This is a genomic window from Pseudomonas inefficax (assembly GCF_900277125.1).
Taxonomy (GTDB): domain Bacteria; phylum Pseudomonadota; class Gammaproteobacteria; order Pseudomonadales; family Pseudomonadaceae; genus Aquipseudomonas; species Aquipseudomonas inefficax.
On sequence record NZ_OPYN01000207.1, the window covers coordinates 171,617 to 228,395 of the forward strand.

The window sequence follows — 56,779 nt, forward strand, 5'->3', positions numbered from 1 at the left end:
TCCGAGAGCACGACGCCAGTGAAGGCCGTGTGCATGTCCTGCATATTGATGCGGCCATGGTGGATGGTCTGCAGCTTGAGCAAGTCACGATAGGCACTCACCGGGAAGGGCGCCGCGCCGATATAGCCGCTGCGCGCCAGTGCATCGCGGGCGGTGGCACGGCCGCGCTCGGTCAGGCCGTAGCGCAGCACCTGCCCCCCCGTTTGTACACCGACCTGGCCCAGTACTTCGACCCGGCCATCCTTGCGCAGAAAGGCCAGCACTTCTTCCACTACCGCACCGGTCAGCGCCAGGCGCTCGACCAGACGTGACAGGTCCAGCGTACCGGCATCGTGCAAGTGCTTGCACAGCAAATCACCGAGAAAGCTTTCCGCCAGGCCAGTCTCACCGACTGTACGTGGCTGAGGTGCCAGGCTCTGCACTGCGTCCTTGTCACAGGCGCAGGCACCACTGTCTCTGAGTGCATACATTATTAGCCTCCCAGGCTATAGGCCTAGCGGCAGCCCAAACAGGCTGACAAGGGTTCCGGACAGGATCGCGACTGAATAAGGGAAAGGCTTACCTGCCACCTCATCCGCCTCCGGCGCAAAATAAGCCTGCGCCGTCAAGATCAACCAGTAGCGTTGTAACGTCTGTTTCAACTGCCCGCGCACGAGCACTATCAACATCCCGCACACGCCACCGGCAACAAGGCTAAGAAGTGCTGCCGAAAGTGCTTCATGCGGAGTAAGAAAAGTACCGACCATGGCCATCAGCTTGACGTCTCCGGCTGCCATGCCCCCCAGCGCGTACATCGGAACAAACACGGCAAAACCGATAAACATACCCACCACGCCATAACCCAGCCCGGTAAGTTCTGCGGAATAAACCTGGCCCGCCAGCCCCAAACCCAACCCCAGCAAGATCAACATGTTGGGGATGCGGTGGTTACGAAGATCCCCGACCACCGCAATACCCAGTAGCCCTAGCAGCACGACAATGGCGAACAGAGACTCTGTTGACATTGCTGCATCCCCCTTGGGGCTTAGTTAAGGATTTGGTTCAAGCGGTCGTGCCGCCAAGCGCAGTAATCAGCGCATTGATCTTTACCTTCACCGCGGCCCCCAAGTTAGTAAATGCAGTAATCAGGGTGGCGGCAACCAAGCCACCTGCTATCGCATACTCCACAACGGTCAAGCCATTTTCATCTTCGACGAACTTCATCACCGAAGTCTTGATTGTTTGCAGATTCATTTCGCTCACCTCGCTAAGGACATTATTTTTATTCCCGGGCAGTGGTGTTTGCACTACCTGATGGGAATCCTAGTCAGGGGGTGACGGTAGGGGTTAGGAGATTTTTGCGAATCGCTAGGACTTTTTTGCGGCCATTGGCCAGTATCGAAAGGTGGACAAGGCCACCAGTAAAACAGGCCGGAAAGCCCGAATATGAGAAGCACTTCCGTGTGCATTTGCAGCTGGCTCAGGGAAAGTTTCTGGCACGTTTGTTCAAAGCCGACAAGCGGTCGCCATGATCAAAGACCATCCGGACTGCGGAACCTGTCTAACATCAGGGTTTTACAAAACGCATAGAACCACTTGAGCAAAAACGATCTACGTCAATAACCAAATTGCTCGGCGACTTAATAGTGTTTTGACAATACTGCTGCTCGTAGGGAAACTCCCCAGCACAAGGTTAAGTCACGATGTCTGACCCGGGCATAAAGCCGCTGTTGTTGTGGTTCGATCTGACACGCGATCATTCCACCGAAGCGCTGATGGCGCAGTTCAGCCATGTCTGCGATTGCAAACTGGCGAAAGCCGTCGCGCAATCCGAACGCCAGCAGGCAGACATGATCTGCATGCATTTCGATCGCCCCGACACCCTCAACCTCAACCTGCTGCTGGAAGTGAAGCGCAACTCACCGTCCATCCCGGTCACCATGTTCACCGTGCAGCACTCCGAAGAGTTGGCTGTCTGGGCCATGCGTTCGCGGGTCTGGGAATATTTGGTATTGCCGCTGACAAGCGGTGAGAAAAGCCGCTACATCGATGTACTCAAGCAGCTTTGCGACATCCGCCGCGCCAGTAAGAGTTCAGGCAATGCGCAGCGCATCGATCACCTTCCCTCCTTGCCGGACAGCATTCGCCTGACCGGCGAACACCACAAGCACCAGGCGCTCAGCAAGGTGATGCCGTACATCGATCAGCACTTTCGCGAATGCGTCGATCAAAAGGACCTCGCGCAGCGCTGCGGCATGACCACGGCCCGTTTCAGCCGGCTGTTCAAAGAGGTCAACGGCGTCGGGTTTCTGGACTACATCCTGAGCAAGCGCATGAACCTGGCCATGGACCTGCTCGTCAACAGCCAGATGCCGATTACCAGCATCGGTTACGAGGCCGGCTTCAAGGACCCGTCCTACTTCGCCCGCACCTTCAAGCAGGTCAGCAACTGCACGCCCAGCGAATACCGCCAGGCCCGCCAGCTCGGAGCGTCGACCAGCGAAACCGAGCCCCTGAAAGGTTCAAATGCGCCACTGCTGGATAACGCGTTACCGAGTGCGGCGCTTCACAAGAGCCGCTGAAGAATCACACGGCAGGCAGCAACCCATCCGCCCGCAACAAGGTCTCCAGGCAATGCTCCTGCACCCCATAGAAAGCCTTGAGCTGCCCGATCTTTTCCAGCAACGCCCCGTTGTCCCCCACCTGCCGCCGCTTCACCGCAAGAATCATCTTGTTCTTGTTGGTGTGCTCCAGCGAGATGAATTCGAACACCTTGGTCTCGTACCCGCAGGCTTCCAGGTAAAGCGCGCGCAGGCTGTCGGTCAGCATCTCGGCCTGCTGGCCCAGGTGCAGGCCGTACTGCAGCATCGGTTGCAACAACCCGGGGCTGTGCAGTTGCGGGCGGATCTGCTTGTGGCAGCACGGCGAACACATGATGATCGCGGCGTTGCAGCGGATGCCGGTATGGATGGCGTAGTCGGTGGCGATGTCGCAGGCATGCAGGGCGATCATCACTTCGATGGCTTCGGGCACCACGCTGCGCACATCGCCACACTGGAATTCCAGGCCTGGGTGCTCCAGGCGCAAGGCGGCGGCGTTGCACAGGTCGACCATGTCCTGGCGCAGCTCGACGCCGGTTACCTGTGCGTCGCGGCCCAGGCTGTTGCGCAGGTAGTCGTGCATGGCAAAGGTCAGGTAGCCCTTGCCAGAGCCGAAGTCGGCCACCCGCAGCGCCTGCTCCGCCGGCACCGGGGCACTGGCCAGGGCATGGTCGAAGACTTCGATGAACTTGTTGATCTGCTTCCATTTGCGCGACATGGACGGAATCAGCGCACCTTGTGCGTCAGTCACGCCCAGGTCACGCAGGAACGGCCGCGACAGCTCCAGATAACGCTTTTTCTCGCGGTCATGGCCACTGCTGCTGGCAGCTTCGCGTGGTGCCTGTGCGCCGTGGCGCTGGAGCATTGGCTTGCCTTTCTTGCTGAAAGTCAACTGCACTTCACCGTCGGCGTCGAACAGGTGGGCGTTGCGGAAGCTGTCCGGCAGCAGCTCGCCGACCAGCGCCTGAGCCTGGTCCAGCGCCAGGTTGCGGGTGATGTCGCGGGTCTGGTGGCGGTAGACCAGCGACAGGCACGGCTGGCCCTTGACCTGCAGCGGCTTGGCGATGATCCGTTGCAAGGTCTGGTCGGCACCCACATGGCGCGCCAAAACCAGTTTGACCAGGGTATTGCCATGCAGGGCGGCGTTCAGCAGGTCGAGAAACTGGGTGCGCGCATCCGGCGCGGAGGGGGCGGAAGAACTGGCGGACATGGAGAAACGGTGCCTCGGATAGCGGGGAGCGCATGGCGCAATGCACACATTCTACAGGGTGGCTAACTTCCTGTGGGAGATCGCCCAGTCCTTTGGGCTGCGCTGTCGCGTAGAGAACTGAATTCGCAAGCGGTACGCGTACCCTGTGGGAGCGGCTTTAGCCGCGAAGAATCCAACGCAGTGCATGGCACCGGCTGCGCCGGTGTTCGCGGCTAAAGCCGCTCCCACAGAGTCCCTGCTGATTCAATGAGTTATGTGCAGTTCCATGGGAGCGGGCGTGTCAAGCCATCGGGCTTCGGCTCAATCGATAATCACCAACCGGTTGGGCAACTCGTTACGCGCATGGGTAGGCGGCACATGCTCGCTGAGCAGTTCGCCGCACGCCTCGATGCACTCGACAAACCCCTGCAAGGTGCGGCCCTGGCGTACCTGTTCGGCAAGGCGGGCGACGATGGCTGCGCGGGCGGTGGCATCCAGATGGTGCTCGATACCACGGTCGACCAGGATCTCCACATGCCGCTCCGCCTCGCTGACGAAGATCAGTACGCCCGTGGCACCAGCAGTGCGCTGCAGGTTCTGTTCGCGAAACTGCTGGCGGGCCAGGCGCGAGGCGCGCCAGCGGCGCAGGGCCCGGGGGATCAGCCAGCCGGCCAGGCGCGGGCTGCGCAGCAGCAGGCACAAGCCGACGAACAGCAGCACATTGGCTACCAGCAAGCCACGCACGCTGGGCCAACCCAGCAGCCAGTGCAACAGGCCCGGCACGGCCAGCGCCAGCACGGCGGCCCAGAACAAGGGCCAGTAGGCATAGTCGTCGGCCCGGCGGGCCAGCACCGTCACCAGTTCGGCATCGGTGCGCCGTTCGGCACGGGCAATGGCTTCGGCGATCTGGCGCTGATGGTATTCGTCGAGGGGTGTCATGCCGTCGGTCTCTTGAGCGTTCTTATAGTTGTTGTCCCGGCATTCGGGGCTTCGTCCGCAAGCGACATATTCAGGCATAATCCGCCGCTGGAAGAAATGCCTGCAAATCGTACAACAATAGCCGCCTGAAAACTCCGGCCGCGCGCGTATCTCCGTGGATACGGCAGAGGCCCCACAACGGAATTGATGATGAAACTGTCTTTGCTGGGCCTGGCCATGGGCCTTGCCAGTCAGGCGGCCCTCGCCGCCCCCTCCGCCCCGCCCCTGCAGGACAAGCAGGCGTTCATCGAACATCTGATCAGCCAGATGACCGAAGCCGAGAAAATCGGCCAGCTGCGCCTGATCAGCATCGGCCCGGAAATGCCCCGCGACAAGATTCGCGAGGAAATTGCCGCCGGCCGCATCGGTGGCACCTTCAACTCGCGTACCGCGCCCGAGAACCGGCCGATGCAGGACGCGGCCATGCGCAGCCGCCTGAAGATCCCGATGTTCTTCGCCTACGATACCGTCCACGGCGAACGCACCATTTTCCCGATCGGCCTGGGCATGGCCGCGACCTGGGACATGGACGCCGTCGCCAAGGTCGGCCGCACCGCCGCCATCGAAGCCGCGGCCGACGCCCTGGACATGACCTTCGCACCGATGGTCGACATCGCCCGCGACCCGCGCTGGGGCCGCACCAGTGAAGGCTTCGGCGAAGACACCTACCTGACCTCGAAGATCGGTCAGGTGATGGTCCGCTCGTTCCAGGGCAGCAGCCCGGCCAACCCTGACAGCATCATGGCCATCGTCAAGCACTTCGCCCTGTATGGCGCGGTGGAAGGCGGGCGCGACTACAACACGGTCGATATGAGCCTGCCAAAAATGTACAACGACTACCTGCCGCCCTACCGCGCCGCGCTCGACGCCGGTGCCGGCGGGGTGATGGTTGCATTGAACTCGATCAACGGCGTGCCGGCCACTTCCAACACCTGGCTGATGAACGACCTGCTGCGCAAGGAGTGGGGCTTCAAGGGCGTGACCATCAGCGACCACGGTGCCATTCAGGAGCTGATCCGCCATGGCGTCGCCCGCGATGGCCGCGAAGCCGCCAAGTTGGCGATCAAGGCCGGCATCGACATGAGCATGAACGACACCCTGTATGGCGAAGAGCTGCCAGGCCTGCTGAAGTCCGGCGAAGTGACCCAGGGCGAGCTGGACCAGGCGGTACGCGAAGTGCTGGGTGCCAAGTACGACATGGGCCTGTTCAAGGACCCGTACGTGCGCATCGGCAAGGCCGAAACCGACCTGAAGGACTACTACGGCAACGACCGCCTGCACCGCGACGCCGCGCGTGACGTGGCGCGCCGCAGCCTGGTGCTGCTGGAAAACCGCAACCAGACCCTGCCGCTGAAAAAGGCCGGCACCATCGCCCTGGTCGGCCCGCTGGCCGATGCCCCGATCGACATGATGGGCAGCTGGGCTGCCGACGGCAAACCAGCGCACTCGGTGACCGTGCGCGAAGGCCTGCGCCGCGCCGTGGAGGGCAAGGCCAAGCTGGTCTACGCCAAAGGTTCCAACGTCACCGGCGACAAGGCGATGTTCGATTACCTGAACTTCCTCAACTTCGATGCCCCGGAAATCGTCGACGATCCGCGCCCGCCTGCGGTGCTGATCGACGAGGCGGTGAAGGCGGCGAAGCAGTCCGATGTGGTGGTTGCAGTGGTCGGCGAATCCCGCGGCATGTCCCATGAGTCGTCGAGCCGTACCACCCTGGAAATCCCGGCCAGCCAGCGGGAGCTGATCAAGGCCCTGGAGGCCACCGGCAAGCCGCTGGTGCTGGTGCTGATGAACGGCCGTCCACTGTCGATTGCCTGGGAGCGCGAGCAGGCCGACGCCATCCTCGAAACCTGGTTCGCCGGTACCGAAGGCGGCAACGCGATCGCCGATGTGCTGTTCGGCGATTACAACCCGTCCGGCAAGCTGGCCATCACCTTCCCGCGCTCGGTCGGGCAGATCCCGATGTACTACAACCACACCCGTATTGGCCGGCCCTTCACGCCGGGCAAGCCAGGCAACTACACCTCGCAGTACTTCGAAGAGCCCAATGGCCCGCTGTACCCGTTCGGCTATGGCCTGAGCTACAGCAGCTTCGAGCTGTCGGGGCTGAAGCTGTCGAACAAGGACCTCAAGCGTGGCGACACGCTGGAAGCCAAGGTGACGGTGAAGAACACCGGCAAGGTAGCAGGCGAGACCGTGGTGCAGTTGTACCTGCAGGATGTATCGGCATCGATGAGCCGCCCGGTGAAAGAACTGAAGAACTTCCAGAAACTGATGCTCAAGCCTGGCGAGTCGCGCACGTTGAGCTTCCGCATCAGTGAAGAAGACCTGAAGTTCTACAATGGCCAACTGCAGCGGGTTGCCGAGCCAGGGGAGTTCAATGTCCAGGTCGGGCTGGATTCCCAGGCGGTGCAGCAGCAGAGCTTTGAATTGCTGTAACTGACAGGTTTGCCTGTACCAGCCCTTTCGCGGGTAAACCCGCTCCCACAGGTACTCCGCAAGAAGATGACCTGCGCGATACCTGTGGGAGCGGGTTCACCCGCGAAGAGGCCGGCCCCGATATCCAATCATCCGGATCCGCCCCCATGCCCTTTTCCGTTCGCGCCCTGCGTCTGGGGCTGATCACCCTGCTGATTGTGCTTGGTACGGCCCTCAGCGCCGGTTGGGCCATGCACCAGGCCAAGCGCCAGGCCATGGAAGCCGACGCCCAGCGTGCCAGCCAGCAGTTGGGCCTGTATGCCAATGCCCTGCACACGCTGATCGATCGCTACCGCGCCCTGCCCGCCGTGCTGGCGCTGGACCCGGAACTGATCGCCGCCCTGCGTGGCCCGGTCAGCGAACCGGTGCAGGACGCCCTGAATCGCAAGCTCGAACGCATCAACGGTGCCGCCAACTCCTCCACCCTCGAACTGCTCGACCGCACCGGCCTGGCCATAGCAGCCAGCAACTGGCGGCTGCCCAGCAGTTACGTGGGCTCCAACTACGGTTTTCGCCCCTATTTCAAGCAAACCCGCAGCCAGGGCAGCGGCCGCTTCTACGCAGTAGGTGTGACCAGTGGCGTGCCGGGCTACTTCCTCGCCAGCGCGGTAGACGACGAGCACGGCCGCTTCCTCGGTGCCATGGTGGTGAAGCTGGAGTTCCCCGAACTGGAGCGCGAATGGCGCCAGGGTAGCGACATCCTGCTGGTCAGCGATGCCCGTGGCATCACCTTCATCGCCAATCAGGATGGCTGGCGCTACCGCGAGCTGCAGCCACTCACGGGGGCCGACCGTGCCGAGCTGGCCGAAACCCGTCAGTACGACAAGCAACCGCTGGTGCCGCTGCAGCACCAGGTGCTGACCCGTTTTGCCGCCAACAGCACCCTCAGCCGCGTGCAAGGCCCGGAAGGCAGCGCCGAGTACCTGTGGGAAAGCCTGCCGCTGGAAGGTGAAAACTGGACTTTGCATCTGCTGCGCAAGCCGCAGGTGGCCGCCGACGGTCGCAATGCCGCCCTCGGCGCCGCCGCCGTGTGGCTGAGCCTGGTGTTCGCTGCGCTGTTCGTCAGCCAGCGCCTGCGCCTGGCCCGCCTGCGCCAGCGCAGCCGGGAGGAGCTCAAGCGTCAGGTCGAGGAGCGCACCCGTGAACTGCGCACCGCCCAGGAGGGGCTGGTGCAATCGGCGAAGCTGGCCGCACTGGGGCAGATGTCGGCAGCCATGGCCCATGAAATAAACCAGCCGCTGACCACCCAGCGCATGCAGCTGGAAACCCTGCGCCTGCTGCTCGACCATGGCCGATATGACGAAGCGCGCCAGGCACTGGAGCCGCTGGAGCAGATGCTCACACGTATGGCCGCGCTCACCAGCCACCTGAAAACCTTCGCCCGTAACAGCCCGGTCGGCCTGCGCGAGCGCCTCGACCTGGCCACCGTGGTCGACCAGGCCCTGCACCTGCTGGAAGCGCGCATTCGCAGCGAAGAAGTTGAGGTGGCACTGTACCTGGCGCGCCCGGCCTGGGTGCGCGGCGATGCCATTCGCCTGGAGCAGGTGCTGATCAACCTGCTGCGCAATGCCCTCGACGCCATGGCCGACAAGCGCTACAAACGCCTGGAGATCCGCATCGAGCCCGAGGGCGAGCTGTGGCGCCTGAGCGTGCTGGATTCGGGTGGCGGCATTGCCGAAGCCGATCTGGCCAAGGTTTTCGACCCGTTCTTCACCACCAAGCCGGTGGGCGAAGGCCTGGGGCTGGGGCTGGCCATTTCCTACGGTATCGTCCACGAGGCCGGTGGCCAGCTGCAAGCTGAAAATCTGCCTGGCGGCGCGCGCCTGAGCCTTACCCTGCCCCGTGACCTGGAGCCTGTATGTTGAATTCAGTGATCGTCGTCGATGATGAAGCCAGTATCCGCACCGCGGTCGAGCAATGGCTGAGCCTGTCCGGCTTCAGCGTGCAACTGTTCGCCCGCGCCGAAGAATGCCTGGCACACCTGCCGCGGCACTTTCCCGGGGTGATCATCAGCGATGTACGCATGCCGGGCATGGATGGCCTGCAATTGCTCGAACGCTTGCAGGCCGACGACCCCGACTTGCCGGTAATCCTGCTGACCGGCCACGGTGATGTGCCCATGGCAGTGGAAGCCATGCGCAGCGGGGCCTACGACTTCCTTGAAAAACCCTTCACCCCTCAGCACCTGCTGGGCAGCCTGCGCCGGGCCCTGGAAAAGCGCCAGCTGGTCCTGGAAAACCGCCGGCTGCACGAGCAGGCCGACCTCAAGTCACGCCTTGAAGGCACGCTGCTGGGCATGTCCCAGGGCCTGCAGCAGCTGCGTCGGCAAGTGCTGGACCTTGCCGGCCTTCCGGTCAATGTGCTGATCCGCGGCGAAACCGGCAGTGGCAAGGAGCGCGTGGCCCGCTGCCTGCACGATTTTGGCCCGCGCGCTGGCAAGCCGTTCGTCGCCCTCAACTGTGCTGCCATCCCCGAGTCGCTGTTCGAGGCGGAGCTGTTCGGCCATGAAAGCGGCGCCTTTACCGGTGCCCAGGGCAAGCGCATCGGCAAGCTGGAGTACGCCAACGGTGGCACAGTGTTCCTCGACGAAATCGAAAGCATGCCCCTGGCCCAACAGGCCAAGCTGCTGCGGGTGATCCAGGAACAGAAGCTGGAGCGCCTGGGGGCCAACCAGAGCATCAGCGTCGACCTGCGCATCATTGCCGCGACCAAGCCTGACCTGCTCGAAGAAGCCCGCGCCGGGCGCTTCCGCGAAGACCTTGCCTATCGCCTGAACGTGGCCGAGCTGCGCCTGGCGCCATTGCGTGAACGGCGTGAGGACATTCCCCTGCTGTTCGAGCACTTTGCCCGTGCCGCTGGCGAAAAGCTGGGCCGCGCAGCCCCGCCGCTGTCGGGTGCGCAACTGGCGCAGTTGCTGTCGCACGACTGGCCGGGCAACGTGCGCGAGCTGGCCAACGCGGCGGAACGGCATGCGTTGGGGCTGGGCTCGCCGAACATCGAGGTGGCGCCTGCCGGACAGTCGCTGAGCGAGCAGATGGAAGCGTTCGAGGCGCAATGCCTGCGCGCGGCGCTGCGCCAGCATGGGGGCGCTATCAATGCAGTGATGGAAGCGTTGCAGCTGCCGCGGCGCACGCTGAACGAGAAGATGCAGCGGCATGGGTTGGTGCGCGAGGATTTTACTGGGCGCGAATGAGCGGAAATCCGCTTATAGCGCTCAGCCAGTAAGCAAAAAGCCGCTCATCAACACGATTTTTCGGGGCTGCCTTGCAGCCCTTCGCGGGCACGCCCGCTCCCACAGGGAAACGCGAAGAGTCAGACGTCACGCGGTCCCTGTGGGAGCGGGCGCGCCCGCGAAGGGCGCAAGGCGCCCCCATCTGGGTCACGCCGCACCCATTTGGCACACCTTCTGCACTTGCCTTGGCAAGCTGCGCTACGGCGCGCTCCACAAAAACAACGAGAAGGTATCCCTGATGGATAATGCCACCTCCCTGCCAGCCGGGGCGGCCACCGCGCCTGCCACAGAAAAAACCACCGCCAGCCGCCTGAAGTCGATCTTCAGCGGGTCCATCGGCAACATGGTCGAATGGTACGACTGGTACGTCTACGCCGCATTCTCGCTGTACTTCGCCAAGGCCTTCTTCCCGGCTGGCGACTCCACCGCACAATTGCTCAATACCGCCGCGATCTTCGCCGTGGGCTTCCTCATGCGCCCGATCGGTGGCTGGCTGATGGGCCTGTACGCCGACCGCAAAGGCCGCAAGGCCGCATTGATGGCGTCGGTGCTGCTGATGTGCGCCGGCTCGCTGGTCATCGCCCTGACCCCGGGCTACGAAACCATCGGCGTCGCCGCGCCAATCCTGCTGGTCATCGCACGCCTGCTGCAGGGCCTGTCGGTGGGTGGTGAGTACGGCACCTCGGCCACCTACCTCAGCGAAATGGCCAGCAAGGACCGCCGTGGCTTCTTCTCCAGCTTCCAGTACGTGACCCTGATCTCCGGCCAGCTCATTGCCCTGGCGGTACTGATCGTCCTGCAACAGACCCTGACCACCGAGCAGCTGTATGCCTGGGGCTGGCGCGTACCGTTCGTGATCGGTGCGCTGTGCGCCGTGGTGGCCCTGTACCTGCGTCGCGGCATGGAAGAAACCGCCTCCTTCACCAAGAAGGAAAAGGCCAAGGAAAGCCTGATGCGCACCCTGCTGCGCCACCCCAAGGAGCTCATGACCGTAGTCGGCCTGACCATGGGCGGCACCCTGGCCTTCTACACCTACACCACATACATGCAGAAGTACCTGGTCAACACCGTGGGCATGAGCATCAGCGACTCGACCACCATCTCGGCCGCCACGCTGTTCCTGTTCATGTGCCTGCAGCCAGTGATCGGTGGCCTGTCCGACAAGATCGGTCGACGCCCGATCCTGATCGCCTTCGGTGTACTCGGCACCTTGTTCACCGTACCGATCCTCAGCACCCTGCATACCATCCAGACCTGGTGGGGCGCGTTCTTCCTGATCATGGCGGCGCTGATCATCGTCAGTGGCTACACCTCGATCAACGCCGTGGTCAAAGCCGAGCTGTTCCCTACCGAAATCCGCGCCCTGGGCGTTGGCCTGCCGTATGCCCTGACCGTGTCGATCTTCGGCGGCACTGCCGAGTACGTGGCCCTGTGGTTCAAGAGCGCGGGCATGGAGAGTGGCTTCTACTGGTACGTCACCGCCTGCATCGCCTGCTCGCTGCTGGTTTACGCGACCATGAAAGACACCAAGCAGCACTCGCGGATTACCACTGAGTGATGCTGGCCTGGCAATACTGAAAAGGGTCGCTCCAGTGCATGGAGCGACCCTTTTTTGTGATACGCGGTAGCCTGTGAGCCGATTGACCGCCTTATTCGGCTCACGAGATGAGCCGAATAGCGCTATTATTCGGCTCACAAGATGAGCCGAATAGCCGGCTTATTCGGCTCACGGGATGGATCATGAGTAGCCCCTTCTGGATCTGGCAACAATCTGCATGGCCACGCTTCACCTGGCAAAACGAAGCTATCGCCGCACTGCTACGCAATTGCATCGACATGCAAGGACGCTTGCTGGGCAAGATCGGCAGCGTCGATGCGCTAAGTGAATGCCAGAACATGCTCGATACACTGCTGCAGAACATCGTCACCTCTTCGGCAATTGAAGGTGAGCAGCTGAACGTGGGTTCTGTTCGCTCGTCCCTCGCTCGCCGGCTGGGTATCGAGGAGCCAGGGCCTACCAATGCCCGCAGTGAAGGGCTGGCGGAGCTGATGCTGGATGCAACGCAAGGCTATGACAGACCGCTGACTCTGCAACGCTTGTACACCTGGCACCAGTGGCTGTTCCCGCTGGCACAAGGCACCTTGAGCAAAGCGATACTGGTCGGCCAGTTGCGTGATGAAATGCCCATGCAGGTGATCTCCGGCCGGCTCGACAAGCCTACCGTGCATTTCGAAGCACCGCCGCGCGATGACCTGGAAGCCCAACTCAACGAGTTTCTCGAATGGTTTGCCAACAGTCGCGATTCCGCCAGCCTGGACCCACTGCTACGAGCCGGCATCGCCCACTTCTGGTTCGTCACCCTGCATCCGTTCGACGATGGCAATGGCCGTCTGACTCGGGCAATCACCGACCTGGCGCTTGCGCAAGGTGAGCGACAGGCCATTCGTTTCTATGCCATGTCTGCCAGCATCCTCGAGGACAGGGCCGGCTATTACCAAGTGCTGGAGAACAGCCAGAAAGGCGACCTGGATATCACCCGCTGGCTATCCTGGTTTCTTGCTACCCTGCTACGCAGCCTGGAACAGGCCCTGGTCAATATCGACCGGATACTGGCCAAGGCCAGGTTCTGGCAAGCACATCGCTCAGATGGCTTGCTGCCCGAACAGGTAAAGGTGCTCAACAGATTGCTCGATGGCGGCCCCCGAGGATTCGAGGAAGGCATCAACGCAGCGCAATACCAGGCGGTGGCGAAGGTATCAAAGGCCACTGCGACCCGCCACCTGGCCGATCTGCTCGACAAGGCCTGCCTGGTTCGCCTGCCTGGTGGGGGCCGCAGTACCCGCTACCGCATCAACACTCAGGACATCTCCAACGCCTGACGCGGTTCACGGCGCTGGTACCAAGTGGCCATCAGCACCAGTACCAGCAACACCCCGCCCAGCACCGCCGAAGACCCGACCGTGCCGAAGTCCAGGCCGCCCTTCTCGTGGGGTTTGGTGAGGAAGTCGCCCAACGTGGCGCCGAACGGGCGGGTGAGCACGAACGCAACCCAGAACAACACCACGCCAGGGATGCGTGTCCAATAGCGGGCTACCACTACCAAGGCGATGGCACTGCCGATCAACAACGCACCACCGGCAAAACCGAGCCCAGAGTCATCGGCCAGGTAATCGCCCAGCGCGGTGCCGAGGGTGTTGGAAAACAGGATCGCCACCCAGTAGAACAATTCACCCGTGCGGTTCTTGATGCGGGTGACATCCAGTGGGTTGCCGCTCAAGCGCCATGCCAGGAAGGTCAGCAGCAGGATGCCGATAAGGAGGGCCGAACCCGCGGCGTAGCCCAGGCCCAGGGTGCGGTCCATGAAGTCGGACATGGTGGTGCCGGCGGTGCTGGTGGAGAGGATTACCAGCCAGTACAGCATCGGGTGGTAGCGGCGCGAGTACAGCTGGCCGAGCAAGGTCAGCAGGAACACGCTGATCAGCAGCAGCGAACTGAGGGCATAGCCGATGTTCAGGGTCATCGACAGCAAATCACCCGCCGTTTCGCCAAGGGTGGTAGCGCAGATCTTCATGACCCAGAAGGCCAAGGTGATTTGCGGAAGTTTGTTCATTGTTGTGCCGCTCCGGTTTGAGGTGCGGCGATGGTGCTGAGCAGCATTTGAAAAATCGGTTGGTGATGGATGAAAAATGCGTTGAGCAGCCTTCGATGACAAATATTTCATCCTTAACACCCCATTAATTCCACTCCCTCAAGCTGCAATGGCTGGCAGAACGTTGGCGCATTGACGGACACATCCTGAGCCAGAACAGCTGCCTGAGCGACAAGATGCGCGCCAATATATATCGAATTATTAGATTTTTAAGCGCTAGTATTTGCGATTTTTAATCAAATAAATCGGCGTAGGATTAAACCCATAGAAACAAACAACCTCAAGAACCCACTGGAGCAACGACCATGAAAAACAAATTGATCCTTACCCTGGCCCTCTCGGTTTTCGCTGCTGGCGCCTTCGCCGAAGATGGCTTCAACCGCACCAACGCCCACACCTTCGCAGCGACCCAGAGCCAATCCGCTGCCTACGCTGAAGATGGTTTCGATCGCACTGGCGGCCAGCGCTTCGCTGAAGACGGCTTCGACCGCACCGGGGGCCAGCGCTTTGCCGAAGACGGCTTCGACCGCACCGGTGGCCAGCGCTTTGCCGAAGATGGCTTCGACCGCACCGGTGGCCAGCGCTTTGCCGAAGACGGCTTCGACCGCACTGGCGGCCAGCGCTTCGCTGAAGATGGCTTCGACCGCACCAACGCGCACCGCATCAGCTGATCCCTGATGCGAGCACCCAGCCCGGCTTCGGCCGGGCTTGATCATTTGCAGACAGGCACAGGCTTGGCACACTAGGCACCTTGTCCACCAGGAGGTAGGGCCAGCAAGCCCAGCACAGATGTATTACTACGAAACCGCCAAAGGCCACGGCCTGCCCCACGACCCCTTCAATGCCATCGTCGGCCCCCGCCCTATCGGCTGGATTTCCTCACAGGACCGCGAAGGCCGCCTGAACCTGGCGCCCTACAGCTTCTTCAACGCCTTCAACTACATCCCGCCGATCATCGGTTTCTGCAGCGTCGGGCGCAAAGACAGCCTTAACAACATCGAGCAGACCGGCGAGTTCGTCTGGAACCTGGCCACCCGCCCGTTGGCCGAACAGATGAACCAGAGCTGCGCACCGGTTGCCGCCGAGATAAACGAATTCGAATTGAGCGGCCTCACCGCCACCCCGTCGAGCATCGTCAACGTGCCGCGTGTCGGCGAAACCCCGGTGGCCTTCGAGTGCAAGGTCAGCCAGATCGTCCAGCTCAAACGGGCAGACCAGGAACTGGTGCCCAGCTGGCTGATCCTGGGTGAAGTGGTGGCGGTGCACATTGCCGAGCACCTGCTGAAGAACGGCATCTACGATACCGCTGCCGCCGAGCCGATCCTGCGTGGCGGTGGCCCGGCAGATTATTTCGAGCTGGGCAACCTGTTCAAGATGGCCCGCCCGCCGGCCTGATCACCAGATCAGCTCACCCTCTTCGCTGACGCCCTGCAGGCGTTGCAGCTCGGATGTGGCCGCTTCATCGGCGGCCACGGCACCCTTGAACACCTGGCCGTCGAGAATCTTGTGAAAGCGCGGCGCGCCGCCCATACCCAGAGCCTTGACCGCGATGGCTGCGTTGTAGCCGCCACCTTCCACCGGGACCATCGCCGAAACCGCTTCGAAATGCGGGAATTCCCTACGTGCCATGTTGCAATCCGCTTGGTTAATCGAGGGGCGGCATTTTACCCTATTTGCCTGTACCGGCCCTATCGCCGGCAAGCCGGCTTCCACAGGTACGGCACCGCTCTCGATACCTGTGATGAACCTGTGGGAGCTGGCTTGCCGGCGATGAGGCAAGAACAGGCAACACCTCAATTAAAGGTATGCAGATCCAGGCTGCTGACCACCTGCGCCTGTACCAGCTCACCAAACACTTCCAGCGTCGGCGAAGCAAAGTACCCACTCATCGCCTGCTGATCCCGCCAGCTACCACTGAGCAACCATAAATCGGCATCAGCCTGCGAGCGCTGCACGGTGAAACTCAGGCAACCCGGTGCCCGCAGCGAGGGCTCGAGCAGGTCACGCAGACGCGCGCCCAGCTCCGCCGAGCGCCCGCTGCTGGCACGGATGAAAGCAAGGTGGGTGACCGGTTGTGTCGGGGTCATTGCATAATCTCCTTGAAGCAGGCGGACGGAAAAGCCAGGCTGCCAAGGTTAGGGGCCCTCCCGCGCGACGCGTTAGGCCATTACTGCACGCCGATTGCCTGATCCTGCAGCACGGCAGGATCAGGCAATCGGCGTGCAGCTTTTGACTAGCGCCCGCCATTGCCCAAACCTATGCTGCGTCGGTCAGCAGAGGAAAGCCATCATGACCACCGCCACGTCCATCGACCCGAGCCTGGAACTGCAACGCCAGGAGCTGGCCGAGCTGATCCGCCGCCACGCCGGGGAGCCTCACGGCCCGGCGTCGGCCATCGACGACCTTTTCCTGGTGCGCTACACCGAAAACGTGCGCTCGGTACCGACCCTGGCGCAACCCGCGCTGTGCATCCTCGCCCAGGGCAGCAAAAGCCTGTTCCTCGGTGACGAGCAGTACGCCTACGACCCGCTGCACTACATGGTGGTCTCGGTAACCTTGCCGCTTAGCGGCGTCAGGCTCGATGCCAGCCCCGAGCACCCGAGCCTTGGCCTGCGCATGGATCTGGACCCGGCCGAAATCAGCCAGCTGATCGCCGAAAGCGGGCCGATGCTGGTGCCCAACCGGCCTTCCGGTCGTGGCCTGTATGTGGAAAGAACCGATGCCGCGTTGCTCGACGCCTTGCTGCGGCTGATACGCCTGCTGGACACCCCTCGCGACATCGCGATGCTGGCGCCGCTGTTCCGTCGGGAGATTCTGTACCGCCTGCTGCGTGGGCCGCAGGGCTATCGGTTGTACGAAATCGCCTTGGCCAACAGCCAGACCCACCGGGTTTGCCAGGCCATCACCTGGCTCAACCAGAACTACCAGCTACCTTTGCGCATCGAGGACCTGGCCCGGGAGGTCAACCTCAGCACCTCGACCTTGCACCACCGGTTCAAGGCCGTGACGTCGATGAGCCCGTTGCAGTACCAGAAGCAACTGCGCCTGCAGGAGGCGCGGCGGTTGATGCTCAATGACGGGATCGAGGCAGCGGTGGCAGCCTACCGGGTGGGGTATGAGAGCCCGTCACAGTTCAGCCGTGAATACAGCCGGCTGTATGGCGCGCCGCCGATTCGTGATGTGGCCAGGTTGCGAGCGACTGCTGGCTGAGTTTGGCTTTGCCTGTGCCGGCCTCTTCGCGGGTTCACCCGCGAAAGGGCCGATAAAGACAATAGCTTCACTTCAACCCAACACAGCCCCCTGCCACTGATTCTGGTCAACCTGGATCAAGGTCGGCCCCTTGCGCTCCACTGCCTGCCCCAGCGCCACCTGCAGCTGCGCCACGTCTGCCACCTGTTCCGCCGCAGCGCCCAGAGCTCGCGCCACACCGATGAAGTCCGGCGTATGGATATCCACCCCGACCGGCTCGATCGCTCGGTTGACCATGTACTTCTTGATTTCCTCGTACCCCTGGTTGTTCCACAACAGCACGATCAACGGTACCTGCGCTTCCACCGCGCTGGCCAGCTCTGGCAAGGTGAATTGCAAACCGCCATCACCAATCAGGCACACCGCTGGGGCACGCTCGTCGACCTGTTCCGCGCTGCCCAGCCAGGCGCCCATGGCAGCTGGCAATGCGTAACCCAAGGTGCCATAGCCGGTCGAGGCATTGAACCAACGGCGTGGCTGGTCCATGTCCAGAGTCAGGTTGCCGGTGTACACCGGCTGGGTCGAATCGCCCACCAGAATGGCATTGGGCAGGCGCTCGAGAATCGCGTTCAACAAACGCGTCTGGCTCAGGGTCGGCTGGTCCCAACCCGCCGCCAGTGCCTGGCGCAGCTTGGCCACCCGAGCTGCCCCCCATGTGCTTTCACGCACGGGTTGCGGCAGTGGCTGCAAGGCACCGAGCAGCGCCTCGGCGGCCAGTTCGGCATCGGCCACCAGCGCCAGCGTCGGCAGGTAATTGCGCACGGTCTGGTCGGGGTCGATGTCGATGCGCAACAGGCTGCCCGGGATCTCGAAACCACCTTTGAAGGTAATGTCATAGTCGGTTTCGGCCAGTTCGGTACCGATCGCCAGCACCACATCGGCCTCGGCCACCAGCGCCCGTGTGGCTGGCAGAGACTGGGTCGAGCCGATCTGCAGCGGGTGGCTGGCCGGCAGCAGCCCCTTGGCATTGATGGTCAGCGCCACCGGCGCCTGCAGGTGGTCGGCCAGGCGCGCCAGCGCAGCGCCCGCGGCCAATGCGCCGCCCCCGGCCAGGATCAATGGCCGCCTTGCATTGGCCAGGCGCTCGGCCATCTGCGCCACGGCCTGCGGCGCTGCCCCTGCGCGGCTGCTGCGCACCACACGCCCCGGCAACAGGTGATCGGCCGGCTCGACCAGCACATCGAGCGGGATCTCGATGTGCACCGGGCGCGGTCGGGCCCCTTCGAACACGGCGAATGCCCGCGCCAGCACCTGCGGCAGGTCATCGGCACTCATCAGGGTGTGGGAAAACGCCGCCACACCCGACACCAACGCTGCCTGGTTGGGCAACTCGTGCAGCTTGCCGCGGCCACCGCCCAGCTGGTCGCGCGACTGCACGCTGGAAATCACCAGCATCGGGATCGAGTCGGCATAGGCCTGGCCCATGGCAGTGGTGATGTTGGTCATGCCCGGGCCGGTGATGATGAAGCACACCCCGGGCTTGCCGCGGGTGCGCGCATAACCGTCGGCCATGAACCCGGCACCCTGCTCGTGGCGCGGGGTGACATGGCGGATCGACGAGCCCGCCAGGCCGCGGTAGAGCTCCACGGTATGTACGCCAGGAATGCCGAAGACATGGTCCACACCATAGCCTTCAAGGAGTTTTACCAGTACTTCGCCGCAGGTTGCCATCGGGTTTCACCATGAATCTTGGTTGGGTTATGCCCTTATTGGACCCAGCCACGGCTATCGCCACAATGCAAAAAAACACATACTAGCCATGTCCTGCAATCATGGCTCGGTGCAATGAAACGCCTCCCGCCCCTACCCGCCCTGCATACCTTTCTGGTCACCGCCCAGCACTGCAATTTCACCCGTGCCGGGCAGCAGTTGCATATCACCCAGGGCGCCGTCAGCCGACAGATCGCAGCCCTCGAGGAGCATCTGGGTTATGCCTTGTTCCAGCGCCAGGCCCGTGGGCTGAGCCTGACCCGTGAAGGCCAGGACTGGCTGCCGAGGGTGCAGCAGGTGTTCGCGCTGATCGAACAGGGAGTGCGCGAGGTGGGTGGACGCACCGCTACCTTGCAGCTCAAGGCACCGACCTGCGTAATGCGCTGGCTGCTGCCACGCCTGATGGAATGGCAGGCGCTACGCCCGGATGTGCCTGTAGAACTGACCACCACGGTGCAACATGGGGTGGACTTTCGCCGCGAGGGTTTCGATGCCGCGGTGGTGTATGGCGATGCGCCGAACCACGGGCTGCACGTACGCAAGCTGTTCGATGAACAGCTGACGCCGGTGTGCGCACCGTCCCTGCAACAGGGGCCGGCACCGTTGCAGCAGGTCGAGGACCTGGCGCGACATATGCTGCTGCACCCGTCGCGAGATGAGCATGACTGGCAGTTATGGCTGCAGGCAGCCGGGGTGACACTGGGCACTCCAGGGCCGAAGCAGCATTTCGAGACGCTGGACATGGCGATGGCCATGGCCTCGCAGGGGACCGGGGTGGCGATCGGCGACTGGTCGCTGATCGGCGATGACTTGCGCGGGGGGCGGTTGTGCATGCCGTTTGCGCTGAAGGTGATGACCGGCAAGGGCTATTACCTGGTGAGCCAGAGCAAGAGCTTGCCGCCGGGGTTGGTGGAATTGCTGGATTGGCTGGAGGGCCAGGCCAGCCAGTGAGAGCCCCTTCGCGGGCTCGCCCGCTCCCACAGGTATCGCAAAAATCCAAGGCCTGCGCTGTACCTGTGGGAGCGGGCAAGCCCGCGAAGCAGGCGACTCAGTAGCCGACAGTGAAACGCTGCCGCGAGTGCTGCGGCTTTTCCAGTTCGTCGAGCATGGCAATCGCGTAATCGGCAAAGGTGATCCAGCTTCTGCCATCCGCGCCGATCAGCAGATGATCCTTGCCCAGCTTGTAATGCCCGCTGCGCTCACCTTCAACGAACTCCGCCGACGGCGACAGGAAGGTCCAGTCCAGGTTCGGCTCCCGCTGCAACGCTTCCAGAAAACGCACCCCGGCAGCGGCCTCGGCCTTGTATGCCTCGGGGAAGTCCGGGCTGTCGATCACCCGATGCCCAGACGGCAGCAACAGGCTGCCGGCCCCACCCACCACCAGCAGGCGCCTGACTCCGGCCCGCTTGACCGGCTCGATGATGGCGTGTGGCTCGATGGTCGAGAAATGCGCCGCACTCAGCACCGCATCCACACCCGCAACCGCCGCTTGCAGGGCTGCACTGTCCTTGGCATCCAGCGCCTGGACGGTCACCCCGTCCCGCCCCTGCAACCGCGACGGGTCGCGGGCGATGGCCAGCACACTGTGGCCACGGCGCAGGGCCTCTTCCAGCAACTGGCTGCCAGCGCGGCCAGTGGCACCGATGATTGCAATCTTGCTCATGGGATACTCTCCATCAATTGAACGGAATTACCACTTCATCTCGCCCTTGGCGACCTTGGCCCCCAGCTCCAGTGAGCTTTCATCGGCCAGGCTCGGGTAACGTCGCTTCATCGCCGCGATCAACGCACCGGCGTCTTTAGCCTTGGCAGCCTCGGCATCGAAATCACGAATGTAATTCGCTGTGAAGCGCACGGCCTCGAGCGATCGGCTGCTGTCCCCCAGGTAATGCCCGGGGATGACCGTGCGCGGCGCCAGCGCCTCGATGTTCGCCAGGGTGCCGAGCCAGTCGGCGTGGGACTTGGCCGTTTGCGTGTCGGCCATCCACACATGGATGTTCTCCGACACCACCACGCCACCGACCACCGCCTTGATCGACGGGACCCATACGAAACTGCGATCAGGTTGCGGGCCGTCGAGGCCGACCATCTCGAGTGCCTGCCCTTCCAGCATCAGGCGGTTGCCTTCGAGCACCTGCGGCAGCACCAGCCGCGCCGGCCTGTCCGCGCCCATCTGCGGGCCCCAGTAGGCCAACTTGGCATCCATGGTCTGGCGGATATGGGCAACCGTGGCGGCCGACGCCAGCACCTTGGCCTCGGGGAAGGCTTGGGTCAGGGTATCCAGGCCGAAGTAGTAGTCCGGGTCGCCATGGCTGATGTAGATACTGGTCAGCTGCTTGCCGCCTGCCCTCAGGCGCTGCACCAGCTGCTCGGCCTGGGCCTTGCCGAACTGGGCATCGACGAGAATGGCGTCGTGCTCGCCGCTGACGATTACCGAACTGACCGGGAAAATTGCCTCATGCCCGGGGTTGTAAACCTCCAGCTGCAAGGGGTCGGCGGCCAACACCGGGCCGGCCAGGGTCACACAGGCCAGCAGCAGGCCATGCAAGGGAGTGAGAAGAGACATCGCAAACGCCCGTCAGATGAACAATGCCCAACAGCTTAGTTGCCCAATCCGTGACAAAAAATGCGATGCTCGAACATAGTTTGTTTCTGAAACCGGGCAAATCATGGATCGTCTCAACGCCATGCGCGTTTTCGTCACCGTTGTCGACCTGGGTAGCCAGTCGGCGGCGGCGGATCATCTGCAACTGTCGCGGCCGGTGGTGTCGCGCTACCTGGCAGAGCTGGAAGACTGGGTTGGCGCACGGTTGATGCAGCGCACCACGCGCAAGCTCAGCCTCACCGCCGCCGGCCAGGAAACCCTGCCCCGCTGCCGGCAACTGCTGGAACTGGCCGGCGACCTGCAAGCCGCGGTACAGCAACCGGACGACGCGCCCAAGGGCGCGCTGCGCATCAGCGTCAGCACCTCATTCGGCCAGGCCCAGCTGGTGGATGCAGTGGCCGCCTACGTCCGGCGCTACCCCGGGGTAAAGGTGGAACTGCAGATGCTCGATCGCACGGTCAACCTGGTGGACGAGCGCATCGACCTGGCAATCCGCACCAGCAATGACCTGGACCCCAACCTGATCGCCCGACGCTTGAGCGTATGCCGCTCGGCAGTGTGTGCTGCACCGGCCTACCTGCGCGAGCACGGCACGCCGCAACGGGTCGAGGAACTGAGCCAGCACAATTGCCTGACCCATGCCTACTTCGGCCACAGCCTGTGGCATTTCGAGGTGGCCGGCCAGCAGGTCGCCGTGCCGGTGGCGGGGAACATCAGTGCCAACGAGGCGATGACACTGCAGAAGGCGGCGCTGGCCGGCGCAGGTATCGCCATGCTGCCGACCTACCAGGCCGCGCAGGCCCTGCGCCGCGGCGAGCTGGTGCGCCTGCTGCCCGAAGCCAGGCCGCGCGAACTGAACCTGAATGCGGTGTACACCTCACGCAAACACATGCCGGCGACCTTGCGCAGCATGCTGGATTTTCTGGTGCAGCGGTTCAAGGACGAACCGGAGTGGGACCGCGACTTGTAAAGCCCATGTGGGAGCGGCCTTGCGTCGCGAAAGGACCGCACAGCGGTCCCAGGTTCTTGGCCACATCAAATATTGTCGGGGCTGCTACACAGCCCTTTCGCGACGCAAGGCCGCTCCCACAAGGGCTGCGCGTGCCGGTGAATCAGGTCACTCCTCGACGCTCATGTATTCCTTGGCCCAGCGGATGTAGTCCTCGGGCTGGGTGTAGGTGTGCGAGAGTTCGGTGGCGCTGAGGTTTTCCGACTTGTTCTGCTGGCCGCGCTGCAGCCGCAGGCAGTCATAGGTGGCCTTGATGGCGGCAAAGTAGGCCGCGTGACCATCGACCACAATGCGCACGCCCAGGCGTGCCAGGCGCTCGTCGTCGCGCAGGTTGGGGTTGCCGTAGGTCACCAGCATCAGCGGCACCGTCAGGTGCTCGGCAATCTGCTCGAGTTGTTCGAAGTCCTTCACCCCCACCATGCAGATACCGTCCGCTCCGGCCTTCTGGTAGCTCTGGGTACGCACGATGATTTCTTCGGTGGTGAGCACGCCAGCGTTGGTCCGGGCAATGATCGACAACGAGGAATCGACCCGTGCCTCCAGCGCCGCACGGATCTTGCCGACGCCCTCTTCAACCGGGATCAGGTCGGTGGACTTGCGCCCGAACTGGGCAGGCAGCAGGGTGTCCTCGATGGTCAGCGCAGCCACGCCGGCGCGCTCCAGTTCGATGACGGTGCGCATGACGTTCAGCGCGTTGCCATAGCCGTGGTCGGCGTCAGCCAGCACGGGCAGTTGCGCCACACGACCGATACGGGTGGCCTGCTCGACGAACTCGCTGAGGGTGATGAGGGCAAAGTCCGGTGCAGCCAGCACCTGCAACGAAGCGACGGAACCACCGAGGATGCCGACCTCGAAGCCCAGGTCTGCGGCAATGCGGGCCGACATGGGGTCGAACACCGATGCGGTGTGATAACAGGAACCTGAAGCGAGCAGCTCGCGGAAGGCAAAACGCAGATCTTGATGGGAAGCCTTGGGCATGATCACTCCGCAAAATAAGTTGAAATTCGAACGGTAACTACCGACCCCTGTAATCGGGTCTACCTGGCCTGTTCCAACCGTCGTCACTTGGGCGGTCATGCTCGACATGCAGGCAGAGGAATAAAAGGTGTGGGAGACAGCGGCGGGAAAACCTGCGGCATAATGTTGCACCAAGCTGGTGCAAGCCCCGGTTTTCAGCCTCTGTGGCATACCAACGATATCACGCAGCCATGCTGCACTGGATGAATGCGCCAATGCCGATCTTGCATAGGGGATGCAGATAGTACATAGGAAGCTACCTAACTCAGGTTACAATCCGGGGACTTCATGCTGGCCTCTTCGCGGGTAAACCCGCTCCCACAGGGACCGCGCCGTCCTCAGGAGCGACATCGGACCTGTGGGAGCGGGTTTACCCGCGAAGAAGGCCGCCACCGTCATACAAGGTATCCCCGTGACCGCCGCCCTGCCTCCCACCACCCTGCGCAACGTGCTCACCGCCCTGATGCTGGCGATCTTCCTCGGCGCCCTGGACCAGACCATCGTCGCTGTCTCGCTGCCAGCGATCTCGGCACAGTTCAATGATGTCGGCCTGCTGGCCTGGGTCATCTCCGGCTACATGGTGGCGATGACCGTGGCCGTACCGATCTACGGCAAGCTGGGCGACTTGTACGGGCGGCGCCGGATGATCCTCACCGGCATCAGCCTGTTCACCCTGGCCTCGATCGCCTGTGCCCTGGCCCAGGACATGCAGCAACTGGTGCTGGCCCGAGTACTGCAGGGCATTGGCGCCGGGGGCATGGTCTCGGTGAGCCAGGCGATCATCGGCGATTTCGTGCCACCTCGGGAGCGCGGCCGCTACCAGGGTTATTTCAGCAGCATGTACGCGGTGGCCAGTGTAGCCGGGCCGGTACTGGGCGGCTGGCTGACCGAATACCTGTCATGGCGCTGGGTGTTCTGGATCAACCTGCCACTGGGGCTGGTTGCACTGTGGGCGATCCGCCGCGCCCTCGGCGGCATGCCGGCGCAGCGCCGCGAGGCGCGGGTGGACTACCTGGGCGCCGTGTTGCTGATCCTCGGTCTGGGTAGCCTGTTGCTGGGTATTACCCTGGTCGGCCAGGGCCACGCCTGGGTCGACCCGGCCGTGCTGGCCTTGTTCGCCTGCGCCACGCTGGGCCTGATGCTGTTCATCGTCCATGAACGCCGCTGCCTGGAGCCGCTGCTGCTACTCGGCCTGTTCGGCAATCGCGTGGCGGTGCTGTGCTGGGGCGTGATCTTCTTCGCCAGCTTTCAGTCAATCTCCCTGACCATGCTCATGCCGTTGCGCTACCAGGGCATCACCGGCGCCGGCGCCGACAGCGCTGCCCTGCACCTCCTGCCGCTGGTGATGGGGCTGCCCATGGGTGCCTTCACCGGTGGGCGCATGACCAGCCTGACCGGGCGCTACAAACCGCAGATATTGGCCGGCGCACTGCTGATGCCGTTGGCCATTTTCGCCATGGCGTTGACCCCGCCGCAGTCGGCCTTGCTCAGTGCACTGTTCATGCTGCTGACCGGTATCGCTTGCGGGTTGCAGTTCCCGACCTCGCTGGTAGGTACGCAAAGCGCGGTGGACAGCAAGGACATCGGCGTCGCCACCAGCACCACCAACCTGTTCCGCTCGCTGGGCGGGGCCATGGGGGTGGCGTGCATGTCCAGCCTGCTACTGGCGCTACTGCACCAGGGCGGGTTCGAGTCGCTGGGTAATCCTTTGCTGGGGAGCCTGAAGGCCGGCGAAGTGGACCTGGTGACCCAAGGGAGGTTGCTGGAGACGTTCCGGCAGTTGCTGATGGGGAGTGCCGGGGTGGCGGTACTCGGGCTGTTAGCGGCGGTGGCATTGCCGGACCGGCAACTACGCGGACGTTGAATGCGGCAGCAACTGTCTTGCTCAATTTCTAAAGCTGGCGCGATCCCTGTGGGAGCGGGTTTACCCGCGAACACGGGCGAAGCCCGTGCCATCCACCGCGGCGCCTGATTCGCGGGTAAACCCGCTCCCACAGAGACCTCGGTGCGGTAGCAGAACCTGAACAGCCGAGCAATCCGAAAGCATTAATCCCCCCTTAACACAAAGGGGCAACACTCCCTCACAATCCTTAACAAAGTGTCATTTGCGCAGAGCCGGGCTCAAGCGCAGCATATCCAGCCCGGTGTCGACCCATTTTTCGACATCCTTCAACAGATCGACACTGTCAGGCAGCAACAGCCAGCGCCCGATCAGGCCATCGACATAGGCAAACATGGCCACCGCCGCGCGCTCGACATCCAGCTCGCCTGGCAACTGGCCCCGGCGCACGGCATTGGCCAACGCCAGGGTGATGCCCTGGTGGCAATCCAGCACCGCACCTTGGCGCTGCTGGCGAATTTCACACATGTCATCGGTGAACTCGCACTTGTGATGCAGGATTTCATTGATACGCCGGGTTCGGGCATCGAGCACCAGCTCGTTGAACACCTGCAGCAGCAGCTTGCGCATGCAGCCAAGCGGGTCTACTTCGTCCTCGCTTTCGCTCGCCCGCGCCAGGTGGTCATGGGTTTCATGCAGGCTGTCGAGCAGCGCCTGCACCAACTCGGCCTTGTTGTTGAAGTGCCAGTAGATCGCCCCCCGCGTCACACCCGCCAGTTCGGCGATGTCGGCCAGGGTGGTTCGCGCAACCCCGCGCTTGTAGAAGGCCTTTTCCGCCGCCTCGATGATCTGGGCGCGGGTTTCCTGGGCTTCCTCTTTGGTTCGACGGACCATGGCAGTACAAACCTCATCTGCCCCGAACGCGCGGCGCGGCGGGGAACGCTCCGGGGGCACCTCTGCAGGGTGCCTCGCGGATGAGCTAATCAAGGGCTGTGGCAGTACCTAAGTACAACCCAGCGGTATTTACAAACAACCATGAATGTAAGTATATTCCTTAGCAAGCTATTTATCCACCGGATAGCAATTTTTCCAGATCAAGACTCTTCCATTACTCTTGAGCGTCTCCCAGCTCCGACGACCCGAGGATCCTCATGCAATTCAAGCCAGCCGTTACCGCTCTGGTTTCCGCCGTCGCCCTGGCAACCCTGCTCAGTGGCTGTAAGAAAGAGGAAGCAGCGCCAGCGGCGCAGGCTCCTCAGGTCGGCGTCGTGACCATCCAGCCCCAGGCCTTCACTCTGACCACGGAACTGCCAGGCCGTACCACTGCCTACCGCGTCGCCGAAGTGCGCCCGCAGGTCAACGGCATCATCCTCAAGCGCCTGTTCAAGGAAGGCAGCGAGGTCAAGGAAGGCCAGCAGCTGTACCAGATCGACCCTGCCGTGTACGAAGCCAACCTGGCCAATGCCCAGGCCAACCTGCAGGCTACCCGCTCGCTGGCAGAACGCTACAAGCAGCTGATCGACGAACAGGCTGTTTCCAAACAGGAATACGACGACGCCAATGCCAAACGATTGCAGGCCGAGGCTTCGCTCAAGAGCGCACAGATCGACCTGCGCTACACCAAGGTCCTGGCACCTATCAGCGGCCGTATCGGCCGTTCTTCGTTCACCGAAGGTGCACTGGTGAGCAACGGCCAAACCAATGCCATGGCGACCATCCAGCAACTCGACCCGATCTACGTCGACGTCACCCAGTCCACCGCCGAGCTGCTCAAGCTGCGTCGTGACCTGGAAAGCGGCCAGCTGCAAAAGGCCGGCGACAACGCCGCCTCGGTGCAACTGGTGCTGGAAGACGGCAGCCTGTTCAAGCAGGAAGGCCGCCTGGAATTCTCTGAAGTCGCGGTCGACGAGACCACCGGCTCGGTCACCCTGCGCGCGCTGTTCCCCAACCCCGATCACACCCTGCTGCCCGGCATGTTCGTGCATGCGCGGCTCAAGGCCGGGGTCAACGCCAACGCCATCCTGGCCCCGCAACAGGGCGTGACCCGCGACCTGAAAGGCGCACCGACCGCGCTGGTGGTCAACCAGGAGAACAAGGTCGAACTGCGCCAGCTCAAGGCCAACCGTACCCTGGGTAGCGACTGGCTGATCGAGGAAGGCCTCAAACCGGGCGACCGCCTGATCACCGAAGGGCTGCAGTACGTGCGCCCGGGCGTGGAGGTAAAAGTCAGCGAAGCCACCAACGTCAAGAAGCCGGCCAGCCCTGATCAGGCCAACGCGGCGAAAGCAGACGCCAAAGCGGAGTAAACCATGTCGAAGTTCTTTATCGATCGCCCGATCTTCGCCTGGGTGATCGCCTTGGTGATCATGCTGGTCGGCGCCTTGTCGATCCTGAAGCTGCCGATCAACCAGTACCCCAGCATCGCGCCGCCGGCCATCGCCATCGCCGTGACCTACCCGGGCGCCTCGGCGCAAACCGTGCAGGACACCGTGGTACAGGTGATCGAGCAGCAGCTCAACGGTATCGACAACCTGCGTTATGTGTCGTCGGAAAGTAACTCCGATGGCAGCATGACCATTACCGCCACCTTCGAGCAGGGCACCAACCCCGACACCGCACAGGTGCAGGTGCAGAACAAGCTGAACCTGGCCACCCCGCTGCTGCCGCAGGAAGTGCAGCAACAAGGTATCCGCGTCACCAAGGCAGTGAAGAACTTCCTGCTGGTGATCGGCCTGGTGTCCGAAGACGGCAGCATGACCAAGGACGACCTGGCCAACTACATCGTCTCCAACATGCAGGACCCGATCTCGCGCACCGCAGGTGTGGGTGACTTCCAGGTATTCGGTGCGCAGTACGCCATGCGTATCTGGCTCGATCCGGCCAAGCTGAACAAGTTCCAGCTGACCCCGGTCGACGTCAAGACCGCCGTGGCCGCGCAGAACGTGCAGGTATCCTCCGGCCAGCTCGGCGGCCTGCCGGCCATGCCGGGTACCCAGCTGAACGCCACCATCATCGGCAAGACCCGCCTGCAGACTGCCGAGCAGTTCGAGAAGATCCTGCTCAAGGTCAACAGCGACGGTTCGCAGGTGCGTCTGGGTGATGTCGCCCAGGTTGGCCTGGGTGGTGAAAACTATGCCGTCAGCGCTCAGTTCAACGGTAAGCCGGCTTCCGGCCTGGCAGTAAAACTGGCCACCGGTGCCAACGCACTGGACACCGCCAAGGCCCTGCGCAAGACCATCTCCGACCTGGAACCGTTCTTCCCGCCTGGGGTGAAGGCAGTATTCCCGTATGACACGACCCCAGTGGTCACCGAATCGATCAGCGGCGTAATCCACACCCTGATCGAAGCCGTGGTCCTGGTGTTCCTGGTGATGTACCTGTTCCTGCAGAACTTCCGTGCCACCGTCATCACCACCATGACCGTACCGGTGGTGTTGCTGGGCACCTTCGGCATCCTTGCCGCAGCAGGCTTCAGCATCAACACCCTGACCATGTTCGCCATGGTCCTGGCCATCGGCTTGCTGGTGGACGACGCCATCGTCGTGGTGGAGAACGTCGAGCGGGTGATGTCCGAGGAAGGCTTGCCGCCCAAGGAAGCGACCAAGCGCTCGATGGAGCAGATCCAGGGTGCCCTGGTGGGTATCGCCCTGGTGCTGTCGGCAGTACTGCTGCCCATGGCGTTCTTTGGCGGCTCCACGGGTGTGATCTACCGGCAGTTCTCCATCACCATCGTCTCGGCCATGGGCCTGTCGGTGCTGGTGGCGCTCATCTTCACCCCGGCCTTGTGCGCCACCATGCTCAAGCCGCTGAAGAAGGGCGAGCACCATGTGGCCAAGCGTGGCTTCTTTGGCTGGTTCAACCGCAACTTCGACCGCAGCGTAACCGGCTACGAGCGCAGCGTGGGCACTATCCTGCGCAACAAGGTACCGTTCCTGCTGGCCTACGCGCTGATCGTGGTCGGCATGATCTGGCTGTTCGCCCGCATCCCTACCGCGTTCCTGCCGGAAGAAGACCAGGGCGTATTGTTCGCCCAGGTACAGACCCCGGCCGGCTCCAGTGCCGAGCGCACCCAGGTGGTGGTCGACCAGATGCGTGAGTACCTGCTCAGCGAAGAGGCCGACACCGTGGCTTCGGTGTTCACCGTCAATGGCTTCAACTTCGCCGGCCGTGGCCAGAGCTCGGGTATGGCGTTCATCATGCTCAAGCCGTGGGACGAGCGCTCCAAGGAAAACAGCGTGTTTGCCCTTGCCCAGCGCGCCCAGCAGCACTTCTTCACCTTCCGTGATGCAATGGTGTTCGCCTTTGCCCCGCCTGCGGTGCTCGAACTGGGTAACGCCACCGGCTTCGACGTGTTCCTGCAGGACCGCGGCGGTGTCGGCCATGCCAAGCTGATGGAAGCGCGCAACCAGTTCCTGGCCAAGGCCGCGCAGAGCAAGATCCTCAGCGCCGTGCGCCCGAATGGCCTGAACGACGAGCCGCAGTACCAGCTGACCATCGATGACGAGCGTGCCAGCGCCCTGGGCGTGACCATCGCCGACATCAACAACACCCTGTCGATTGCCCTGGGTGCCAGCTACGTCAACGACTTCATCGACCGTGGCCGGGTCAAGAAGGTGTACATCCAGGGCGAGCCGAACGCACGAATGAGCCCGGAAGACCTGCAGAAGTGGTACGTGCGCAATGGCGCCGGCGAAATGGTGCCGTTCTCCTCCTTCGCCAAGGGCGAATGGACCTACGGTTCGCCGAAGCTGTCGCGTTACAACGGCGTCGAGGCAATGGAAATCCTCGGTGCTCCAGCCCCGGGCTACAGTACCGGTGAAGCCATGGCCGAGGTCGAGCGCATTGCTGGCGAACTGCCAAGCGGCATCGGCTTCTCCTGGACCGGCATGTCCTACGAGGAAAAACTCTCCGGTTCGCAGATGCCGGCATTGTTTGCCCTCTCGGTACTGTTCGTGTTCCTGTGCCTGGCAGCCCTGTACGAAAGCTGGTCGATCCCGATCGCCGTGGTGCTGGTGGTACCGCTGGGTATCATCGGTGCCCTGATCGCCACCAGCCTGCGCGGGTTGTCCAACGATGTGTACTTCCTGGTCGGCCTGTTGACCACCATCGGCCTGGCGGCGAAAAACGCCATTCTGATCGTCGAGTTCGCCAAGGAGCTGCACGAGCAAGGCCGCAGCCTGTACGACGCGGCGATCGAGGCGTGCCGCATGCGTCTGCGCCCGATCATCATGACCTCGCTGGCGTTCATCCTCGGCGTGGTACCGTTGACTATCGCCAGCGGCGCCGGCGCCGGCAGCCAGCACGCCATCGGTACTGGCGTGATCGGCGGCATGATCAGTGCGACCGTGCTGGCTATCTTCTGGGTACCACTGTTCTTCGTCGCAGTGTCGTCACTGTTCGGCAGCAAAGAGCCGGAAAAAGACGCCACCCCTGAAACTCCACGTTATGAGGCTGGGCAATGACCAAGTCTTTGTTGTCCCTGGCAGTAACCGCTTTCATTCTTGGCGGCTGCTCGCTGATCCCTGACTACCAGACCCCGGAATCGCCGGTGGCTGCGCAGTGGCCGCAAGGCCCTGCGTACTCGCCGACGCAATCGGCGGAAGTTGCCGCCGCCGAACAGGGCTGGCGCCAGTTCTTCCACGACCCGGCACTGCAGCAACTGATCCAGACATCGCTGGTCAACAACCGCGACCTGCGCGTTGCCGCGTTGAACATCGATGCCTACCGTGCGCAGTACCGCATCCAGCGTGCCGACCTGTTCCCTGCGGTTTCGGCCAACGGCAGCGGCAGCCGCCAACGCGTACCGGCAAACATGTCGCAGACGGGCGAAGCAGGCATCACCAGCCAGTACTCGGCCACTCTTGGCGTCAGCGCTTATGAGCTGGACCTGTTCGGCCGCGTGCGCAGCCTGACCGAGCAGGCCCTGGAAACCTACCTGTCCAGCGAGCAGGCGCGTCGCTCCACGCAGATCAGCCTGGTGGCCAGCGTGGCCAACGCCTATTACACCTGGCAGGCCGACCAGGCGCTGTTCAAGCTGACCGAAGAAACGCTGAAGACCTACGAGGAAAGCTACAACCTCACCCGTCGCAGCAACGAAGTCGGCGTAGCCTCGGCACTCGACGTCAGCCAGGCGCGTACCGCCGTGGAAGGCGCCCGGGTCAAGTACTCGCAGTACCAGCGCCTGGTCGCCCAGGACGTCAACAGCCTGACCGTGCTGCTGGGCACCGGCATTCCCGCCGACCTGGCCAAGCCGCTGGAGCTCGATGCCGACCAGCTGGCCGAAGTACCGGCCGGCCTGCCGTCGGACATCCTCCAGCGTCGCCCGGACATCCAGGAAGCCGAGCACCTGCTCAAGGCCGCCAATGCCAACATTGGCGCGGCCCGAGCAGCGTTCTTCCCGAGCATCAGCCTGACCGCCAATGCCGGCAGCCTGAGCCCCGACATGGGCCACCTGTTCTCGGGCGGCCAGGGCACCTGGTTGTTCCAGCCACAGATCAACCTGCCGATCTTCAATGCCGGCAGCCTGAAGGCCAGCCTGGACTACTCGAAGATCCAGAAAGACATCAACGTCGCCAAGTACGAAAAGACCATCCAGACCGCCTTCCAGGAAGTCTCCGATGGCCTGGCGGCACGCAAGACCTTCGAAGAGCAGCTGCAGGCGCAACGCGACCTGGTGCAGGCGAACCAGGACTACTACCGCCTGGCCGAACGCCGCTATCGCATCGGTATCGACAGCAACCTGACCTTCCTCGACGCCCAGCGCAACCTGTTCAGCGCCCAGCAGGCGCTGATTGGCGATCGCTTGTCGCAGCTGACCAGCGAGGTCAACCTGTACAAGGCGCTTGGCGGTGGCTGGTACGAGCAGAGCGGGCAGGCCAACAACCAGCAGGCAGCGGTGGAAGCACCGAAGAGCTGATTGAAGCTGTCAAAGCATCAAGCCCACCCTCGCGGTGGGCTTTTTGTTTTGTGTTGCCTGAACCGGCCTCTTCGCGGGTGAACCCGCTCCCACAATGTTTTGCATAAATGCTGAAGGCTGTGCAGTACCTGTGGGAGCGGGTTTACCCGCGAAGAGGCCAGTACAGGAGAACAATTAACCAACCAGAACATTCCGTTCGATTATCGCCCGCTTCCGTTTGCGGCGAATTGCCTCCCCCCAGCCCTACCCCGCACCATCCTTCCCACGCAACGTTGCCCCGTTCATCCCGCAGGCCGCGTCCTATAGCGTACCGCTCGCCCATAAAAACAAGAGATCCCCGACAGATGAGCACTTTGCAACCCGCACGCCAGCTGCTGCCCGGCCTGTTGGCCATGTCCTGCGCATTCCCCGTGTTCGCCGCCGACGAAGGTGGTTTCCTGGAGGATGCAAAGGCCACCCTCAACCTGCGCAACTTCTACATCAATCGCAACTTCGTCGACCCGGCCCACCCGCAGACCAAGGCCGAGGAGTGGACGCAGAGCTTCATCCTCGACGCCCGCTCCGGCTTCACCCAGGGCACCGTAGGTTTCGGCGTGGACGTACTGGGCCTGTACTCGGTCAAGCTCGACGGCGGCAAGGGCACCACCAACACCCATCTGCTGCCGGTGCACGACGACGGCCGCCCCGCCGATGACTTCGGCCGCCTGGGCGTGGCACTGAAAGCCAAGCTGTCCGAAACCGAGCTGAAAGTGGGTGAATGGATGCCGGTCCTGCCGATCCTGCGCTCGGACGATGGCCGCTCGCTGCCGCAGACCTTCCGCGGTGGCCAGCTGACCTCGAAGGAAATCGCCGGCCTGACCCTGTACGCCGGCCAGTTTCGCGGCAACAGCCCGCGCAACGACGCCAGCATGGAGGACATGTCGCTGAATGGTAAGGCCGCATTCACCTCCGACCGTTTCAACTTTGGCGGCGGCGAATATACCTTCAACGACAAGCGCACCATGATCGGCCTGTGGGATGCCCAGCTCAAGGACATCTACCGCCAGCAGTACCTCAACCTGGTGCACAGCCAACCCCTGGGCGACTGGACCCTGGGTGCCAACCTGGGCTACTTCATCGGCAAGGAAGACGGCGCCGAGCGCGCCGGCGAACTGGACAACCGCACCGCCTCGGCCATGCTCTCGGCGCGCTATCAGGGCCACACCCTCTACGTCGGCCTGCAGAAAGTCAGCGGCGACGACGCTTGGATGCGGGTCAACGGCACCAGCGGTGGCACCCTGGCAAACGACAGCTACAACTCCAGCTTCGACAATGCCAAGGAACGCTCCTGGCAGGTGCGCCATGACTTCAACTTCGCCACCGTCGGCGTGCCAGGCCTGACCCTGATGAACCGCTATATCAAGGGTGACAACGTCACTGCGGGTGGCGTGGACGATGGCAAGGAATGGGCACGGGAAACCGAGTTAGCCTATGTGGTGCAGTCGGGCAGCTTCAAGGACCTGTCGGTGAAGTGGCGAAACTCCACCATGCGCCGGGACTTCAGCACCAACTCGTTCGATGAGAACCGGTTGATTGTGAGTTACCCGCTGAATCTTCTGTGAATTCTTCGCGGGCACGCCCGCTCCCACAAGGACCGCACCAGCCTCGAAACCTGTGCGATTCCTGTGGGAGCGGGCATGCCCGCGAAGAGGCCAGAAGCCACAGCAAATAACTCAAAGCTATAAATAAATCAAAAAACCTTCTTTGACGACATATGCAGCAACCGCTTGAATAAGCCCCTGATCCCCGCCCCAGAGCCGTGAAATGGACCTCCGTCAGCTGCGCTACTTCATCGCCCTCACCGAATACCGCAGCTTCGTCCGAGCCGCCGAGGCCATGGGCATCACCCAACCTGCCTTCAGCCGTGCCATCCAGAGCCTGGAACACAGCTTTGGCTGCCCACTGGTCGACCGTGCCAGCAAAGCCCTGCCGCCCACCCCCGAAGGCTTGGTGGTTCTGCAACATGCCCGGCGTCTGGTTCAAGGTGCCGCACAGCTGAGCAACGAAGTGCTGCAGATGACCAAACTCGATGCCGGCGAGCTGCATTTTGGCAGCGGCCCGGCGCTGGCCGTGCGCCTGGTGCCCGATGCCCTGCGCCACTTCCTCGAACGCCACCCGGGCATCCGCACCTCGCTGTTGGTGGACAACGCCGAACGCCTCGGCCAGGCCCTGCGCCGCGAGCAGATCGAGTTTTTCGTCGACGATATCCGCCCGTTCGAAGCCGACCCCAACTTCCACACCGAACCCCTTTCACCGCGCCCCGGCCTGTTCTTCTGCCGCCCGGGGCACCCGTTGCTGGCCAAGGACAGCCTGTCGACCAACGACCTGTTCAGCTACCCCCTGGCCAGCGCCCTGCTCGCCCCCGGTGTGCGCAAGCGCCTGGCCAACCTGAGCGGGCGCAGCGATTTCACCCCGCACCTGCAAACCGAGCACCTGGCCGTGCTGCGCAGCGTGGTGCAGGCCACCGATGCCATCGGCACCGCCAGCGAGGAAGCCGTGGCCGAAGACCTGGCCAGCGGCAGCCTGGTGCGCCTGCACTGGCGCAACCTGCCACCCGCGCTGGAAGTGCTGAGTGTGCGCTGTGGCGTGGTCAGCCGCAGCGGTTACCGGCTGTCGCCGGCGGCACGAGCGATGATCGAGACGCTGGTCGGGCTGGATATGCCAGTGCGGGCTGCTGCCATTCGCTGAGCTGATGATGGTGGTGGCTGCGGGCTATCCTGAGCTATATCGGTCGCCTGTACTGGCCCTTTCGCGGGTGAACCCGCTCCCACAGTGTCACCACAGCTCCTGAGGGCTGCGCTGTACCTGTGGGAGCGGGTTCACCCGCGAAGAGGCCAGAACAGGCAACACACCCCGACCAGGCAAACCAGGGAGGCACAACAATGAAAACCCTCGTCGACCACCTGAGCCAATACGCCAGCTACCACCGCGACCCACGCAACATCGCCACCCACTTCGTCGGCATCCCGATGATCGTGCTGGCGGTCACCATCCTGCTGTCGCGCCCTGGCTGGGAGGTAGCCGGCATGTGGCTGTCCCCTGCCCTGCCTGCGGCGGCAGCCTCGGTCTGGTTCTACCTGCGCCTGGACCTGCGCTTCGGCCTGGTGATGGGATTGTTGCTGGGGCTATGCCTGTGGGTCGGCCAAGTGCTGGCAATGCAGACGACAGCGCTGTGGCTAGGCGCCGGGCTGGGGGCGTTCGTGGTGGGCTGGATCATCCAGTTCGTCGGCCATTACTACGAAGGCCGCAAGCCGGCGTTTGTCGACGATCTCAGCGGCCTGATCATCGGGCCGCTGTTCGTGGTGGCAGAAGCGGCATTCATGCTTGGCCTGTGCCCGGCCCTGAAACGTGCGGTCGAGGCCAACGCCGGGCCCGTGGTGGCACGCTCTATGTAGGAGCGGCCTTGTGTCGCGATAGGGCTGCGAAGCGGCCCCCAGGGTTTCAGCTTCGCAGCCAACATTGCCGGGGCCGCTTTGCGGCCCATCGCGACGCAAGGCCGCTCCTACAAGGGACCGCGTAGCAATCAGGTGCGCGACTCCACACCCAGCTCATCCCACACCGACTCCGCCAGGTGGAAGGTGGCATTGGCCGCCGGAATGCCACAATAGATCGCGCTCTGCATCAGCACTTCCTTGATCTCGTCGCGGGTAACGCCGTTGTTGGCCGCCGCGCGCAGGTGCAGTTTCAGCTCGTCGTTGCGGTTCATGCCAATCAGCATGGCGATGGTGATCAGGCTACGGGTATGGCGCGGCAGGCCCGGGCGAGTCCAGATGTCACCCCAGGCGTGGCGGGTGATCATCTCCTGGAATTCGCCGTTGAAGTCGTTGAGCTTCTCCAGGCTGCGATCCACATGAGCATCGCCAAGCACTGCGCGGCGTACTTGCATGCCGGCGTCGTAACGTTGTTTCTCGTCCATGGCGGTATTCTCAGTGAGCCAGCAGGAAGTCGAGCACGCGGCGGCTGAACGCCTCGCCGATCTCGACGTTGGACAGGTGCGCCGCCGGGAAGTCGACGTACTCGGCACCCACGATACCGGCCTGCATGAAGCGGCCGTGCTCCGCAGTGGTCACCACATCCTCGGTACCGGCAACGATCAGCGCCGGCACCTGGATACGGCCCAGTTGCTCGCGGTAATCGGCATCACGCACCGCCGCGCAGTTGCCGGCATAACCTTGCGGGCTGGTTTGCGCCAGCATCTGGCAGATGCGCTGGGCCTGCGCTGGCTGGGCCTGGGCGAAGCCCGGGGTGAACCAGCGGGCGATGGAGGCATCGCGCAAGTCGACCATGGCTTGCTGGCCACCCTTGAGCACGGTGTCGATACGGGTGTTCCACACCTCGTCGTTGGCGATCTTGGCGGCGGTATTGCACAGGGTCAGGCTGCGCAGGCGCTCGCCGGCATTGATGCCCAGCCACTGGCCGATCAGGCCACCCATCGACAGGCCGACGAAGTGCGCCTTGGCGATGTCCAGGCCATCGAGCAGAGCCAGCACATCACGGCCCAGCTGTTCGATGCTGTAGGGGCCTTCTGTCACCAGCGACCCACCGTGGCCACGGGTATCGTAGCGCAGCACACGCAAGTGCTGGCTCCACAGTGGAATCTGCGTGTCCCACATGCCCAGGTCGGTGCCCAGCGAGTTGGACAGGACCAGCACCGGGGCGTTTTCCGGGCCATCGATCTGGTAATTCAAAACGCCATCGGCCAGTTGCAAGTGCGCCACAGCGGTCTCCTTCAGGCAGTGAAACGTTGATGTTCGGACACGGCGCGCGCCACCCAGACGCGGGCCTGGCCCAGGTAATGGGCGGGATCGAGCAAGCGATCGAGTTCTTCGGCGGACAGCTCGGCGCTGACCTGCGGCTCTTCACCCAGCACGGTGCGCAGGTGGCGCTGTTCGGCCACGGCGCGCTGGCAGCACTGCTCCAGCAGGTGGTGGGCGTGGTCGCGGCCCAGGCGTTGGGCGAGGACGATGCTCACCGCCTCGGCCAGCACCAGGCCCTGGGTCAGGTCGAGGTTACGGCGCATGCGCGTGGCATCCACTTCCATGCCCTCGGCAATCACCTGGGCCTGGCGCAGCGCACCGGATACCAGGCAACAGATGTCTGGCAGGGTTTCCCATTCGGCATGCCACAGGCCAAGGCTGCGTTCGTGCTCCTGGGGCATGGCGGCGAACAGTGTCGAGACCAGCCCCGGCACGCGGGTCGCGGCACCGATCAGCACCGCGGCGCCGACCGGGTTGCGCTTGTGCGGCATGGTCGAAGAACCCCCCTTGCCCGGCGCGGAAGGCTCGAACAGTTCACCCGCCTCGGTCTGCATCAGCAGGCTGACGTCACGGCCGAACTTGCCCAGGCTGCCAGCGACCAGGCCCAGCACCGAGGCAAACTCCACCAGGCGGTCGCGCTGGGTGTGCCAGGGCTGCTCGGGCAGGGTCAGCTTGAGCTGCTCGGCCAGGGCCTCGGCCACCGGCATTGCCTTGCTGCCCAAGGCCGCCAGGCTACCCGAGGCCCCGCCGAACTGCAGCACCAGCAAGCGAGGGCGCAGCTCCCGCAGGCGCTGGCGGTGACGGGTCAACGCGCCCAGCACACCGGCCAGTTTCATCCCCAGGGTCACCGGGGTGGCGTGCTGCAGCCAGGTGCGCCCCACCAGCGGCGTGTCGGCGTGCAGCAAGGCCTGGCGCGACAAGGTATCGGCCAGCTTGCCGAGGTCGGCTTCGATCAGGTCGAGGGCAGCGCGCAGTTGCAGAACCAGCCCGGTGTCCATCGCGTCCTGGCTGGTGGCGCCCAGGTGCACGTAGCGCTCGGCCTCGGGCACGCCACTGGCAATCACCTTGCCCAACGCCTTCACCAGCGGGATCGCCGAGTTGCCAGCAGTGGCAATGGCATTGGCCAGCGCGCCAACGTCATAGCGCTCGGCGTGGCACGCCGCCTCGATGGCCGCTACCGCGCTGTGCGGAACCAGCCCGGCAGCCGCCTCGGCCCGCGCCAGCGCAGCTTCGAAATCGAGCATGCCCTGCAGGCGGCCGCGGTCGGAGAAGATCTCGCGCATGGCCGGTGCGGTGAAGTAGGCGTCGAACAATTGGTTGGTCATGCCACGTCCTTAATCATCGTGGTGCAGGTACGCGGCCTGCTTCGGCAGGCGCAGGCTGAACAGGAAGGCAATCGCCATCATCGCCGTGACGTACCAATAGAAGGTGTTTTCCATGCCCAGGGTCTTCAGGCCCAGGGCAACGTACTCGGCCGAACCGCCGAACGCCGCGTTGGCCACGGCATAGGCAAGGCCCACACCCAGTGCGCGCACTTGCGGCGGAAACATCTCGGCCTTCACCAGGCCGCTGATCGAGGTGTAGAAACTGACGATACACAACGCCAGGCTGATCAGCACGAAGGCCATGAACGGGCTGCTCACGGTTTTCAGCGCCATCAGCAACGGCACGGTGAACAGCGTACCCAAGGCACCGAACAGCATCATCGAATTACGCCGGCCGATGCGGTCGGACAGCATGCCGAAGAACGGCTGCAGCACCATGAACAGGAACAGCGCGCCAGTCATCACGTAGCTGGCATTCTTTGCGGTCATGCCGGCGGTGTTGACCAGGTACTTCTGCATGTAGGTGGTGAAGGTATAGAAGATCAGCGAACCGCCTGCGGTATAGCCGAGCACGGTGATGAAGGCCGCCGCATGGTCGCGGAACAGGCCCTTGATGGTGCCGGCGTCCTTGTCCTGACGGGTTTCGGCGCTGCTGGTTTCATGCAGCGAGCGGCGCAGCATCAAAGAGATCAGCGCGGCGATGGCACCGACCACGAACGGAATGCGCCAGCCCCAGTCGCGCAGCTCTTCTTCGGTGAGCAGTTGCTGCAGGATCACCACCACCAGCACCGCCAGCAACTGGCCGCCGATCAGGGTCACGTACTGGAACGAAGCGAAGAAACCGCGCTGGCCGCGAAGTGCCACTTCACTCATGTAGGTGGCAGTGGTGCCGTACTCGCCGCCTACCGACAGGCCCTGGATCAGCCGGGCCAGCAACAGCAGCGCCGGGGCCCAGGTGCCGATGCTGGCATAGGTGGGCAGGCAAGCGATCATCAGGGAGCCGAAGCACATCATCAGCACCGAGATCATCAGGGAATTCTTGCGACCATGGCGGTCAGCGAGGCGGCCGAAGATCCAGCCACCGATGGGGCGCATCAGAAAGCCCGCGGCGAACACGCCTGCCGTGTTCAACAACTGCACGGTCGGGTCATCGGAGGGGAAGAACGCCGGGGCAAAGTAGATCGCGCAGAAGGCATAGACGTAGAAGTCGAACCATTCCACCAGGTTGCCTGAAGAGGCACCAACGATAGCGAAGATGCGTTTGCTGCGTTCTTCGCCGGTGTAATAGGCTGAGGTCATGGTGAGTTTACTCCTGGAGGGTCGCAGGTAATTCTAGACACACCTGGTAACACCCTCGTTCCGCTATTTGCCTGGCAATTGGCCTTGAGATGCAGGTGCCGGCCTCTTCGCGGGTAAACCCGCTCCCACAGGGAATGCGTGGTTCCCTGTGGGAGCGGGTTTACCCGCGAAGAGGCCGGTACTGGTCAAACCCGCTCGATGGCCAATGCCAAACCTTGGCCAACCCCTACACACATGGTCGCCAGGCCTTTACGCCCACCGCTCTTCTCCAGCTGGTGAAGCGCGGTCAGCACCAGGCGCGCACCGCTCATGCCCAGCGGGTGACCCAGGGCAATTGCACCGCCGTTGGGGTTCACCTGCGGTGCATCGTCGGCCACACCCAGCTCACGCAGCACCGCCAGCCCCTGGCTGGCAAAGGCTTCGTTGAGCTCGATCACATCGAAATCATTCACCGCCACACCCAGGCGCTCGGTGAGCTTGCGCACCGCCGGCACCGGGCCAATACCCATCACCCGCGGCGCAACGCCGGCACTGGCCATGCCCAGTACCCGGGCACGTGGGGTCAGGCCGTGCTTCTTCACTGCTTCGGCCGAAGCCAGGATCAACGCCGCAGCTCCGTCGTTCACGCCCGAGGCGTTGCCGGCGGTGACGGTCTTGTCCGGGCCGTTGACCGGCTTGAGCTTGGTCAGGGCTTCCAGCGTGGTTTCCGGGCGCAGATGCTCGTCACGCTCGACGATGGTCTCGCCCTTCCTGTGCGCGATACGCACCGGCACGATCTCTTCGGCGAAGAAGCCGGCGGCCTGGGCAGCAGCTGCCTTCTGCTGGCTGCGCAGGGCGAAGGCGTCCTGGTCAGCACGCGAAACCTGGTAATCGTCGGCCACGTTGTCGGCGGTTTCCGGCATGGAATCCACACCGTACTGGCTCTTCATCAGGGGGTTGATGAAACGCCAGCCGATGGTGGTGTCTTCGAGCTTCATGTTGCGCGAATAGCCGCTTTCGGCCTTGCCCATGACGAACGGAGCGCGCGACATCGACTCGACGCCGCCGGCGATCGCCAACTCCATTTCGCCGCTGGCAATGGCACGGAAGGCGGTGCCGATGGCATCCATGCCCGACGCACACAGGCGGTTCAGGGTAACGCCCGGGATGCTCTGCGGCAGGCCGGCCAGCAGTAGCGCCATGCGCGCCACGTTGCGGTTGTCTTCACCGGCCTGGTTGGCGCAGCCGAAGAACACTTCGTCAACCTGATCCCATTGCACGCTCGGGTTACGCTCGATCAGCGCCTTCAGCGGCACAGCGGCCAGGTCGTCGGCCCGCACGCCGGCCAGTGCGCCACCGAAGCGGCCGATCGGGGTGCGGATGGCGTCACAGATGAATACGTCGCGCATCAGGCTTCTCCTGCCACCTGGCCATGGGCCGCGGCGGTACGGGCTTCGAGGTCACGCAGGGCGGACAGCTCGACTTCGGTAGGTGCGGCAGTGGTCTGCACATCGTCGGCAAAGCGGATCGCCCAACCAGTGGCGGCGACGATCTGCTCGCGGGTCACGCCTGGGTGGATGGCAGTGACTACGAATTCGTGGGTGCCGGCTTCCGGCTCCATGATGCACAGGTCGGTGATGATGCCGACCGGGCCCTCGCCTGGCAGGCCAAGGCGTTTGCGCGAGTCGCCGCCTTCACCGTGGCCAACCGAAGTGATGAAGTCCAGCTTGTCGACGAAGGCACGCGGCGACTGCTTGAGGATGATCAGCACCTGCTTGGCGGAACCGGCGATTTCCGGTGCGCCACCGGCACCCGGCAGGCGGGTTTTCGGGGCGTGGTAGTCACCGACCACAGTCGTGTTGATGTTGCCGAAGCGGTCGACCTGGGCGGCGCCGAGGAAGCCGACGTCTATGCGCCCACCTTGCAGCCAGTAGCGGAAGATCTCGCCGGTCGGTACCACCGTGTCAGCGGTTTCGGCCAGTTCGCCGTCGCCGATCGACAGCGGCAGCACACTTGGCTTGGCGCCGATCGGGCCGGATTCGTAGATCAGCACCACGTCTGGCGAAGAGGTCAGGCGCGCCAGGTTGGCCGCCTTGGATGGCAGGCCGATGCCGACGAAGCACACAGCACCGTTGCGCAGGCGACGGGCTGCGGCGACGGTCATCATTTCGGAAGTGGAGTAGCTCATTGTGCGGCCTCCGCAGTGCTGGCCAGCTTGGCCTTGAATTCGTTGAAATCGGCAGTGCCACGGATGTAGGTGTCGATCCAGGCAGTGAACGATTCGCGGCTACGCGCGATCGGGTCCCAGGCCTGGTAGAAACGGTTGTCACGCTCGTAGTAGCCGTGGGCATAGGACGGGTGCGCACCACCCGGTACCAGGCATACCGCGCTCAGCGCCCAGGTCGGCAGCACACAGGCGTTCATCGGGGCCTGCAGGTCGTCGACGATTTCCTCGACGGTGACGATGCAGCGCTTGGCGGCCAGGGCGGCTTCCTTCTGCACACCGAGGATGCCCCAGAGCAGCACGTTGCCTTTGCGGTCGGCCTTTTGCGCGTGGATCACGGTCACGTCCGGGCGCACCGACGGCACGGCTGCCAGCACTTCACCGGTGAACGGGCAGGTGACGCTCTTGATCAGCGGGTTGACCTTAGGCAGGTCGGAGCCGGCGTAGGCACGCAGCACGGCGAACGGCAGGCCAGAAGCACCGGCGACATAGGCATTGGCCAGGTCGGCGTGGCTGTGTTCTTCGATTTCGATGGCGTGAGGCCACTGCTTCTCGACGGCATCACGCAGGCGGTGCAGCGAACCGACACCTGGGTTGCCACCCCAGGAGAAGATCAGCTTGCTGGCGCAACCGGCGCCGATCAGCTGATCGTAGATCAGGTCCGGAGTCATGCGCACCAAGGTCAAGTCGCGCTTGCCCTGACGGATGATCTCGTGGCCGGCGGCAGTCGGGATCAGGTGGGTGAAACCTTCGAGGGCGACGGTATCGCCATCCTGGATGAACTGCTTCACGGCTTCGTGAAGCGGGAGAATTGCAGCCATTTGGAGACTCCTGGTCAGGGTGCTTCGGTGAGCTCAGATTAAGGAGACTGGCGGGTGGCTTACAATCCGATAATCGACTATTCGTGCGATTATCGAACCATTTGTTGTCCTGCTACTCATCTTGATTCTGGGGCTGCTGCGCAGCCCTTTCGCGACACAAGGCCGCTCCTACAGGGGATCGCGTTCCCTGTAGGAGCAGCCTTGTGCTGCGAAGGGCCGCAAAGCGGCCTCGGGCGTCAGGTCGCGTCAGCGTGGCTCACCAGCCCTTTCACGATCACACCCACGGTCGCCAGCCCCGCCGGCACCAGCAACGCCGTAAGCACCTGTTCGAAGTTCCAGCCCAGCCCGAGCAGCGTCGCGCCACTCCAGGCCCCGAGAATCGCCCCGAAGCGGCCGATGCCCAGCATCCACGATACCCCTGTGGCGCGGCCCTGTGTCGGATAGAAGCGCGCCGCCAGCGAAGGCATCGCCGACTGGGCGCCGTTCACACACATGCCGGCAACCAGCACCAACGTAGCCAACACGGTGATATTGCCCAGGCTCTGCCCCACGGCGTAGGCGAACACCCCGGCCAGCAGGTAGAAAATGCCGATCACCTTGTGCGGATTGAAGCGGTCCATGGCCCAGCCCACGCCGACGGCGCTCAGCACGCCGCCAAACTGGAACAGTGCGCCGATGAAGGCAGCCTGCTCCATGCTCGCGCCACTGTCGCGCATCAAGGTGGGCAACCAGCTGGTCAGCAGATAGACGATCACCAGGCCCATGAAGTAGGTCAGCCACAACAGCATGGTGCCCATGCCGTAAGTACCAGAGAAGATCAGCGCAAACACGTTGCGCGCGGCCACTGCCTTTTGCTCCGGCACGCTGAAGCTGCCCGCCTCGGCCACCACCTGCGGCGCGATGGGCGACAAGGTCTTGCGCACCTTGTCCGTGCCCCGGTTGCGCACCACCAGGAACCGCGCCGACTCCGGCAGCCATACCATCAGCACCAGCGCCAGCAGCAACGGCAGCACGCCACCGATCACCAGCAGGCTGTGCCAGCCGTAGGCCGGAATCATCTTGGCGGAAATGAAACCACCACCGGCCATGCCCAGGTTGAAACCGCAGAACATGCTGGTCACCAGCAGTGACTTGAGGCGCTCGGGGGTGTATTCAGACAGTAGCGTGGTGGCGTTGGGCATGCCTGCGCCAAGGCCCAGGCCGGTCAGGAAGCGCAACACCAGCAACTGGTCGACATTGGTGGCATAGGCCGAGGCCAGGCTGAAGCCGCCGAATACGAGCACCGCACCCACCAGTACGCCCTTGCGGCCAAAACGATCCGCTAGCGGGCCAGAGCCGAGGGCACCGAAAACCATGCCGATCAATGCAGCACTCATCACCGGGCCGAGGCTGGCGCGGTCAATCCCCCACTCCTGTGACAGGGCCGGGGCGATGAAGCCCATGGCGGCGGTATCCAGGCCGTCGAGGAAGACGATCAGAAAGCACAGCAACACCACCCGCCATTGGTAGCGGGACAGCGGCTGCTGATTGATGAACGACTGGACGTCGAGGCTTTTGCCGACGTTGGTTTGCGCTTGGTTCATTATTGTTATCCAGAATGAGGGGCACAGCCTGGCCACTGCAGCGATCAAACGTTACAGAGGACGAGGATTTGGGAGATTGCGGCCGGCGTCAGCCTGGATATAACAATACTGCGCGCGGGTGCGGCCGCGGCAGCGAGGGGACAGTAATCATGGAAAGTGCCTCTTGTGTTTTTCTTGTTCGATCGGCGCAGCCGACCGTTGCGAGAGACATTAATCAGCGGGCGGGGGTGAAGCAATTCGCCGCGAACGACACTGTGCGTTTATCGCACAGGAAAGGGTTTTGCCTGTTCTAAATTTGAATGGGGGCGCTGTGCGCCCCAATCGCGACACAAGGCCGCTCCCACAGGTATTGCACAATATTTGATATATGCGAGGCCCTTGTGGGAGCGGCCTTGTGTCGCGATTGGGCCGCAAAGCGGCCCCCTGCAGGCTCAGCCAAACAACTGATGGCAAAGGTCCCGGCTGGCCGCCAGCAGGATCGGCAAGAACCGCTGCTCCAGCTCACTGCGCGTCACCCGCCCGACATGGGTACTCACATTCAACGCCGCCAACACCTGCCCTGAGGCGTCATACACCGGCACCGCAATCGAGCGCAGCCCCTGCTCCAGCTCCTGGTCCACCACGCACCAGCCCTGCGCGCGCACCTGCTGGATACAGGCGAACAGCGACTCGGCGTCATGCAAGGTACGGCTGGTACGCGCCTTGAGGTCGGCACGCTCCAGGTATTCACGCAGGCTGGTGTCGTCCATGGCCGCCAGCAGAATGCGCCCCATCGAGGTGCAATAGGCCGGCAGGCGCCCACCCACCGACAGGTCGACCGAAATCAGCCGCTCCACGGTGGCCGAACGGGCTATATAAAGGATGTCGTCACCTTCGAGCGTGGCCATGTTGGCCGCCTCGTGCAGCTGGTCGCTGATGCGGTCCAGGTAAGGCTGGGCAGAAATCGCCAGCGGCGTCGACGACAGGTACGCATGCCCCAGCGTCAGCACTTTGGGCAACAGCGAGTAGGTGCGCCCGTCGGTGGTGGCGTAACCCAGCTTGATCAAGGTATGCAGGCAACGGCGTACCGCCGCACGGGGTATTTCGGTGCGGTGGCTGATCTGGGCGATGGTCAGGTGGCGCTTGCGTTCCTGAAAGGCCTGGATAACGGCCAGGCCTCGCGCCAGGGAGGTCATGAAGTCAGGATCGCCGGTAAAGGCCTGGATGCGCTTAGCCGGGGAAGCCACGATCGGCGGTGCCAAAGCTGCCGAGGCAGGTCGCCCCTGCTCCGGGTTGGCCGGCTCTGGATTGACGGAATCGTTGGCCAGGGTTTCGTCACTCATCGCACACCTCAAAAAAAACGCCCACTCGTGCGATTATCGAACAAACGGCCGATAATCGCAATTGACCGCTGACACTTTTACTTATACCTTTCTCATGCCACTTGTGGCTTCTTTGGAGAGACTGGTCAGGTACCCACCGTAGAAGTCCCAGGCAACGGCCTCGTCTTTTGGCGAGGCCGTTTTTCATTACACTCCCGCTCGACAGCCCGCTACGGCGTTGCAACGAACTTTTGTCCGTCTTGCCTTTCAAACTTGTACGAAAGGCCCAAACTGTTGTCGGATGCATTCCGTTACTTGCGTCCGGTGATGTCAGGGTTGGGTAAATAACGATGTTCGGCGAAATATCGATTGCTATAATCGACTGCGCAGGCCTCGACGATGCCGTGGTAATGAACCTTCCGCTGTATCAAGCCGTTGCGGCCAGCAAGGCATGTGCACGCTGCACAACGCCATTAACAACTGTCATCAAACTCAATTCAGGTACTACTGTGACGAAAGATGAACTGCGCGCGGAACTCGAGCGCCAGGCTGAACGTTACAAGGATGTTTACGGTGGCGAAGTCACCACCTACGCCGCCCAACCGGATCCGGAGCGCAAACCTTGGCGCAAGCGTGCCAGCGTGCGCGACCAGGCCTTCAGCCAGGAACTGGAACGTATGGAAAAGGAACTGCGCAGCGACACTCCCTGATTTCCAGGGCCAAGCCAGCGCGTCGTCGCCCGGCCAACCCGGGCGCGCTCGATCTTTACTGTCCGGCCGAAGGTGAAATGGAATTACACAAATTTCATACGCCCGTTTGAACACTAGCGAAGCGGCTTTTTATTCAACGTTTTGCCGGTTTTCGCCAGTTTTTGTGCGTTTTAGCCGACATTTTCCTGCCTTAACGTCGCTCCGAGCACACCACGCTCGTGTCAGGAAGATTGCCGTCGGTCTGTCGCGGATGCATCGATTGCCAAGGTTTTCTGGCATAATCCCGCCCCCCTAAGACCGCCAGACAACCTTCATGATCGAATTATTCAGCGGACTGGATGCCTGGGTGTTGGTGAGCCTGCTGCTCGCCTTGACCTTCGTTCTCGCCTTCGAGTTCATCAATGGCTTTCATGACACCGCCAACGCGGTAGCTACCGTCATCTATACCAAGGCCATGCCGCCGCACCTCGCCGTGTTCTTCTCCGGCGTGTTCAACTTCCTTGGCGTTCTGCTCGGCGGTGTCGGGGTGGCCTATGCCATCGTGCACCTGTTGCCGGTAGAGCTGCTGATCAATGTGAACACCGGACACGGCCTGGCCATGGTCTTCTCGCTGCTGGCCGCGGCCATCACCTGGAACCTGGGCACCTGGTACTTCGGTATCCCCGCCTCCAGCTCCCACACGCTGATCGGCTCCATCCTCGGCGTCGGCCTGGCCAATGCCCTGATCAACGACATCCCGCTGGGCGACGGTGTCAACTGGCAGAAGGCGATCGACATCGCCATGTCGCTGGTGATCTCGCCAATGGCCGGCTTCGCCGTTGCCGCGCTGGTGCTGATCGGCCTGAAGTGGTGGCGCCCGCTGTCGAAGATGCACAAGACCCCCGAGCAGCGCCGCAAGCTCGACGACAAGAAGCACCCACCGTTCTGGAACCGCCTGGTACTGGTCGTTTCGGCAATGGGCGTGAGCTTTGTGCACGGTTCCAACGACGGCCAGAAAGGTATCGGGCTGATCATGCTGGTGCTGATCGGTATCGTCCCGGCCAAGTTCGTCCTCGACCTGAACAGTACCACCTACCAGATCGAGCGTACCCGCGACGCTACCCTGCACATGAGCCAGTTCTACCAGCGCAACGCCGCCACCCTGGGTGAGTTCCTGGCACTGGGCAAGGCCAAATCCAGCGACCTGCCGGAGCAGTTCAGCTGCAACCCGCAGCAGACCGAGCCGACCATTGCCGCGCTGCAATCGTCACTGCAGGGCGTGACCGACTACCACAGCCTGAGTGCCGACAAGCGTGTCGAAGTGCGCCGCTACCTGCTGTGCCTGGACGACACGGCGAAGAAGGTCGGCAAGCTGCCAGGCCTGGAAGCCCGTGAAAAAGCCGACCTGGAAAAACTGCGCAAAGACCTGACCGCCACCACCGAGTACGCCCCGTTCTGGGTGATCGTGGCCGTTGCCCTGGCCCTGGGCCTGGGCACCATGGTCGGCTGGAAGCGCGTGGTACTGACCGTCGGCGAGAAGATCGGCAAGCAGGGCATGACCTATGCCCAGGGCATGTCGGCGCAGATCACCGCGGCTTGCGCCATCGGCATGGCCAACATCTTCGCCCTGCCGGTATCGACCACCCACGTGCTGTCGTCCGGTGTGGCCGGCACCATGGTCGCCAACAAGAGCGGCCTGCAAGGCGGCACCGTTAAGACCATCCTGCTGGCCTGGGTACTGACCCTGCCTGCGTCGATGGGCCTGGCGGCTGGCCTGTTCTGGCTGGCGTCCAAAGCCATTGGCTGAGTGACACCGCAATAGAAAAAGGCGCCCTCGGGCGCCTTTTTCATTTGGAAACCGGGCTCGCTTTTTTGTGGGAGCGGCCTTGCGTCGCGAAAGGGCTGCAAAGCAGCCCCGGGATTTCAGCGCAGATGCACAAATTGCTGGGGCTGCTCTGCAGCCCTTTCGCGACGCAAGGCCGCTCCCACAGGGCCGGTACAGGCAAACTACCTTTTCTTGCCCCCCAGCAACGAACCCATCAACCCCCGCACCAACTGCCGCCCCAACTGGTTGGCCGCCTGGCGCACCGCCGATTTGATCGCCTGCCCTGCTGCACTCTGCAAAAACTCACCAGCCTTGTCGGCAAAGCTCTCTTCATCCGCCTTGGGTTGCGGCGCTGGCTCCACCGGTTCGCCCTTGCGCTGGGTCAACATCTCATACGCCGACTCACGGTCCACCGGCTTGTCGTAACGCCCCGCCAGCGGCGAAGCGGCAATCAGCGCACTGCGCTCAGCCGCGCTCAGCGGCCCGATACGCGACTGCGGTGGTGCAATCAGTACCCGTTGCACCATCGCAGGCGTGCCCTTTTCTTCCAGCGTCCCCACCAGCGCCTCGCCAATCCCCAGTTCGGTCAGCACCGCCAGGGTTTCGAACGCCGGGTTGGGACGGAAGCCATCGGCCACCGCCCGCAGCGACTTCTGCTCCTTGGCGGTAAATGCCCGCAAGCCATGCTGAATGCGCAAGCCCAACTGGGCCAGCACCGCATCCGGCAAGTCCCCCGGCGACTGGGTGACGAAGTACACCCCAACGCCCTTGGAGCGGATCAGCCGCACCACCTGCTCCAGGCGATCCTGCAATGCCTTGGGCGTATCGTTGAACAGCAAGTGGGCTTCATCGAAGAACAACGCCAGCACCGGCTTGTCGGCATCACCACGCTCGGGCAGCTGCTCGAACAACTCGGCCAGCAGCCACAACAGGAAGGTCGCATACACCTTGGGGGCTTCGTGAACCAAGCGGCTGGCGTCGAGCAGGTGAATACGCCCACGGCCATCCGGGTCTGGCCGCAGCAGGTCCTCGAGCTGCAACCCGGGCTCACCGAACAGCGCCTCGGCGCCCTGCTGCTCCAGGGTCGCCAACCGGCGCAACAGGGCCTGGGTGGAGGCCGTGGTCACAAGCGCGCTGTCTTCGCCCAGCAGTTGCGGGTTGTCCTTCAGGTGCGCGAGCAGCGCCTTGAGGTCCTTGAGGTCGAGCAGCAGCAGGCCTTCACGGTCGGCCACCTTGAACGCCGCATACAGCGCCGCCTGCTGGCTGTCGGTCAATTCCAGCAGGTTGCCCAGCAGCAGCGGCCCCATTTCACTGAGGGTAGTGCGCAGCGGGTGGCCGGACTGCCCGGCAATGTCCCACAGGCTCACCGGGTAAGCCTGTGGCCTGTGCCCCAGCCAGGGCATGCCGGCGATGCGCTCGGCCACCTTGCCCTGCGGCGCACCAGCAGCGCCCAGGCCGCACAGGTCGCCTTTGACATCGGCGGCGAACACCGCAACCCCCGCATCACTGAACGCTTCCGCCAGATGCTGCAGGGTGACGGTCTTGCCAGTACCCGTCGCGCCCGCTACCAGGCCATGGCGGTTAGCCAGCCTCATGGCTTGCCCAACCGGCTGGCCATCCGGGCCAGCGCCTACAACGATGGTCGAAATTTCCGACATCTCTTAATCCTCTGCTCAAGCTTTACCGTAATTCGGCCGATACCTGTGGGTGATATTCGCCTTAATAGAGAGGAACAACCGAAAAGGGACTTTTCCGGATGTTGCACTGCTTTGCGACTCCACGTGTGCAAACGCCTGATATGAAACCTTAGCGGAACCGATTACGCCATGAACAAAAGCCTTCGTTTCAGCCACAAGATTCTTTTGGCAGCATCATTGATCGTGATACTCGCCTTCAGCCTTTTCACGCTCTACAACGATTACCTCCAGCGTAATGCGATCCGCGAGGACCTCGAAAACTATCTGGCTGAAATGGGCGGTTCCACTTCGACCAATATCCGCAACCTGTTCGAAGGCCGTATCAAGCTGGTGGAAAACCTGGCACAGAACATAGCCCAAGATCCGACCAACGCCGAAACCCTCATGGGCCAGAATGCACTGGTTTCCAGTTTCCTCACCGTCTACCTGGGCAAGGTCGATGGTGGCTTCAGCGTGCGCCCTGACTCGAAAATGCCCGACGGCTACGACCCACGCACCCGCCCTTGGTACAAGGACGGCATGAACGCCGCCGGCGCGACCCTGACTGAGCCGTACATCGACATGACCACCAACAAGATGGTCATCGGTATCCTCAGCAAGGTTTCCACCAGTGTCGGCGTGGTCGGTGGCGACCTGGCCCTGGATGGCCTGGTGCAGATCATCAACTCGCTGAACTTCGGCGGCATGGGCTATGCCTTCCTGGTCAACGAGCAGGGCAAGATCCTGGTGCACCCGGACAAAGACCTGGTGATGAAGTCGCTGTCGGACCTGTTCCCGCAGCACACGCCAAAACTGACCGGTGAACTGACCGAAGTGCAGAGCGAAGGCCAGGCCCGCCTGCTGACCTTTACCCCGATCACAGGCCTGCCTTCGGCCAACTGGTACATCGGCCTGTCGGTGGACAAGGACAAGGCCTTCTCCATGCTCAGCACCTTCCGCACCTCTGCGGTGATCGCCACGCTGGTGGCGGTGGTGATCATCATCGGCCTGCTCGGCCTGCTGATCCGCGTGCTGATGCAGCCGCTGCACACCATGACCCGCGCCATGGAAGACATCGCCGAAGGTGAAGGCGACCTGACCAAGCGCCTGCGCATTCACAACCACGACGAATTCGGCATCCTGGGCAGCGCCTTCAACCGTTTCGTCGAGCGTATTCACAGCTCGATTCGCGAAGTGTCTTCGGCCACCGAGCAGGTCAACGAAGTAGCCCTGCGGGTCATCAGTGCGTCGAACTCATCGATGACCAACTCCGACGAGCAGTCCAACCGTACCAACAGCGTGGCCGCCGCCATCAACGAACTGGGTGCCGCCGCCCAGGAAATTGCCGGCAACGCCGCCCAGGCCTCGCAGCACGCCAGTTCGGCGCGGTTACTGGCCGAAGAAGGGCAGCAGGTGGTGGAGCGCAACATTGCGGCAATGAACCGCCTGTCCGACCTGATCGTCACCTCCAGCGCGCACATCGAGACGCTGAACAGCAAGACCGTCAACATCGGCCAGATCCTCGAGGTGATCACCAGCATTTCCCAGCAGACCAACCTGCTGGCGCTGAACGCGGCCATCGAAGCAGCCCGTGCCGGTGAGGCCGGGCGTGGTTTTGCCGTGGTCGCCGATGAAGTACGCAACCTGGCGCACCGCACCCAGGAATCGGCGCAACAGGTGCAGACCATGATCGAAGAACTGCAGGTCGGCGCCCGCGAGTCGGTCGAGACCATGGACCAGAGCCAGCGCCACAGCCAGGACAGCATGCAGATCGCCAACCAGGCCGGTGAGCGGCTGGACAGCGTTACCGTGCGCATCGGCGAGATCGACGGCATGAACCAGTCGGTGGCCACCGCCACCGAAGAGCAGACCGCCGTGGTCGAAGCGATCAACATGGACATCAACGAGATCAACATGCTCAACCAGGAAGGCGTGGAAAACCTGCAGGCCACCCTGCGCGCCTGTTCCGACCTGGAGCAGCAGGCCGGCCGCCTGAAGCAGCTGGTGGGTAGCTTCCGCATCTGATCTCAATCCGCGTCGCCTGCTTCGCGGGCTCGCCCGCTTCCACAGGAACTGCACACCCCCCGAGGCCTGTGTAACTCCTGTGGAAGCGGGCAAGCCCGCGAAGAAGCTCACACTGCTCCCCACCCCGCCCAACCCCGATCGAACAAACTATCCTTCTGATAGGTCAACCTTTAGGCGCGTCATCGCCGGCCCGTTAGCGCCGGATGACAGACCCGAAGACGATCCCGGAGGGATGCTGATCGTGCACATCGCCGACATCACCATGTTCTACGCCCCCGCCAGTGGCGGCGTACGTACCTATCTTGATGCCAAACACCACCGTCTGGGCGCCATCCAGGGCGTCCGCCACAGCTTGCTGATACCCGGTGCCAGCGCCCAACACGCCGACGGCATCTACCAGGTGCCCGCACCGCCGCTGCCGTTCGGCAATGGCTACCGCTTCCCGGTGCGCCTGGCCCCCTGGTGCAATGTGCTGCGTCGGCTCAAGCCCGACCTGATCGAAGTCGGCGACCCGTACTTGACCGCCTGGGCTGCGCTGGAGGCGCGACGCAAGCTCGATGTGCCGGTAATCGGCTTCTACCATTCCGATCTGCCGCTGCTGGTCAGCAACCGCATGGGCAACTGGTTCACCCCCAACGTCGAGGCCTATGTCAGCAAGCTGTACGGCAATTTCGACCGGGTCCTGGCCCCTAGCCAGGTCATGGCCGACAAGTTGCGCCGCCTGGGGGTACGCGATGTGCACGTGCAGCGCCTGGGCGTGGACCTGGCTACCTTCCATCCCAGCCAGCGCGACCCACGGTTGCGTGCCGAGCTGGGCATTGCCGACACCAGTCGCCTGCTGATCTACGCCGGCCGTGGTTCGCGGGAAAAGAACCTGCCGGTGCTGCTCGACTGCATGCAGCACCTGGGCCCCCCCTACCACTTGCTGCTGGTGGGTTCGAACATGCCCGCCAACGTGCCGCAGAACGTGAGTGTGATCGATCACTTCTGCCCGGCACCGGAAGTCGCCCGGCTGATGGCCAGCGCCGACCTGCTGGTGCACGCTGGTGATCAGGAAACCTTCGGCCTGGTCATACTCGAAGCGATGGCCAGCGCCACGCCGGTGGTGGCGGTGCGCGCCGGTGCTTTCGGCGAAATCGTCAACGAACAGTGTGGGCGCCTGTGCCGCCCCAACGATGGCCAGGCCATGGCGAGGGCCGTACAAGAAGCGTTCGAAGCCGGCGTGCGCAAGCTCGGGGCACAGGCCCGGCGCCATGCCGAGCAGCAGTACTCGTGGGACCACGTGGTCGCCGGCCTGCTGCAGCACTACCAGGCCGTGCTTGGCCACCAGCCGCAGGTACGCGCCCATGGCTGAGCCAATGCCGGCAGCGCGCAGCCTGATGCTGGTGCTGCACGATGTCGCGCCCGAGACCTGGCCCGACTACCAACCCTTCGTCCAGGCCGTCGACGCCATCGGCGGCATTCCCATGACCTGGCTGGTGGTACCGGACTTTCACCACCGCAACGCGCTGCAGCGCTCGCCCACCTTCTGCCGCTTGCTCGAACAGCGCCTGGCCCGGGGCGACGAGCTTGCCCTGCACGGCTTTTATCATGCCGACAACGGCCCGCCGCCGCGCACGCCCGGCGAATACTTCATGCGCCGTATCTATACCCATGAAGGCGAGTTCTACGCCCTCGACCAGCAGCAGGCCCTGCAACGCCTGGAGCACGGCCTGGCTCTGTTCGACCAGCAGGGTTGGCCAGTGGCCGGCTTCGTCGCGCCCGCCTGGCTGATGAGCGAAGGCACCCGCCAGGCACTGCGCCGCCTGCCGCTGCGCTACACCAGCACGCCACAGCACTTGTACCGTTTACCAGACTTCACCGCGATCAAGGCTCCGGGGCTGGTCTGGAGTGCCCGCAGCAGCTGGCGCCGCGGCCTGTCACGGGTGCTGTGCGACTGGCAATGCCGGCGCTGGCGCAACGCCCAGACCCTGCGCCTGGGCCTGCACCCGGTGGACATGCGCCATCGCGCGTCCCGCGACTATTGGCTCAACACCTTGCACACGCTACTGGCACAGGGCCGCGAGCCTCTGACCAAGTCCACCTGGCTCGACCGCCAGGCCGGCGCATGAGCCGACTGGTCTGGCTGGCCCTGGCACTGCTCGGCGCCGTGCTGGTTCCGGCACTGCTAGGTGGCAGCGAGTTGCTGCCGAGGCTGCAGCGCTTCGCCCCCAGCCTGATGTTGACCCTGCTGGGCATGATCCTGCTGTGCTGGGTCATCAACGCCATTCGCCTGCGCCTGCTGCTCGGCCAGCAAGGGGCAAGGCTTGGGCGCATGCGCAGCCTGGGTGTGGTGATGGCCACTGAGTTCGCCATCTGCACCACTCCAGGCGGCAGCGGTGGCCCCTTGACCCTGATGGCCCTGCTGGCACGCGACCGTATCGGCCCGGCGCGCAGCGGCGCGGTGTTTGCCATGGACCAGCTGAATGACCTGGTGTTCTTTTTTTGCGCAATGCTGGCGATTGCCGGCTATGCGCTGTTCCACAGCCTGGGCCGCAGCCAGGAAAGCATGTTGCTGGGCAGCGCGCTGATGCTGTGCACGGCACTGGCCGGGGTGATCGGCCTGCTGCGTTACCGGCGCACGGTGATGCGCGTGAACGGCAGATTGCTGCGCCGCCTGGGCGTGAGCCGCCAGCGCAAACGCCGCTGGGCGCGCAAAGTGCTGCGCTTCATCGACGCACTGGCGCAGACCTGGCGCCTGCCCAAGCGCACGCTGACCCTGGTGTTCACCCTGACCTGCGCTCACTGGGGCCTGCGCTACAGCGTGTTGTACCTGGTATTGAGGGGGTTGGGGGTAGACTTGGCGTGGATCCCCAGCTTCCTGGTGCAGATGCTGTCACTCAGTGCCGGCCAGTTCAGCCTGCTGCCTGGCGGTGCCGGTGCCGCCGAGCTGACCTCGGCCAGCCTGCTGACCCCGCTGGTGGGCAGTTCGACCGCGGCTGCGGCGATCCTGATATGGCGGGCGGTCACTTACTACTTTTATCTGCTGGCGGGTGGGCCGGTGTTCGTGTGCCTGCTGGCGCGCCCGCTGCTGGAGCGCTGGCGGCGTCAGGCGGGTTGAGCTGCTGCCACAGTTCGGCGGCGCCAGGGAAATCGGTACCGTCGGTGTCGGCCAGGGCTTCGGGGTCGTAGCGGGCCAGGCAGCCTTCGCCGAGGGTGGGTGGGGGTGAGGCGGTGGGGTTGTTGCGGGTCTTGGCCATTGCGTATGCCTCAGGATTGCCGGGGGCGCCTTGCGCCCCTTTCGCGACACAAGGCCGCTCCCACATGGAACGGGGTACACCATACCCTTGTGGGAGCGGCCTTGCGTCGCGAAAGGGCTGCAAAGCAGCCCCAAGATCTCACAGGCAACCCGACCCTGTCAGTCAAACACCACAGTCTTGTTGCCATGCACCAACACCCGGTCTTCCAGGTGATAACGCAGGCCACGGGCCAGCACCATCTTCTCCACATCACGGCCAAAGCGGACCATGTCGTCGATGCTGTCGGCATGGCTGACACGCACCACGTCCTGCTCGATGATCGGGCCTGCGTCCAGTTCTTCGGTGACGTAGTGGCAAGTCGCGCCGATCAGCTTCACACCACGCAGGGCAGCCTGGTGATACGGCTTGGCGCCGACGAACGATGGCAGGAAGCTGTGGTGGATGTTGATCACCTTTTCAGCATAGTCCTGGCACAGTTGCGGCGGCAGAATCTGCATGTAGCGGGCCAGCACCACCACATCGGCGGCGTGCTCCTGCACCAGGCGCGAAACCTCGGCAAAGGCCGGGGCCTTGTCCTTGGGGTCGACCGGTACATGGAAGAACGGAATACCGTGCCACTCGACCATGCTGCGCAGGTCGTTGTGGTTGGAGATCACGCAAGGGATCTCGCAGTCCAGCTCATCGGTGTGCCAGCGGTGCAGCAGGTCGGCCAGGCAGTGCGACTCACGGCTGGCCATCAGCACTACGCGTTTTTTCTGCGCCGAGTCGGTAATGCGCCAGGTCATGGAGAACTCTTCGGCGATCGGCGCAAACGCCTCGCGGAAGGCTTCGATACCGAACGGCAGCGATTCGGCGCGGATTTCATGGCGCATGAAGAACCAACCGCTCTGCTCATCGGAGTGGTGGCTGGCTTCGTTGATCCAGCCATTGTACAAGGCCAGGAAATTACTGACTTTCGCCACGATGCCAACACGGTCGGGGCAGGCGATCACCAGACGATAGGTGCGCATGAATGAGACTCCAGAACTTCGCAAAGGCGCTCATTCTAGCGGCCCGCCAGCAAAAACGCAGTATTGATCGCAGCGGCCGTGGCCTGTGTTCCTGACGAGATGCACTGCCGGCATTCTCTGACAGACATGACGAAATGCAGGGTTAATTGTAAATTTTTGTTCACGTAGAGAAATGGTTGTCACAGCTTAGTTAACAGTTAATTGCCCAACAATATGTTTACTTGCGAGTATTGCCTGTCTATTATTGCCCCACACATTTCTGAACACGCATTAAGGAACACTCCATGTCCCTGATCAACGAGTACCGCGCTACCGAAGAAGCCATCAAGGAACTTCAGGCCCGCCTGGCCAACCTGTCGCAGGATGACAAGCTGAAGAAAGAACTGGAGTTCGAAGGCAAACTGCGCGCACTGATGGGCGAGTACTCCAAGTCGCTGCGCGACGTGATTGCCCTGCTCGACCCAGAGTCGAAACTGAGCAAGGCACCTCGTGGTGCGGTCAAGACTACCGCCACCAAGCGTGCACGCAAGGTCAA

Annotated in this window: 48 protein-coding genes and 2 pseudogenes (2 of these 50 cut by a window edge); 26 read left to right on the plus strand and 24 right to left on the minus strand. The window is 63.1% G+C overall.

Going from position 1 to position 56,779, the window contains the following annotated elements:
- The 3 genes in view from JV551A3_RS25800 to JV551A3_RS25810 are tightly spaced (at most 37 nt apart) and all read right to left on the minus strand, a layout consistent with a single transcriptional unit that may run on beyond the window.
- A protein-coding gene (locus JV551A3_RS25800; protein WP_133975109.1) for an ATP-binding protein crosses the window boundary here: on the minus strand, nucleotides 1-470 show its start. 865 nt of this gene lie to the left of the window's left edge; the window shows 470 of its 1,335 coding nt (coding positions 1-470); it begins with the start codon at nucleotides 468-470; its stop codon lies beyond the left edge, outside the window.
- A gap of 15 nt (nucleotides 471-485) precedes the next feature.
- The gene (locus JV551A3_RS25805; RefSeq protein WP_133975111.1) at nucleotides 486-1,004 is read right to left on the minus strand and encodes an A24 family peptidase; all 519 of its coding nucleotides are present in this window, start codon (nucleotides 1,002-1,004) and stop codon (nucleotides 486-488) included.
- A 37-nt stretch (nucleotides 1,005-1,041) separates the two neighbouring features.
- Nucleotides 1,042-1,233, minus strand: a complete 192-nt coding sequence (locus JV551A3_RS25810; RefSeq protein ID WP_133975113.1) for a Flp family type IVb pilin — start codon at nucleotides 1,231-1,233, stop codon at nucleotides 1,042-1,044.
- A 449-nt stretch (nucleotides 1,234-1,682) separates the two neighbouring features.
- On the opposite strand from JV551A3_RS25810, the gene JV551A3_RS25815 reads away from it, so the two are divergent.
- Nucleotides 1,683-2,561 carry a response regulator transcription factor gene (locus JV551A3_RS25815; RefSeq protein ID WP_133975115.1) on the plus strand — a complete coding sequence of 293 codons (879 nt, stop codon included), beginning with the start codon at nucleotides 1,683-1,685 and terminating at the stop codon, nucleotides 2,559-2,561.
- A 4-nt stretch (nucleotides 2,562-2,565) separates the two neighbouring features.
- Here the strand turns inward: JV551A3_RS25815 and JV551A3_RS25820 are convergent, their stop codons facing one another.
- A complete protein-coding gene (locus JV551A3_RS25820; protein WP_133975117.1) occupies nucleotides 2,566-3,789 on the minus strand; it encodes a class I SAM-dependent methyltransferase in 1,224 nt (407 codons plus the stop codon).
- Between the two features lie 300 nt (nucleotides 3,790-4,089).
- Nucleotides 4,090-4,707 carry a TPM domain-containing protein gene (locus JV551A3_RS25825; RefSeq protein WP_133975119.1) on the minus strand — a complete coding sequence of 206 codons (618 nt, stop codon included), beginning with the start codon at nucleotides 4,705-4,707 and terminating at the stop codon, nucleotides 4,090-4,092.
- A gap of 186 nt (nucleotides 4,708-4,893) precedes the next feature.
- Here JV551A3_RS25825 and bglX point away from each other — a divergent pair, with 186 nt between their 5' ends.
- The 5 genes from bglX to JV551A3_RS25855 all read left to right on the plus strand — a co-directional run bounded on the left by bglX (nucleotide 4,894) and on the right by JV551A3_RS25855 (nucleotide 13,336).
- The gene (gene bglX / locus JV551A3_RS25830) at nucleotides 4,894-7,185 is read left to right on the plus strand and encodes a beta-glucosidase BglX (RefSeq protein ID WP_133975122.1); all 2,292 of its coding nucleotides are present in this window, start codon (nucleotides 4,894-4,896) and stop codon (nucleotides 7,183-7,185) included.
- 146 nt (nucleotides 7,186-7,331) lie between these two features.
- A complete protein-coding gene (locus JV551A3_RS25840) occupies nucleotides 7,332-9,089 on the plus strand; it encodes an ATP-binding protein (RefSeq protein ID WP_133975126.1) in 1,758 nt (585 codons plus the stop codon).
- Nucleotides 9,083-10,417: a sigma-54-dependent transcriptional regulator gene (locus JV551A3_RS25845; protein WP_133975128.1), complete on the plus strand. Its 1,335-nt coding sequence runs from the start codon at nucleotides 9,083-9,085 to the stop codon at nucleotides 10,415-10,417. Before JV551A3_RS25840 ends, JV551A3_RS25845 begins: the two co-directional genes overlap by 7 nt.
- Nucleotides 10,418-10,694: 277 nt before the next feature.
- Entirely contained in the window at nucleotides 10,695-12,014 is a 1,320-nt protein-coding gene (locus JV551A3_RS25850; RefSeq protein WP_075046206.1) for an MFS transporter, read from the plus strand.
- A gap of 182 nt (nucleotides 12,015-12,196) precedes the next feature.
- Nucleotides 12,197-13,336, plus strand: coding sequence for a Fic family protein (locus JV551A3_RS25855; protein ID WP_133975130.1), 1,140 nt, complete (start codon nucleotides 12,197-12,199; stop codon nucleotides 13,334-13,336).
- Here JV551A3_RS25855 and JV551A3_RS25860 read toward each other — a convergent pair.
- Nucleotides 13,315-14,067, minus strand: coding sequence for a COG4705 family protein (locus tag JV551A3_RS25860; RefSeq protein WP_133975132.1), 753 nt, complete (start codon nucleotides 14,065-14,067; stop codon nucleotides 13,315-13,317). The two genes, JV551A3_RS25855 and JV551A3_RS25860, sit on opposite strands and share 22 nt — an antisense overlap.
- Nucleotides 14,068-14,411: 344 nt before the next feature.
- On the opposite strand from JV551A3_RS25860, the gene JV551A3_RS25865 reads away from it, so the two are divergent.
- Together JV551A3_RS25865 and JV551A3_RS25870 are read left to right on the plus strand one after the other, a co-directional pair.
- Nucleotides 14,412-14,777, plus strand: coding sequence for a heme utilization protein (locus JV551A3_RS25865; RefSeq protein WP_025340471.1), 366 nt, complete (start codon nucleotides 14,412-14,414; stop codon nucleotides 14,775-14,777).
- Between the two features lie 118 nt (nucleotides 14,778-14,895).
- Nucleotides 14,896-15,501, plus strand: coding sequence for a flavin reductase family protein (locus JV551A3_RS25870; RefSeq protein ID WP_133975134.1), 606 nt, complete (start codon nucleotides 14,896-14,898; stop codon nucleotides 15,499-15,501).
- On the opposite strand, the gene JV551A3_RS25875 is transcribed toward JV551A3_RS25870, so the two are convergent.
- Both JV551A3_RS25875 and JV551A3_RS25880 read right to left on the minus strand, forming a co-directional pair.
- Entirely contained in the window at nucleotides 15,502-15,735 is a 234-nt protein-coding gene (locus JV551A3_RS25875; protein WP_112250460.1) for a hypothetical protein, read from the minus strand.
- A gap of 164 nt (nucleotides 15,736-15,899) precedes the next feature.
- Complete coding sequence (locus tag JV551A3_RS25880) at nucleotides 15,900-16,193, minus strand: putative quinol monooxygenase (protein WP_133975136.1); 294 nt, start codon at nucleotides 16,191-16,193, stop codon at nucleotides 15,900-15,902.
- A 202-nt stretch (nucleotides 16,194-16,395) separates the two neighbouring features.
- Between JV551A3_RS25880 and JV551A3_RS25885 the strand changes: the two genes are divergently transcribed.
- Nucleotides 16,396-17,316: an AraC family transcriptional regulator gene (locus JV551A3_RS25885; protein WP_133975138.1), complete on the plus strand. Its 921-nt coding sequence runs from the start codon at nucleotides 16,396-16,398 to the stop codon at nucleotides 17,314-17,316.
- A 72-nt stretch (nucleotides 17,317-17,388) separates the two neighbouring features.
- Here the strand turns inward: JV551A3_RS25885 and JV551A3_RS25890 are convergent, their stop codons facing one another.
- Nucleotides 17,389-19,026, minus strand: coding sequence for a 5-guanidino-2-oxopentanoate decarboxylase (locus JV551A3_RS25890; protein WP_133975140.1), 1,638 nt, complete (start codon nucleotides 19,024-19,026; stop codon nucleotides 17,389-17,391).
- Nucleotides 19,027-19,140: 114 nt separating this feature from the next.
- Between JV551A3_RS25890 and JV551A3_RS25895 the strand changes: the two genes are divergently transcribed.
- Nucleotides 19,141-20,016, plus strand: a complete 876-nt coding sequence (locus JV551A3_RS25895) for a LysR substrate-binding domain-containing protein (protein ID WP_133979223.1) — start codon at nucleotides 19,141-19,143, stop codon at nucleotides 20,014-20,016.
- A 97-nt stretch (nucleotides 20,017-20,113) separates the two neighbouring features.
- On the opposite strand, the gene JV551A3_RS25900 is transcribed toward JV551A3_RS25895, so the two are convergent.
- A complete protein-coding gene (locus tag JV551A3_RS25900; RefSeq protein ID WP_133979225.1) occupies nucleotides 20,114-20,728 on the minus strand; it encodes an NAD(P)-dependent oxidoreductase in 615 nt (204 codons plus the stop codon).
- A 27-nt stretch (nucleotides 20,729-20,755) separates the two neighbouring features.
- A complete protein-coding gene (locus JV551A3_RS25905; RefSeq protein ID WP_133975146.1) occupies nucleotides 20,756-21,631 on the minus strand; it encodes an MBL fold metallo-hydrolase in 876 nt (291 codons plus the stop codon).
- Nucleotides 21,632-21,734: 103 nt separating this feature from the next.
- On the opposite strand from JV551A3_RS25905, the gene JV551A3_RS25910 reads away from it, so the two are divergent.
- Nucleotides 21,735-22,640, plus strand: a complete 906-nt coding sequence (locus JV551A3_RS25910) for a LysR family transcriptional regulator (RefSeq protein WP_133975148.1) — start codon at nucleotides 21,735-21,737, stop codon at nucleotides 22,638-22,640.
- A 147-nt stretch (nucleotides 22,641-22,787) separates the two neighbouring features.
- Here JV551A3_RS25910 and JV551A3_RS25915 read toward each other — a convergent pair whose 3' ends face one another.
- Nucleotides 22,788-23,657, minus strand: coding sequence for an isocitrate lyase/PEP mutase family protein (locus JV551A3_RS25915; protein ID WP_003259571.1), 870 nt, complete (start codon nucleotides 23,655-23,657; stop codon nucleotides 22,788-22,790).
- Between the two features lie 451 nt (nucleotides 23,658-24,108).
- Here JV551A3_RS25915 and JV551A3_RS25920 point away from each other — a divergent pair, with 451 nt between their 5' ends.
- Nucleotides 24,109-25,560, plus strand: a complete 1,452-nt coding sequence (locus JV551A3_RS25920) for an MDR family MFS transporter (RefSeq protein WP_133975150.1) — start codon at nucleotides 24,109-24,111, stop codon at nucleotides 25,558-25,560.
- A gap of 237 nt (nucleotides 25,561-25,797) precedes the next feature.
- Here JV551A3_RS25920 and ttgR read toward each other — a convergent pair whose 3' ends face one another.
- Nucleotides 25,798-26,430, minus strand: coding sequence for an efflux transport transcriptional regulator TtgR (gene ttgR, locus JV551A3_RS25925; RefSeq protein WP_112250444.1), 633 nt, complete (start codon nucleotides 26,428-26,430; stop codon nucleotides 25,798-25,800).
- A gap of 257 nt (nucleotides 26,431-26,687) precedes the next feature.
- On the opposite strand from ttgR, the gene ttgA reads away from it, so the two are divergent.
- From ttgA to JV551A3_RS25955, 6 genes are all read left to right on the plus strand, one after another.
- Nucleotides 26,688-27,842: a toluene efflux RND transporter periplasmic adaptor subunit TtgA gene (ttgA, locus tag JV551A3_RS25930; RefSeq protein ID WP_133975152.1), complete on the plus strand. Its 1,155-nt coding sequence runs from the start codon at nucleotides 26,688-26,690 to the stop codon at nucleotides 27,840-27,842.
- A 3-nt stretch (nucleotides 27,843-27,845) separates the two neighbouring features.
- A complete protein-coding gene (gene ttgB, locus JV551A3_RS25935; RefSeq protein ID WP_133975154.1) occupies nucleotides 27,846-30,998 on the plus strand; it encodes a multidrug efflux RND transporter permease subunit TtgB in 3,153 nt (1,050 codons plus the stop codon).
- Nucleotides 30,995-32,452 carry an AdeC/AdeK/OprM family multidrug efflux complex outer membrane factor gene (locus tag JV551A3_RS25940; protein ID WP_133975156.1) on the plus strand — a complete coding sequence of 486 codons (1,458 nt, stop codon included), beginning with the start codon at nucleotides 30,995-30,997 and terminating at the stop codon, nucleotides 32,450-32,452. The genes ttgB and JV551A3_RS25940 overlap by 4 nt, the downstream gene beginning before the upstream one ends.
- A 344-nt stretch (nucleotides 32,453-32,796) precedes the next feature.
- Nucleotides 32,797-34,053 (plus strand): OprD family porin, encoded by a 1,257-nt coding sequence (locus tag JV551A3_RS25945; protein WP_133975158.1) that lies wholly within the window; start codon nucleotides 32,797-32,799, stop codon nucleotides 34,051-34,053.
- A 202-nt stretch (nucleotides 34,054-34,255) separates the two neighbouring features.
- Nucleotides 34,256-35,179 carry a LysR family transcriptional regulator gene (locus tag JV551A3_RS25950; protein ID WP_133975160.1) on the plus strand — a complete coding sequence of 308 codons (924 nt, stop codon included), beginning with the start codon at nucleotides 34,256-34,258 and terminating at the stop codon, nucleotides 35,177-35,179.
- 194 nt (nucleotides 35,180-35,373) lie between these two features.
- On the plus strand, nucleotides 35,374-35,886 hold the full coding sequence (locus JV551A3_RS25955; protein ID WP_133975162.1) for an Mpo1 family 2-hydroxy fatty acid dioxygenase: 513 nt from the start codon (nucleotides 35,374-35,376) through the stop codon (nucleotides 35,884-35,886).
- A 128-nt stretch (nucleotides 35,887-36,014) separates the two neighbouring features.
- On the opposite strand, the gene pcaC is transcribed toward JV551A3_RS25955, so the two are convergent.
- From pcaC to pcaR, 9 genes are all read right to left on the minus strand, one after another.
- Nucleotides 36,015-36,407, minus strand: a complete 393-nt coding sequence (gene pcaC / locus JV551A3_RS25960) for a 4-carboxymuconolactone decarboxylase (protein ID WP_133975164.1) — start codon at nucleotides 36,405-36,407, stop codon at nucleotides 36,015-36,017.
- 10 nt (nucleotides 36,408-36,417) lie between these two features.
- Nucleotides 36,418-37,209 (minus strand): 3-oxoadipate enol-lactonase, encoded by a 792-nt coding sequence (pcaD, locus tag JV551A3_RS25965; protein ID WP_133975166.1) that lies wholly within the window; start codon nucleotides 37,207-37,209, stop codon nucleotides 36,418-36,420.
- Nucleotides 37,210-37,220: 11 nt separating this feature from the next.
- Nucleotides 37,221-38,573, minus strand: coding sequence for a 3-carboxy-cis,cis-muconate cycloisomerase (locus tag JV551A3_RS25970; RefSeq protein ID WP_133975168.1), 1,353 nt, complete (start codon nucleotides 38,571-38,573; stop codon nucleotides 37,221-37,223).
- 9 nt (nucleotides 38,574-38,582) lie between these two features.
- Nucleotides 38,583-39,872, minus strand: a complete 1,290-nt coding sequence (locus tag JV551A3_RS25975; protein ID WP_133975170.1) for an MFS family transporter — start codon at nucleotides 39,870-39,872, stop codon at nucleotides 38,583-38,585.
- A 185-nt stretch (nucleotides 39,873-40,057) separates the two neighbouring features.
- Nucleotides 40,058-41,263, minus strand: a complete 1,206-nt coding sequence (gene pcaF, locus JV551A3_RS25985) for a 3-oxoadipyl-CoA thiolase (protein WP_177421366.1) — start codon at nucleotides 41,261-41,263, stop codon at nucleotides 40,058-40,060.
- Entirely contained in the window at nucleotides 41,260-42,039 is a 780-nt protein-coding gene (locus JV551A3_RS25990) for a CoA-transferase subunit beta (RefSeq protein ID WP_133975174.1), read from the minus strand. The genes pcaF and JV551A3_RS25990 overlap by 4 nt, the downstream gene beginning before the upstream one ends.
- A complete protein-coding gene (locus tag JV551A3_RS25995) occupies nucleotides 42,036-42,896 on the minus strand; it encodes a CoA transferase subunit A (RefSeq protein ID WP_015271654.1) in 861 nt (286 codons plus the stop codon). The genes JV551A3_RS25990 and JV551A3_RS25995 overlap by 4 nt, the downstream gene beginning before the upstream one ends.
- A gap of 236 nt (nucleotides 42,897-43,132) precedes the next feature.
- Complete coding sequence (locus tag JV551A3_RS26000) at nucleotides 43,133-44,479, minus strand: 4-hydroxybenzoate transporter PcaK (protein WP_133975176.1); 1,347 nt, start codon at nucleotides 44,477-44,479, stop codon at nucleotides 43,133-43,135.
- A 431-nt stretch (nucleotides 44,480-44,910) separates the two neighbouring features.
- Nucleotides 44,911-45,801, minus strand: a complete 891-nt coding sequence (pcaR, locus tag JV551A3_RS26010; protein WP_112250424.1) for a pca regulon transcriptional regulator PcaR — start codon at nucleotides 45,799-45,801, stop codon at nucleotides 44,911-44,913.
- Nucleotides 45,802-46,289: 488 nt separating this feature from the next.
- Here pcaR and JV551A3_RS30855 point away from each other — a divergent pair, with 488 nt between their 5' ends.
- Nucleotides 46,290-46,490, plus strand: coding sequence for a hypothetical protein (locus JV551A3_RS30855; RefSeq protein ID WP_003259583.1), 201 nt, complete (start codon nucleotides 46,290-46,292; stop codon nucleotides 46,488-46,490).
- 313 nt (nucleotides 46,491-46,803) lie between these two features.
- Nucleotides 46,804-48,276: an inorganic phosphate transporter gene (locus JV551A3_RS26020; protein ID WP_063913242.1), complete on the plus strand. Its 1,473-nt coding sequence runs from the start codon at nucleotides 46,804-46,806 to the stop codon at nucleotides 48,274-48,276.
- Nucleotides 48,277-48,476: 200 nt separating this feature from the next.
- Here JV551A3_RS26020 and JV551A3_RS26025 read toward each other — a convergent pair whose 3' ends face one another.
- Nucleotides 48,477-49,952, minus strand: coding sequence for a helicase HerA-like domain-containing protein (locus tag JV551A3_RS26025; RefSeq protein WP_133975180.1), 1,476 nt, complete (start codon nucleotides 49,950-49,952; stop codon nucleotides 48,477-48,479).
- A gap of 168 nt (nucleotides 49,953-50,120) precedes the next feature.
- On the opposite strand from JV551A3_RS26025, the pseudogene JV551A3_RS31475 reads away from it, so the two are divergent.
- The 5 genes and pseudogenes from JV551A3_RS31475 to JV551A3_RS26045 form a co-directional block, all read left to right on the plus strand.
- A pseudogene (locus JV551A3_RS31475) lies at nucleotides 50,121-51,137 on the plus strand (HAMP domain-containing protein); the annotation flags it as partial.
- Between the two features lie 261 nt (nucleotides 51,138-51,398).
- A pseudogene (locus JV551A3_RS31480) lies at nucleotides 51,399-51,995 on the plus strand (methyl-accepting chemotaxis protein); the annotation flags it as partial.
- 232 nt (nucleotides 51,996-52,227) lie between these two features.
- On the plus strand, nucleotides 52,228-53,349 hold the full coding sequence (locus JV551A3_RS26035) for a glycosyltransferase family 4 protein (protein ID WP_133975184.1): 1,122 nt from the start codon (nucleotides 52,228-52,230) through the stop codon (nucleotides 53,347-53,349).
- The gene (locus tag JV551A3_RS26040) at nucleotides 53,342-54,106 is read left to right on the plus strand and encodes a DUF2334 domain-containing protein (protein WP_133975186.1); all 765 of its coding nucleotides are present in this window, start codon (nucleotides 53,342-53,344) and stop codon (nucleotides 54,104-54,106) included. The genes JV551A3_RS26035 and JV551A3_RS26040 overlap by 8 nt, the downstream gene beginning before the upstream one ends.
- The gene (locus tag JV551A3_RS26045) at nucleotides 54,103-55,095 is read left to right on the plus strand and encodes a lysylphosphatidylglycerol synthase transmembrane domain-containing protein (RefSeq protein WP_133975188.1); all 993 of its coding nucleotides are present in this window, start codon (nucleotides 54,103-54,105) and stop codon (nucleotides 55,093-55,095) included. The genes JV551A3_RS26040 and JV551A3_RS26045 overlap by 4 nt, the downstream gene beginning before the upstream one ends.
- 297 nt (nucleotides 55,096-55,392) lie before the next feature.
- On the opposite strand, the gene purU is transcribed toward JV551A3_RS26045, so the two are convergent.
- Nucleotides 55,393-56,244 (minus strand): formyltetrahydrofolate deformylase, encoded by an 852-nt coding sequence (gene purU, locus JV551A3_RS26055; protein ID WP_023662871.1) that lies wholly within the window; start codon nucleotides 56,242-56,244, stop codon nucleotides 55,393-55,395.
- 284 nt (nucleotides 56,245-56,528) lie between these two features.
- Between purU and mvaT the strand changes: the two genes are divergently transcribed.
- Nucleotides 56,529-56,779: the 5' portion of a histone-like nucleoid-structuring protein MvaT gene (mvaT, locus tag JV551A3_RS26060; RefSeq protein WP_015271662.1), read on the plus strand. Its footprint extends 127 nt past the window's final position; 251 of the gene's 378 nt are visible here — the first part of the coding sequence; it begins with the start codon at nucleotides 56,529-56,531; the stop codon falls past the right edge of the window.

What these genes read in the sequence shown, in the direction of transcription:
- pcaR (WP_112250424.1), bottom strand. Translation starts at nt 45,801, where the DNA reads ATGAGTGACGAAACCCTGGCCAACGATTCCGTCAATCCAGAGCCGGCC.
- JV551A3_RS25940 (WP_133975156.1), top strand. Translation starts at nt 30,995, where the DNA reads ATGACCAAGTCTTTGTTGTCCCTGGCAGTAACCGCTTTCATTCTTGGC.
- JV551A3_RS26025 (WP_133975180.1), bottom strand. Translation starts at nt 49,952, where the DNA reads ATGTCGGAAATTTCGACCATCGTTGTAGGCGCTGGCCCGGATGGCCAG.
- JV551A3_RS25995 (WP_015271654.1), bottom strand. Translation starts at nt 42,896, where the DNA reads ATGGCTGCAATTCTCCCGCTTCACGAAGCCGTGAAGCAGTTCATCCAG.
- JV551A3_RS25975 (WP_133975170.1), bottom strand. Translation starts at nt 39,872, where the DNA reads ATGACCTCAGCCTATTACACCGGCGAAGAACGCAGCAAACGCATCTTC.
- JV551A3_RS25865 (WP_025340471.1), top strand. Translation starts at nt 14,412, where the DNA reads ATGAAAAACAAATTGATCCTTACCCTGGCCCTCTCGGTTTTCGCTGCT.
- JV551A3_RS25815 (WP_133975115.1), top strand. Translation starts at nt 1,683, where the DNA reads ATGTCTGACCCGGGCATAAAGCCGCTGTTGTTGTGGTTCGATCTGACA.
- JV551A3_RS26040 (WP_133975186.1), top strand. Translation starts at nt 53,342, where the DNA reads ATGGCTGAGCCAATGCCGGCAGCGCGCAGCCTGATGCTGGTGCTGCAC.
- JV551A3_RS25990 (WP_133975174.1), bottom strand. Translation starts at nt 42,039, where the DNA reads ATGAGCTACTCCACTTCCGAAATGATGACCGTCGCCGCAGCCCGTCGC.
- pcaC (WP_133975164.1), bottom strand. Translation starts at nt 36,407, where the DNA reads ATGGACGAGAAACAACGTTACGACGCCGGCATGCAAGTACGCCGCGCA.
- JV551A3_RS25875 (WP_112250460.1), bottom strand. Translation starts at nt 15,735, where the DNA reads ATGGCACGTAGGGAATTCCCGCATTTCGAAGCGGTTTCGGCGATGGTC.
- JV551A3_RS26000 (WP_133975176.1), bottom strand. Translation starts at nt 44,479, where the DNA reads ATGAACCAAGCGCAAACCAACGTCGGCAAAAGCCTCGACGTCCAGTCG.
- JV551A3_RS25840 (WP_133975126.1), top strand. Translation starts at nt 7,332, where the DNA reads ATGCCCTTTTCCGTTCGCGCCCTGCGTCTGGGGCTGATCACCCTGCTG.
- JV551A3_RS25820 (WP_133975117.1), bottom strand. Translation starts at nt 3,789, where the DNA reads ATGTCCGCCAGTTCTTCCGCCCCCTCCGCGCCGGATGCGCGCACCCAG.
- JV551A3_RS25915 (WP_003259571.1), bottom strand. Translation starts at nt 23,657, where the DNA reads ATGCCCAAGGCTTCCCATCAAGATCTGCGTTTTGCCTTCCGCGAGCTG.
- JV551A3_RS25855 (WP_133975130.1), top strand. Translation starts at nt 12,197, where the DNA reads ATGAGTAGCCCCTTCTGGATCTGGCAACAATCTGCATGGCCACGCTTC.
- JV551A3_RS25890 (WP_133975140.1), bottom strand. Translation starts at nt 19,026, where the DNA reads ATGGCAACCTGCGGCGAAGTACTGGTAAAACTCCTTGAAGGCTATGGT.
- ttgB (WP_133975154.1), top strand. Translation starts at nt 27,846, where the DNA reads ATGTCGAAGTTCTTTATCGATCGCCCGATCTTCGCCTGGGTGATCGCC.
- ttgA (WP_133975152.1), top strand. Translation starts at nt 26,688, where the DNA reads ATGCAATTCAAGCCAGCCGTTACCGCTCTGGTTTCCGCCGTCGCCCTG.
- JV551A3_RS25845 (WP_133975128.1), top strand. Translation starts at nt 9,083, where the DNA reads ATGTTGAATTCAGTGATCGTCGTCGATGATGAAGCCAGTATCCGCACC.
- JV551A3_RS26045 (WP_133975188.1), top strand. Translation starts at nt 54,103, where the DNA reads ATGAGCCGACTGGTCTGGCTGGCCCTGGCACTGCTCGGCGCCGTGCTG.
- JV551A3_RS25950 (WP_133975160.1), top strand. Translation starts at nt 34,256, where the DNA reads ATGGACCTCCGTCAGCTGCGCTACTTCATCGCCCTCACCGAATACCGC.
- JV551A3_RS25860 (WP_133975132.1), bottom strand. Translation starts at nt 14,067, where the DNA reads ATGAACAAACTTCCGCAAATCACCTTGGCCTTCTGGGTCATGAAGATC.
- purU (WP_023662871.1), bottom strand. Translation starts at nt 56,244, where the DNA reads ATGCGCACCTATCGTCTGGTGATCGCCTGCCCCGACCGTGTTGGCATC.
- JV551A3_RS25970 (WP_133975168.1), bottom strand. Translation starts at nt 38,573, where the DNA reads ATGACCAACCAATTGTTCGACGCCTACTTCACCGCACCGGCCATGCGC.
- JV551A3_RS25850 (WP_075046206.1), top strand. Translation starts at nt 10,695, where the DNA reads ATGGATAATGCCACCTCCCTGCCAGCCGGGGCGGCCACCGCGCCTGCC.
- JV551A3_RS25885 (WP_133975138.1), top strand. Translation starts at nt 16,396, where the DNA reads ATGACCACCGCCACGTCCATCGACCCGAGCCTGGAACTGCAACGCCAG.
- JV551A3_RS25955 (WP_133975162.1), top strand. Translation starts at nt 35,374, where the DNA reads ATGAAAACCCTCGTCGACCACCTGAGCCAATACGCCAGCTACCACCGC.
- JV551A3_RS26020 (WP_063913242.1), top strand. Translation starts at nt 46,804, where the DNA reads ATGATCGAATTATTCAGCGGACTGGATGCCTGGGTGTTGGTGAGCCTG.
- JV551A3_RS25805 (WP_133975111.1), bottom strand. Translation starts at nt 1,004, where the DNA reads ATGTCAACAGAGTCTCTGTTCGCCATTGTCGTGCTGCTAGGGCTACTG.
- JV551A3_RS25895 (WP_133979223.1), top strand. Translation starts at nt 19,141, where the DNA reads ATGAAACGCCTCCCGCCCCTACCCGCCCTGCATACCTTTCTGGTCACC.
- JV551A3_RS25825 (WP_133975119.1), bottom strand. Translation starts at nt 4,707, where the DNA reads ATGACACCCCTCGACGAATACCATCAGCGCCAGATCGCCGAAGCCATT.
- JV551A3_RS25880 (WP_133975136.1), bottom strand. Translation starts at nt 16,193, where the DNA reads ATGACCCCGACACAACCGGTCACCCACCTTGCTTTCATCCGTGCCAGC.
- JV551A3_RS25905 (WP_133975146.1), bottom strand. Translation starts at nt 21,631, where the DNA reads ATGTCTCTTCTCACTCCCTTGCATGGCCTGCTGCTGGCCTGTGTGACC.
- JV551A3_RS25870 (WP_133975134.1), top strand. Translation starts at nt 14,896, where the DNA reads ATGTATTACTACGAAACCGCCAAAGGCCACGGCCTGCCCCACGACCCC.
- JV551A3_RS25900 (WP_133979225.1), bottom strand. Translation starts at nt 20,728, where the DNA reads ATGAGCAAGATTGCAATCATCGGTGCCACTGGCCGCGCTGGCAGCCAG.
- JV551A3_RS25910 (WP_133975148.1), top strand. Translation starts at nt 21,735, where the DNA reads ATGGATCGTCTCAACGCCATGCGCGTTTTCGTCACCGTTGTCGACCTG.
- ttgR (WP_112250444.1), bottom strand. Translation starts at nt 26,430, where the DNA reads ATGGTCCGTCGAACCAAAGAGGAAGCCCAGGAAACCCGCGCCCAGATC.
- bglX (WP_133975122.1), top strand. Translation starts at nt 4,894, where the DNA reads ATGATGAAACTGTCTTTGCTGGGCCTGGCCATGGGCCTTGCCAGTCAG.
- JV551A3_RS26035 (WP_133975184.1), top strand. Translation starts at nt 52,228, where the DNA reads ATGCTGATCGTGCACATCGCCGACATCACCATGTTCTACGCCCCCGCC.
- JV551A3_RS25945 (WP_133975158.1), top strand. Translation starts at nt 32,797, where the DNA reads ATGAGCACTTTGCAACCCGCACGCCAGCTGCTGCCCGGCCTGTTGGCC.
- JV551A3_RS25810 (WP_133975113.1), bottom strand. Translation starts at nt 1,233, where the DNA reads ATGAATCTGCAAACAATCAAGACTTCGGTGATGAAGTTCGTCGAAGAT.